This is a genomic window from Lysinibacillus sp. NPDC047702, assembly GCF_050272555.1.
GTDB lineage: Bacteria > Bacillota > Bacilli > Bacillales_A > Planococcaceae > Lysinibacillus.
Genome location: NZ_JBNNMG010000011.1, coordinates 1 through 57,671, shown reverse-complemented (window position 1 = coordinate 57,671; position 57,671 = coordinate 1). Strand labels below are relative to the sequence as shown.

General features: G+C 37.1%; 47 protein-coding genes and 1 riboswitch (1 of these 48 running past the window's edge). Of the genes, 17 read left to right on the top strand and 30 right to left on the bottom strand.

What is annotated here, in order from left to right; translation table 11 throughout:
- Nucleotides 1-1,420, top strand: partial view of an RNA polymerase recycling motor HelD gene (helD, locus tag ACQKIM_RS08280; RefSeq protein WP_427541803.1) — the 3' portion only. It extends 809 nt beyond the left edge of the window; 1,420 of the gene's 2,229 nt are visible here — the last part of the coding sequence; the start codon falls outside the window, past its left edge; its stop codon occupies nt 1,418-1,420.
- 292 nt (nt 1,421-1,712) lie between these two features.
- On the opposite strand, the gene ACQKIM_RS08275 is transcribed toward helD, so the two are convergent.
- The 4 genes from ACQKIM_RS08275 to ACQKIM_RS08260 all read right to left on the bottom strand — a co-directional run bounded on the left by ACQKIM_RS08275 (nt 1,713) and on the right by ACQKIM_RS08260 (nt 7,501).
- Nucleotides 1,713-2,579, bottom strand: a complete 867-nt coding sequence (locus ACQKIM_RS08275) for a GNAT family N-acetyltransferase (RefSeq protein WP_427541801.1) — start codon at nt 2,577-2,579, stop codon at nt 1,713-1,715.
- A 399-nt stretch (nt 2,580-2,978) separates the two neighbouring features.
- Nucleotides 2,979-4,811 carry an ABC transporter ATP-binding protein gene (locus tag ACQKIM_RS08270; protein ID WP_427541798.1) on the bottom strand — a complete coding sequence of 611 codons (1,833 nt, stop codon included), beginning with the start codon at nt 4,809-4,811 and terminating at the stop codon, nt 2,979-2,981.
- Nucleotides 4,811-6,532, bottom strand: coding sequence for an ABC transporter ATP-binding protein (locus tag ACQKIM_RS08265; RefSeq protein ID WP_427541795.1), 1,722 nt, complete (start codon nt 6,530-6,532; stop codon nt 4,811-4,813). The genes ACQKIM_RS08270 and ACQKIM_RS08265 overlap by 1 nt, the downstream gene beginning before the upstream one ends.
- 75 nt (nt 6,533-6,607) lie before the next feature.
- Nucleotides 6,608-7,501 carry a DMT family transporter gene (locus ACQKIM_RS08260; RefSeq protein WP_427541792.1) on the bottom strand — a complete coding sequence of 298 codons (894 nt, stop codon included), beginning with the start codon at nt 7,499-7,501 and terminating at the stop codon, nt 6,608-6,610.
- Between the two features lie 186 nt (nt 7,502-7,687).
- Between ACQKIM_RS08260 and ACQKIM_RS08255 the strand changes: the two genes are divergently transcribed.
- Nucleotides 7,688-9,709, top strand: coding sequence for an EAL domain-containing protein (locus ACQKIM_RS08255; RefSeq protein WP_427541790.1), 2,022 nt, complete (start codon nt 7,688-7,690; stop codon nt 9,707-9,709).
- Between the two features lie 58 nt (nt 9,710-9,767).
- Here the strand turns inward: ACQKIM_RS08255 and ACQKIM_RS08250 are convergent, their stop codons facing one another.
- Both ACQKIM_RS08250 and ACQKIM_RS08245 read right to left on the bottom strand, forming a co-directional pair.
- The gene (locus ACQKIM_RS08250; RefSeq protein WP_427541918.1) at nt 9,768-10,235 is read right to left on the bottom strand and encodes a threonine/serine exporter family protein; all 468 of its coding nucleotides are present in this window, start codon (nt 10,233-10,235) and stop codon (nt 9,768-9,770) included.
- A 20-nt stretch (nt 10,236-10,255) separates the two neighbouring features.
- Complete coding sequence (locus tag ACQKIM_RS08245) at nt 10,256-11,008, bottom strand: threonine/serine exporter family protein (RefSeq protein WP_427541787.1); 753 nt, start codon at nt 11,006-11,008, stop codon at nt 10,256-10,258.
- Between the two features lie 244 nt (nt 11,009-11,252).
- On the opposite strand from ACQKIM_RS08245, the gene ACQKIM_RS08240 reads away from it, so the two are divergent.
- On the top strand, nt 11,253-12,656 hold the full coding sequence (locus ACQKIM_RS08240) for a polysaccharide deacetylase family protein (protein WP_427541784.1): 1,404 nt from the start codon (nt 11,253-11,255) through the stop codon (nt 12,654-12,656).
- A 78-nt stretch (nt 12,657-12,734) separates the two neighbouring features.
- Here ACQKIM_RS08240 and ACQKIM_RS08235 read toward each other — a convergent pair whose 3' ends face one another.
- The 4 genes from ACQKIM_RS08235 to ACQKIM_RS08220 form a co-directional block, all read right to left on the bottom strand.
- Nucleotides 12,735-14,837, bottom strand: a complete 2,103-nt coding sequence (locus ACQKIM_RS08235; RefSeq protein ID WP_427541781.1) for a beta-propeller domain-containing protein — start codon at nt 14,835-14,837, stop codon at nt 12,735-12,737.
- Between the two features lie 131 nt (nt 14,838-14,968).
- On the bottom strand, nt 14,969-16,162 hold the full coding sequence (locus ACQKIM_RS08230) for an acyl-CoA dehydrogenase family protein (RefSeq protein WP_427541778.1): 1,194 nt from the start codon (nt 16,160-16,162) through the stop codon (nt 14,969-14,971).
- A 9-nt stretch (nt 16,163-16,171) separates the two neighbouring features.
- Nucleotides 16,172-17,344 carry a saccharopine dehydrogenase family protein gene (locus ACQKIM_RS08225; protein WP_427541775.1) on the bottom strand — a complete coding sequence of 391 codons (1,173 nt, stop codon included), beginning with the start codon at nt 17,342-17,344 and terminating at the stop codon, nt 16,172-16,174.
- Between the two features lie 26 nt (nt 17,345-17,370).
- Complete coding sequence (locus ACQKIM_RS08220) at nt 17,371-18,849, bottom strand: aldehyde dehydrogenase family protein (RefSeq protein WP_427541772.1); 1,479 nt, start codon at nt 18,847-18,849, stop codon at nt 17,371-17,373.
- Between the two features lie 436 nt (nt 18,850-19,285).
- Between ACQKIM_RS08220 and ACQKIM_RS08215 the strand changes: the two genes are divergently transcribed.
- Nucleotides 19,286-20,086 (top strand): TIGR00266 family protein, encoded by an 801-nt coding sequence (locus ACQKIM_RS08215; RefSeq protein WP_427541769.1) that lies wholly within the window; start codon nt 19,286-19,288, stop codon nt 20,084-20,086.
- Between the two features lie 76 nt (nt 20,087-20,162).
- Here the strand turns inward: ACQKIM_RS08215 and ACQKIM_RS08210 are convergent, their stop codons facing one another.
- The 4 genes from ACQKIM_RS08210 to ACQKIM_RS08195 form a co-directional block, all read right to left on the bottom strand.
- Nucleotides 20,163-21,125 carry a 2-hydroxyacid dehydrogenase gene (locus tag ACQKIM_RS08210; protein ID WP_427541766.1) on the bottom strand — a complete coding sequence of 321 codons (963 nt, stop codon included), beginning with the start codon at nt 21,123-21,125 and terminating at the stop codon, nt 20,163-20,165.
- Nucleotides 21,126-21,348: 223 nt separating this feature from the next.
- Nucleotides 21,349-22,641, bottom strand: a complete 1,293-nt coding sequence (locus ACQKIM_RS08205) for a protoglobin domain-containing protein (protein WP_427541763.1) — start codon at nt 22,639-22,641, stop codon at nt 21,349-21,351.
- A gap of 301 nt (nt 22,642-22,942) precedes the next feature.
- Nucleotides 22,943-23,776 (bottom strand): undecaprenyl-diphosphate phosphatase, encoded by an 834-nt coding sequence (locus tag ACQKIM_RS08200; protein WP_427541760.1) that lies wholly within the window; start codon nt 23,774-23,776, stop codon nt 22,943-22,945.
- A 95-nt stretch (nt 23,777-23,871) separates the two neighbouring features.
- Nucleotides 23,872-24,951, bottom strand: a complete 1,080-nt coding sequence (locus ACQKIM_RS08195; RefSeq protein ID WP_427541757.1) for a metallophosphoesterase — start codon at nt 24,949-24,951, stop codon at nt 23,872-23,874.
- Nucleotides 24,952-25,383: 432 nt separating this feature from the next.
- Between ACQKIM_RS08195 and ACQKIM_RS08190 the strand changes: the two genes are divergently transcribed.
- Nucleotides 25,384-26,532, top strand: a complete 1,149-nt coding sequence (locus ACQKIM_RS08190; RefSeq protein ID WP_427541754.1) for an acyl-CoA dehydrogenase family protein — start codon at nt 25,384-25,386, stop codon at nt 26,530-26,532.
- A 34-nt stretch (nt 26,533-26,566) separates the two neighbouring features.
- On the opposite strand, the gene ACQKIM_RS08185 is transcribed toward ACQKIM_RS08190, so the two are convergent.
- The 3 genes from ACQKIM_RS08185 to ACQKIM_RS08175 are packed head-to-tail and all read right to left on the bottom strand — an operon-like array spanning nt 26,567 to nt 29,600.
- A complete protein-coding gene (locus ACQKIM_RS08185) occupies nt 26,567-28,759 on the bottom strand; it encodes a histidine kinase dimerization/phospho-acceptor domain-containing protein (protein WP_427541751.1) in 2,193 nt (730 codons plus the stop codon).
- 15 nt (nt 28,760-28,774) lie between these two features.
- Nucleotides 28,775-28,930 carry a hypothetical protein gene (locus tag ACQKIM_RS08180; protein ID WP_427541748.1) on the bottom strand — a complete coding sequence of 52 codons (156 nt, stop codon included), beginning with the start codon at nt 28,928-28,930 and terminating at the stop codon, nt 28,775-28,777.
- A complete protein-coding gene (locus tag ACQKIM_RS08175; RefSeq protein WP_427541745.1) occupies nt 28,908-29,600 on the bottom strand; it encodes a response regulator transcription factor in 693 nt (230 codons plus the stop codon). The genes ACQKIM_RS08180 and ACQKIM_RS08175 overlap by 23 nt, the downstream gene beginning before the upstream one ends.
- 512 nt (nt 29,601-30,112) lie before the next feature.
- Between ACQKIM_RS08175 and ACQKIM_RS08170 the strand changes: the two genes are divergently transcribed.
- Complete coding sequence (locus tag ACQKIM_RS08170) at nt 30,113-30,343, top strand: DNA-binding protein (protein WP_427541742.1); 231 nt, start codon at nt 30,113-30,115, stop codon at nt 30,341-30,343.
- Nucleotides 30,344-30,672: 329 nt separating this feature from the next.
- Here ACQKIM_RS08170 and ACQKIM_RS08165 read toward each other — a convergent pair whose 3' ends face one another.
- From ACQKIM_RS08165 to ACQKIM_RS08155, 3 genes are all read right to left on the bottom strand, one after another.
- Nucleotides 30,673-31,659, bottom strand: a complete 987-nt coding sequence (locus ACQKIM_RS08165) for a homoserine dehydrogenase (protein WP_427541739.1) — start codon at nt 31,657-31,659, stop codon at nt 30,673-30,675.
- A gap of 534 nt (nt 31,660-32,193) precedes the next feature.
- The gene (locus tag ACQKIM_RS08160) at nt 32,194-32,580 is read right to left on the bottom strand and encodes a hypothetical protein (protein WP_427541736.1); all 387 of its coding nucleotides are present in this window, start codon (nt 32,578-32,580) and stop codon (nt 32,194-32,196) included.
- A gap of 381 nt (nt 32,581-32,961) precedes the next feature.
- Nucleotides 32,962-34,263 (bottom strand): O-acetylhomoserine aminocarboxypropyltransferase/cysteine synthase family protein, encoded by a 1,302-nt coding sequence (locus ACQKIM_RS08155; RefSeq protein ID WP_427541733.1) that lies wholly within the window; start codon nt 34,261-34,263, stop codon nt 32,962-32,964.
- A gap of 116 nt (nt 34,264-34,379) precedes the next feature.
- A riboswitch (SAM riboswitch) is annotated at nt 34,380-34,493 on the bottom strand.
- Between the two features lie 156 nt (nt 34,494-34,649).
- Between ACQKIM_RS08155 and ACQKIM_RS08150 the strand changes: the two genes are divergently transcribed.
- From ACQKIM_RS08150 to ACQKIM_RS08135, 4 genes are all read left to right on the top strand, one after another.
- Nucleotides 34,650-35,282: a glycerol-3-phosphate acyltransferase gene (locus ACQKIM_RS08150; protein ID WP_427541730.1), complete on the top strand. Its 633-nt coding sequence runs from the start codon at nt 34,650-34,652 to the stop codon at nt 35,280-35,282.
- A 196-nt stretch (nt 35,283-35,478) separates the two neighbouring features.
- The gene (locus ACQKIM_RS08145; protein WP_427541727.1) at nt 35,479-36,960 is read left to right on the top strand and encodes a DASS family sodium-coupled anion symporter; all 1,482 of its coding nucleotides are present in this window, start codon (nt 35,479-35,481) and stop codon (nt 36,958-36,960) included.
- Between the two features lie 492 nt (nt 36,961-37,452).
- The gene (gene chrR / locus ACQKIM_RS08140; protein ID WP_427541724.1) at nt 37,453-38,184 is read left to right on the top strand and encodes a class II chromate reductase ChrR; all 732 of its coding nucleotides are present in this window, start codon (nt 37,453-37,455) and stop codon (nt 38,182-38,184) included.
- 214 nt (nt 38,185-38,398) lie between these two features.
- A complete protein-coding gene (locus tag ACQKIM_RS08135) occupies nt 38,399-38,824 on the top strand; it encodes a hypothetical protein (RefSeq protein ID WP_427541722.1) in 426 nt (141 codons plus the stop codon).
- Nucleotides 38,825-38,879: 55 nt separating this feature from the next.
- On the opposite strand, the gene ACQKIM_RS08130 is transcribed toward ACQKIM_RS08135, so the two are convergent.
- On the bottom strand, nt 38,880-40,559 hold the full coding sequence (locus ACQKIM_RS08130; RefSeq protein ID WP_427541721.1) for a hypothetical protein: 1,680 nt from the start codon (nt 40,557-40,559) through the stop codon (nt 38,880-38,882).
- A gap of 176 nt (nt 40,560-40,735) precedes the next feature.
- On the opposite strand from ACQKIM_RS08130, the gene ACQKIM_RS08125 reads away from it, so the two are divergent.
- From ACQKIM_RS08125 to ACQKIM_RS08115, 3 genes are all read left to right on the top strand, one after another.
- Nucleotides 40,736-41,380 carry a lysoplasmalogenase gene (locus ACQKIM_RS08125; RefSeq protein WP_427541719.1) on the top strand — a complete coding sequence of 215 codons (645 nt, stop codon included), beginning with the start codon at nt 40,736-40,738 and terminating at the stop codon, nt 41,378-41,380.
- A 232-nt stretch (nt 41,381-41,612) separates the two neighbouring features.
- On the top strand, nt 41,613-42,842 hold the full coding sequence (gene pepT / locus ACQKIM_RS08120) for a peptidase T (RefSeq protein WP_427541717.1): 1,230 nt from the start codon (nt 41,613-41,615) through the stop codon (nt 42,840-42,842).
- A 303-nt stretch (nt 42,843-43,145) separates the two neighbouring features.
- Complete coding sequence (locus ACQKIM_RS08115; protein ID WP_427541715.1) at nt 43,146-44,123, top strand: DMT family transporter; 978 nt, start codon at nt 43,146-43,148, stop codon at nt 44,121-44,123.
- 186 nt (nt 44,124-44,309) lie between these two features.
- Here the strand turns inward: ACQKIM_RS08115 and ACQKIM_RS08110 are convergent, their stop codons facing one another.
- Entirely contained in the window at nt 44,310-45,623 is a 1,314-nt protein-coding gene (locus ACQKIM_RS08110; protein WP_427541713.1) for a hypothetical protein, read from the bottom strand.
- Nucleotides 45,624-46,317: 694 nt separating this feature from the next.
- On the opposite strand from ACQKIM_RS08110, the gene ACQKIM_RS08105 reads away from it, so the two are divergent.
- The gene (locus ACQKIM_RS08105; protein ID WP_427541711.1) at nt 46,318-47,028 is read left to right on the top strand and encodes a Fe-S oxidoreductase; all 711 of its coding nucleotides are present in this window, start codon (nt 46,318-46,320) and stop codon (nt 47,026-47,028) included.
- Nucleotides 47,029-47,089: 61 nt separating this feature from the next.
- Here ACQKIM_RS08105 and ACQKIM_RS08100 read toward each other — a convergent pair whose 3' ends face one another.
- Together ACQKIM_RS08100 and ACQKIM_RS08095 are read right to left on the bottom strand one after the other, a co-directional pair.
- Entirely contained in the window at nt 47,090-47,770 is a 681-nt protein-coding gene (locus ACQKIM_RS08100; RefSeq protein WP_427541709.1) for a GNAT family N-acetyltransferase, read from the bottom strand.
- Between the two features lie 11 nt (nt 47,771-47,781).
- On the bottom strand, nt 47,782-48,894 hold the full coding sequence (locus ACQKIM_RS08095) for a mandelate racemase/muconate lactonizing enzyme family protein (protein WP_427541704.1): 1,113 nt from the start codon (nt 48,892-48,894) through the stop codon (nt 47,782-47,784).
- Between the two features lie 80 nt (nt 48,895-48,974).
- Between ACQKIM_RS08095 and ACQKIM_RS08090 the strand changes: the two genes are divergently transcribed.
- Nucleotides 48,975-50,216, top strand: coding sequence for a hypothetical protein (locus ACQKIM_RS08090; RefSeq protein WP_427541702.1), 1,242 nt, complete (start codon nt 48,975-48,977; stop codon nt 50,214-50,216).
- 67 nt (nt 50,217-50,283) lie between these two features.
- Here the strand turns inward: ACQKIM_RS08090 and nhaC are convergent, their stop codons facing one another.
- The 6 genes from nhaC to ACQKIM_RS08060 all read right to left on the bottom strand — a co-directional run bounded on the left by nhaC (nt 50,284) and on the right by ACQKIM_RS08060 (nt 55,895).
- The gene (gene nhaC / locus ACQKIM_RS08085) at nt 50,284-51,729 is read right to left on the bottom strand and encodes a Na+/H+ antiporter NhaC (RefSeq protein ID WP_427541699.1); all 1,446 of its coding nucleotides are present in this window, start codon (nt 51,727-51,729) and stop codon (nt 50,284-50,286) included.
- Between the two features lie 275 nt (nt 51,730-52,004).
- Entirely contained in the window at nt 52,005-53,120 is a 1,116-nt protein-coding gene (locus ACQKIM_RS08080) for an amidohydrolase (protein ID WP_427541696.1), read from the bottom strand.
- Between the two features lie 183 nt (nt 53,121-53,303).
- A complete protein-coding gene (locus ACQKIM_RS08075; RefSeq protein WP_427541693.1) occupies nt 53,304-53,447 on the bottom strand; it encodes a hypothetical protein in 144 nt (47 codons plus the stop codon).
- 623 nt (nt 53,448-54,070) lie between these two features.
- The gene (locus tag ACQKIM_RS08070; RefSeq protein ID WP_427541690.1) at nt 54,071-54,289 is read right to left on the bottom strand and encodes a hypothetical protein; all 219 of its coding nucleotides are present in this window, start codon (nt 54,287-54,289) and stop codon (nt 54,071-54,073) included.
- Between the two features lie 196 nt (nt 54,290-54,485).
- Nucleotides 54,486-55,037 carry a superoxide dismutase family protein gene (locus ACQKIM_RS08065; RefSeq protein ID WP_427541687.1) on the bottom strand — a complete coding sequence of 184 codons (552 nt, stop codon included), beginning with the start codon at nt 55,035-55,037 and terminating at the stop codon, nt 54,486-54,488.
- Nucleotides 55,038-55,145: 108 nt separating this feature from the next.
- A complete protein-coding gene (locus ACQKIM_RS08060) occupies nt 55,146-55,895 on the bottom strand; it encodes a 3D domain-containing protein (protein WP_427541684.1) in 750 nt (249 codons plus the stop codon).
- A gap of 291 nt (nt 55,896-56,186) precedes the next feature.
- Here ACQKIM_RS08060 and ACQKIM_RS08055 point away from each other — a divergent pair, with 291 nt between their 5' ends.
- Entirely contained in the window at nt 56,187-56,375 is a 189-nt protein-coding gene (locus tag ACQKIM_RS08055) for a hypothetical protein (protein ID WP_427541681.1), read from the top strand.
- 52 nt (nt 56,376-56,427) lie between these two features.
- Entirely contained in the window at nt 56,428-57,558 is a 1,131-nt protein-coding gene (locus ACQKIM_RS08050; RefSeq protein WP_427541678.1) for a response regulator, read from the top strand.
- The last annotated feature ends 113 nt before the right edge of the window (nt 57,559-57,671 follow it).

Sequence of the window (57,671 nt, the reverse complement as noted above, 5' to 3'; positions counted from 1 at the left end):
AATTTGTCAAACAACCTTTTCAGATTATGTCCTTGCTGCCACTAAGCTTAAGCTTAAACTTCAAAATCCTAATGAGCAGTTAGAGACTCTTGTTGCAGGTGGATCACAGCAGTCCATTGCTTGGATATCTGAGATGAAGGGCTCACTTTATTATCGTGATGTTATAGAACGTTATATTCAAAAGCTTGAACAGGGAATCGCTGAACAATTTGAGGATGTTTACATTGAAAAATATTGTATTATGCGTGCATCTCATTTAAAAAAGCTGTTCTTATACGAATTATCTTATATGCCTATTGAAAAGCGGCTTGATCATATTAAAAAGATTTTAGCCAGCCATGTTCGCCAAAAGAAGCAAGCTGTATTAAATATGTTGCATAAGAAATATGATGAAGCACTTGGCAAAGCTTTAAATGGAATACGAGATGATGACAAACGTCGTCGTGTTGTTACAAAGTTTATTGATGAACGGGATGAACGAATACCCGCCATTGAAAAAGAGGCTAAATCCACAGCAGCTGTTTATATGCGGCGTTTCTCTAAACATAATATAAAAATACTCTATCGTACCCTACTTACAAAACCTGAGCTTTTAGCAGAGCTTGCACCAGAGTGGCATTACCTTGAACAACAGCAATTTATACAGGCTCACTTAAAGGAACAATGGGCTCTTGAGGACTTAGCCGCATTATACTATTTACAGGCTCGCTTAAAGGGTATTTCAGATGAATGGAAAATGCGGGTGGTTTTTATTGACGAAGTACAGGACTATAGTTTATTCCAGCTTGCTGCTTTAAAAGCTGGACTTGAGACAGATATGTTTACAATGGTAGGTGATTTAGCACAAGGCATTCATAGTTATCGTTCACTAACTGCATGGGAGCCTGTCCAACAGTTATTCCCCCGTGCAAGCTTTAGAACACTTCAAAAAAGTTATCGTACAACCATTGAAATCATGGAGGTCGCAAATAAGGTTTTAGCACAAATGGAAGAACAGCTACCATTAGTGGAGCCTGTAGTTCGTCATGGCAATGGACCAACCTTCATACAAGCAAATGCATTCGATGCCCTGAAAATTAAGTCGATTTTTGAATCCATACGCACGAAAGGACATCGATCCATTGCGTTAATTTGTAAAACGTCAACAGAGGCGCTCAAAATCCAGAAAGCTTTAACTGACCATAAAATTAATTCCCAACTGCTGACAGAAAATGATTCTATTGACCAAGAATTATTACTTGTAGTGCCAAGTCATTTAGCAAAGGGACTTGAATTTGATGCAGTCATCGTCACTGCCTTCGATACACCTTTCTATGATACAAAGCTTGACAGAAAACTACTGTATGTGGCACTTACAAGGGCAATGCATGAACTCTATTTAATCGGTTCATCAAAGGAGGCTTTTCTTTTAGAAAGCTAAAATTCCTATAAGTAATAAAAAGTCGCTATTTGGGCGACTTTTCTAATGCTCCTTTATTAATTCCGAGGTGGTAAACGGTAAAACTTCCCTCGAGATAAATACGCTTTAACAACCTTCCACCATGAGCTGGGTGCTTCCTTTGGAGGAGACTTCTTTTTAGGCAATGCTGGCATGCGCAAGAGTAACGACTCCTTTCATAGGGTTATTAATACTATATGAGGATAGTAGGTATTTATGATAAAAAAGCTTAATTAAAAAGGTAAGGAGTACTTTTTCCTCCTTACCTTTCTTTCTACTGCTTTACATAATAATCTATTTGTTGAGCCTTCATAAAGCCAGCCTTTTCATAAACAGAAAGGGCTTTTCCATTGTCAATTTCTACATCAAGCATCACAAATTTCGCTCCGATTTTACTTGCATAGTCCTTGGAAAAGGATAGCATAGCTGTACCAATGCCCTGCCCTTCACAATTTGGATGTACGGCTAATGCTGTGACCCATTGAATTTCATTTTCCTGAGCAGTTGTCACTGTTCCAACGACTTCACCGTCCTTACGGGCCAGCCATAGCTTTCTGCCATCCGTAGATGTATTAAAGGCTATTAGCTCTTCAGACTCCTCCGGTAAATCCCCAAACGCTTCACTATAAATGTCGATCAGCTCTGCCTGCTCACCTGCATATGGAGTAATTTCAACATCCTTGTTTAAATTTACTGATTCTGCTCTTGTTTCTAAAGTTGCCTCTGAAAAGCTATATGTAAAGCCTTTATTTTCAATAAACGTATGACCAAAGGGTGATCCATCTATTACTACAGCCAATTGCCCCTCTGCTCCACGCTCTTGAAGACCAGCCTGTAAAGCTTCCACTAAAGCGGTTCCGATTCCTTTTTGACGATAAGCAGGCGTTACTACTAGAGACCATTCATATGTATGAAGCCCCATTAAGTCTACAGCACTTGCTGCTCCTACTAACACATCCTTATCATCTTCATAAGCAAGTATCATAAAACCCTTTGTTTCAAAAGATCCCGCCATAGGAACTCCCATTGCAGTTTCATATACACGGTAATCATGTACGGTCGCTTCTTCACATAATAATGTTACTTCTTTTAATGTTTCCCCATCTAACGGAAAAGACACCGTCATTACTGAAATATTCATCGTTTACTCCGTTCTTAAATCAGACTATTGCCCTATTGTAGCAAGAAAGAAAATCAGCTTGCAACAAATTATAATAGTAACTTCTAATAATCAACTATTTTGTTTTTAATATAAGGAAAATAAATGGATTTATACAATCATTAATAACTTTAATAACTGAAAATTACTAGAATTTATAGATACATACTCATACTAAGCGCTCTCACTCAATATTTCAACCCTCCTTATAATTATACCATTTATACAAATAAATTACATTTTCAATATAAGGAAATAGTCTTTATTTCATTTAAATGTTTACCAATGATGCCTTATTTACGACTCTTCTTCCAGTTTTGCGTTCAACACTAAGAAAGGAGCGATCCCAAAGAGATCACTCCAATCCATGACTAAAATAGTTTATTCTTCAAGATGATATGAAGAAGATTGTAACATTTGCGCATAAATGCCACCAGATTCAATTAACTGTTGTTGAGGACCTGCTTCAACTAATTCACCCTTGTGCATAACGAGTACAATATCCGCATTGTGTACGGTATTTAAGCGATGAGCAATAACAAAGCTTGTACGCCCCTGCATTAATATGTCCAGCGCCTCTTGAATGGCAAGCTCAGTAACAGTATCAATACTGCTTGTAGCCTCATCAAGTAATAATATCCTAGGATTAGCAATTAATGCTCGAGCTATGGATAGCAGCTGCTTTTGCCCCTGTGAAATTTCTCGACCATCTGCCGCAAGAATAGTATCATAGCCATTTTTTAACTTTATGATAAAGTCGTGAGCATTTGAACGCTTAGCCGCTTCTACTATTTCTTCATCGCTCGCATCTAATCGGCCATAACGAATATTCTCTCGCACTGACGCTTCGAACAAAAACGGGTCCTGAAGCACAAAGGCCATTTGCGAACGTAATGCTTGTCGTTCTATTTGTTGAATGTTTACACCATCAAATAAAACCTCGCCCTTTGTTACCTCATAAAATCTTGCAATAAGCTGTAAGATAGTTGTCTTTCCTGCACCTGTTGCTCCTACAAGGGCTACTGTTTGACCTGGCTCTACTTGAAAACTAACATCCTTTAACGTATAAGCTTCTTCCTCCTGTTCATATTTAAAATAAACATGTTGGAAGCTCACCTGTCCTAATAATTTATGCTTTTGTGCTGAAGCTGTTTCCACTTCAGGCTGTTCATCCAGTAATGCAAATACCCTTTCAGCACCAGCAATTGCCGATAAAACTGTATTAAATTGATTGGCCAAATCATTTAGTGGACGAGTAAACTGGCGTGCATATTCGGTAAAAATAACTATGACCCCAATTGACACATGACCATAAAGAGCAAGCACGCCTCCAATCCCGGCTACAATTGTAAAGCTCATATTGTTTAAGAAGTTCATGACCTTTGGAATATAGCCTGAATATGTCTGTGCCCAAAAGCCTGTTGTTTTTAATCGCAAGCTTTTTTCACGAAACTCCTCCATCATTCTTTCCTCTTGTGAGAAGGCCTTCACAATTCGTTGACCTGAAATTGTCTCTTCAATCATACCGTTAAGCGCTCCAATAGCCACTTGCTGCTGTTTAAATAATGGAGCTGTTCTTCGAGTAACCCAGCGCATTGCCCAAAACATAATCGGTATAATGGTCATCGTTAATACCGTTAGTAAAGGGCTTAGGCTTAGCATGATAATTACAGTACCTGTAAGCGTTAAAACACTGGAAAACACCTGGATGAAGGAACTATTTAATGTTGAACTTACCGCTTCTATATCATTTGTCATCCGACTCATTAGCTCTCCATGCTGACGGCGGTCAAAAAATGAAATAGGCAGTCTTTGAAAATGTGCAAATACGCTTGTACGCAGTCTATAAATTGTTTGCTGAGCAATGCCTATCATCCAATAATTTTGTAAAAATAACGCCACTGCTAGTAGAGCATAAATGCCGATTAACAACATAATGCCCTTACTAAGACCTGCAAGCTCACCATGCATCACATACATATCTATCATTTTTCCGATTATATATGGTCCAAGAAGAGCTAAAATTGAACTCACCATGACAAGTAAAAGCACAATCATTAAGAGTACACGTTGTTCATCGACAATTTTCCATAATCTCAACAATGTACTTCGCCAATCTGTCGCACGAGGTCCTTTCTTTTTCTTAACAATCTGCTGTACATCATCTTTTGTCAAAATCGGCTCATAGCCAAAAGGTTTGTGGAAAAATGCCATTATTTCTCTACCTCCTGCTGGGAGACTGCGATTTTTTTATAGAGCTCAGAAGTCTGTAGTAGCTCTTTATGCGTGCCATATGCTACTACTTCCCCTGCATCGATTAGTAATATTCGATCTGCCCCTTTAGCTGTACGTATTTTCTGAGTTACAACGAGCATAGTTGCCGGTTCCTTGCTCAGCGCCTTCCATAATGCCTGTTCCGTTTTTACGTCAAGCGCACTTGTACTATCGTCCAGCATTAGTAGATGACCTTTTCGTAATAACGCTCTTGCAATAGATAGCCTTTGTTTTTGGCCGCCTGAAAGATTAACACCCTTCTGCCCAACTCTTGTCTCGTAACCCTGTGGGAAATCTTCTACAGAAGCATGAATTTGTGCTTGCATCGTTGCCTGTCGCACAGCATCCATTTCAGCATCAATGTCACCCCATTTAACATTGTCTGCAATGCTACCTGTAAATAATAAGGATTGCTGTGGGACATAACCAATAATCTCCCTAAGCTCTTGTAAGTCCCATTGCTGAATATCCTTGCCTTCTACTACTATTCGCCCCTCAGTGACATCATAAAAGCGTGGAATTAGCTGTAATAATGTTGATTTACCTGCACCTGTAGCACCCATTATGGCTAATTTTTCACCTGATTTAACACTAAAGCTTACATTCGCTAATACTGGAGAGTCTCCACCTGGATATGTAAAGCTAACGTTGTCAAAGATCAATTCGCCAAAATGTCTTCCGCTAGAGGCACTTTCCACAGATGATGAAAGCTCAGTCTCATTTTCAATAGATAGAACTTCTGCCATACGTTCTGCAGAGGCCTTGGCACGGGCATAAAAAATAATAATAAACGCAAACATTGAAAATGAGCCTGTCATACGCATTGCATAATTGACAATCGCCACAATATCGCCAAGCGGTGTTGTACCAGAAGCTATTTGCTTTGTCCCAAACCACAAAACGGCAAGTAAACTCATATTCATGATGAATAGTAGTACAGGCATAATATACTCCATAGTACGCAAAGCTTTGACTGTATCTAATTTTAAGCGTGAAGCTACCTCATCAAAACGAGAGGCTTCATAGGCACCACGTAAATAAGCCTTAACCAAACGGATAGCCTGTAAATTTTCCTGTAGTACACGATTTAAACGATCTATCCTCTTTTGAACGAGTCCAAAATAAGACACACCTTTTGTTACCATAAAAATAAGAAAAATAAAGATTACTGGTGCACCAATTACTAAAAATAATGCAAGCTTTGCATTGACAACAAAAGCCATTACAATACTACCAATAACAGCCAACGGTGCTCGAAGCATAATTCGCAGACTCATAAAAAGCACGGTTTGTACCTGTGTCACATCATTTGTCAGCCTCGTAATTAGTGAGGCAGTTGAAAACTTTTGATAAGTAGCTAATGTAAATGCTTGAATTTTTTCAAACATCGCATTTCGTAAATCATAAGAAAAGCTTTGTGCGGTATGTGATGAAAAATATGAATTAATGACACCAGCAAAAAAAGCTACAAATGAAAGAGCTAGTAATATAGCACCCCATTGTAAAATCATGCCCTGGTTTTGAGCTCGTACTCCATCATCTATGATTTTAGCCATTATAAGCGGCTGAACTAGCTCAACAAATAACTCCAGTAGCATTAAACATAACGCGATAAATGCTGTCCATTTATAAGGCTTTACATAGGAAAAAATTTCTTTCATATTCTTCCCCCTTGTTACTTATAGGAATTTTGCAAATTTTCAAAATAGTAATAAACACCTGGTTAGATAATACTTTTATGCTTTTTCTCCAGCTACTGAAAGCCATGTTACACAAACAAGCATAACAAACACACCAACTAATTGCCAAAAACCTAAATTTGTACCAAACACAATTACTGAAATTGCCATAGCTGTTAAAGGCTCGATACTAGATAGTACGCTAGTCTCAACTGCTGTAATATATCTCATACTGCTTAAAAACAGCACAAAAGCTACTGTTCCAAAGAATATGAGTGCCAGCATCAACCCTATTATCTTCAAATCTGTGAACACTATCCACAGATTTGACTGCCATACACGACCAATAATTCCCAATGTTCCCCCACCTATCAGCATCCCCCACCCGACAACGAGTAGAACATTCCACTCTTTCATTAGACGTGCTGGATACAATGTGTAGAAGGCAAACGTTAGACCAACAGCTACTCCCCATAACAAGGCTTTTTTACTAACTAACAAAGCGTCAAATGAAGCGTTCGTTAGTAGGAGGAACAGACCTATGAGTGTACCAATAATCCCTAACACTTGATATTTTGGAGGCCATTTCTTTAAACTAAGAGAGACATAAGCAACAACAAATATTGGTGCTAAAAACTGTAATAGGGTTGCTAATACCGCATTACTCGCATTAATTGCTGCCACAAAGGCAAACTGCACGCCCAACATTCCGGCTATACCGAATATAATGAGCTGTCTACTCCATAGTTTTTGTTGCCAAATCCCAAAAATATCCTTTCTTGTTAACAGTAAATATATAAGCAATAGTATACCTGCAACCGATAGTCGAATTGTTAACATAAAGGAGACTGTTAATGGTGTATGGCTAAGTAACCATTCCATTAAAGGCCCAGTTGCACCCCACAACATTGAGCCAGTTACGATAAATATTATTCCTTTTAATCGTTCCATACAATTCCTGCTTCCTATATACGTACTAAAAAATGTTATTTTTCTTCAAAACTTTTCTTGCATTTCACTAGAAAAGTCCTAATATTTTTCACCATCAAATATTTACAAATATATTCATAATGACTAATTCCCGATAATTAACTATAATATTAGTATATATAGATTACCCAAGGAGATCGAATAATCATGAGTCATATGCATAAATCATTTACGATTGATGAACATTATTTAAATTCACTTCCTTTTCCTGCAATTGTCATGAATCAAGATGGACAAGCTATTATTTTGGGAAAACCTGCTGAACAACTATTTGGTATTTTAGCAACAGATATTAAAGGAAATACTACTCCATTCATACATGAAAATCTACTGCGTCAGTTATCATTAGAGACGTTTCAGGCTATTCTACACAATGATGAAAGTACGTATATAGATCAAGTTCAAGTGGTCACATTTAGAAATGAAGAGATTACTGCAGCATTGCTGGCTAAACCATTTATAGAGCAAGGAGAGACGTATATTCTCCTGTTATTTATGCTGCCAGAATTAATGATTAATTCTGTCTCAAATAGCAGTACACTTATAAATTTAAAGCAAGGGTTAGACGTAGCATTTATGACCGTTACCCTTGATCATGATGGTTTTATTTTAGAATGTAATGCTGAATTTCTAAAGACAAGTCAGTGGACTCCAAAGCGCGTCATTGGCAAGACGTTTTGGCAGCTATTCCCTGACAATGAAGTAAGTGAAAAGATTACAAACACTATTTGGCGTAATTTAAACAATGGTCATACATGGCAAGGTGAGGTTGAAAAAGTTACAAAAACAGGCCAATCTTATTGGGTACTTCTAACAGCTATCCCGACCTTTAATCTTGAAACAAATGACCAACAATTTATTTTAATCGAGAAGGACATCACCAAATCAAAAACAATCCAGCATCAATTAGAAAAAATTGCTTATATAGATACTGAAACAGGTCTTATGAATGCACATCGACTTGAAAAAGTAATTTCTAATATGATTGAGGATGAGAGACACTTTTCTTTTGTCTATTTAAGTATTGATAAATTTTACACATTAAAAGAGCTACATGATCAGCAAATCGATCAAAGCCTTATTGTAGAATTTACAAACCGTATTAAAATGTATTTCCAAGATAGTACAATGGCACGCATTAATGAAAATGATTTTGTTGTCATCACACCTTTAAGTGAGTGGTTTATTCAAGGTTTCCTGTCCTATCTACAACAGCATCCAATTTATAGCAGCAATATCGCTGTACCAATTTCTATTAGTGGTGGTATTACACGATATCCAGAAGATCAGACAACATTTTCTCAACTAATGAAAGCATCTATCGCAACTATTTCTAATGTTCGTGAGGCAGGCGGCGATAAAATTGTCTCATTATCTAAAGCTACTCATAAGGCCTTGAATCGAAAAGCTTTAATTGAAAAACGCTTACTTCAGGCTCTAGATCAAAAGAATTTGAAAGTATTATATCAGCCCCAAATTGATGTTTATTCAGGAAAAATTACAGCTGTAGAGGCACTAGTCCGTTGGGAAGATGAGGTAATCGGCGTTGTAGCACCTGACGAACTTATTCCAATTGCAGAGGAGACTGGTCTCATTAACAATATTGGTTCCTTTATGCTGGAAAAGGCATGTGAACAGGCGTTAATTTGGAAAAAAGCCGGCTTAGATATGAAGGTATCTATAAACTCTTCTGTTCGCGAATTCCGTGATAAAAATATGGCAAAATCAATTCTTGAAAAGCTAGCTAAAACAGGTTGTCCTGCCAGCCTTATTCAAATTGAAATTACAGAAAAATTTGCACTAGAGGCAGAGGCTGCTACCTTCATCACTCAGCAAATGCGTAAGCTAGAAAACGAGGGAATTTCCTTTATTCTAGATGACTTCGGTACCGGGTATGGCTCATTCCGATACATGCAAATTTTACCGATAGATACATTGAAAATTGATAAAACATTTACAAGCTCCTTACTAAAATCTGAAAAGACCCAAAAGCTAATGCACGGCATGGTGCAGCTTGGAAAATCGATGGAACTTAAGGTTGTAGCAGAGGGTGTTGAAACAGCAGAGCAAGCAGACCTTTTAATTACTTATGGCTGTGACGCTATTCAAGGCTATTACATTAGTAAGCCTGCTACCCCAGAGGAAATAGAAGCATTGCTCGTAAAATAGAAAAAAACAAATGGAGGCTACGTTAGAGTAAATGATTCAAACGCAGCCTCCATTTATTTTATTTTTTATAGACTTTTTGCAATTTAGCTTTACTTGAACGTATTGACCGGAATATTAATTGCATAAATACCTCTGCAAATACAAGCCCCATTACGATAGCACCAGTAATTAAAAATGCTTTTAACCCATACTGCAAGCCTTGTAAGTAATCATCCTCTACAACGTTCCTCATAGCATTATACGCCATACCTCCTGGCACTAATGGAATGATTCCTCCTACTATAAAAATAATCATTGGCATTTTAAAGCGTCGCGCATATAAATGAGCAACTATCGCAATAACAAACGATCCAAAGAAAGAAGCATTGACCACATCCATTCCTTTTTCTGTTAAAAGATAATAGATGATCCAGCCAATTACTCCAACAAGGCCACAATGAAGCAGTGTTTTTCTAGGTACATTAAAAATAACAGCAATCCCAGCAGTGGCAAAGAAACTAACAATTAATTGAATGATAATATCCATCATATGTTATTGTGCGCCTCCTAAAATGCTAGGGTGACAGCAATTGCTGCACCAATGGCAAAGGCTGTTAAAAAGGCTTCTGCCCCCTTTGCCATCCCTGACATAAAGTGACCTGCCATTAAATCACGCACTGCATTTGTAATCAATATACCTGGTACAAGTGGCATGACAGAACTAATGATAATTTTATCAAGTTCTGCTCCATAACCGTACTTGACTGCAAAGAAGGCAACGAAGCCGATAACGAGCGATGCTGTAAATTCTGAGAAAAACTTTACTTTGGTTAAATTATTTATCATTATAAGCACTAGAAAGCCTAACCCTCCCGCTAAACAAGCTATCGGAAAATCAGCCCATCCTCCCTTAAACATAATAAGAAAACAACCACTTGCAAGAGCTGCTGCTATGACTTGTAAATAGGTTGGTAAAAAATAATTTGTTTTTTGTATCGACTTTAGCTCGTCATAAGCCTCTTCTAATGTTATCATGTGAGATGTGAGTCTCCGAGATACTGAATTTACCAAGGCTATTTTTTGTAAATCTGTAACCCTATTGGAAATTGATGTAATTCTCGTTGGCTGTGTCTTGCCTAACGAAAAAATGATTCCAGTTGGTGTGGCATAACATTGCGCAGCAAGCATATTTTGAGAATGTGCCATGCGTAGCATCGTATCCTCCACACGATATGTTTCTGCACCACTTTCAATCATAATACGCCCTGCAAGCAATAAGCAGTCAATCGTAAATTCATTATCCGCTTCATGTAAAACCATTACAGCTATCTGCCTCCTTCAAAAGGTTCCTTGCCAATAGTATCGAACTGCCCAAAAAAACTCAACTGAAATTTTTAATACTATACTTTGGCTGTAATATGCTGACTAATGCAAATTGATTTTATATGAAAATTAATTTTCCTTAAAATGATAACAAAACTTCGTAGATTCGTATAACTTTTTCAATGGCTGACACGTCTGATTGTATAGAAAAGTAATTAAGGAAAGGAGCGTATCCATAAAAATGCCGGAACGCAGAAGAAGACGCGGCCCGATGATTGATTTCCTATTAATCGGCCTCATTATTACATTAACAACTATTATTTTAGTCATTATCCTATCAAAGGATGACTTTAAGTTTCAAAAAATTAGTGCCTCAAAAGAGACAGAATCAGTACCTAGTAATTTATCCACAGAAAGCTCTGCGTTTCCAGGTATTCGTATTGTAACAGACGTTTCTAATGATAAACAAACACCTTTTGCTATTCATTATCCACAGACAGACAATAAAGCATTTAATGAAGCCGTTTTACAGTACATATCGGATTCAAAAGAAACCTATCTGTCATCAATGAAAAAAATTAAAAACAAAGAGGCTATGGGCGAGCTTAATATTAGTTTAGAAACATTCCCATATCGTGAGCATTATTATTCCTTTGTACTGACGAAAATGCTGTACTTAGGCGGGGCAAATCATGAGGTTTCAACTAAGACATTCTTCATCAATAATGAAACTGGCGAACAAATCACCATTAAAACATTACTGCAAGGCGATGAAAACAACTTATCAACATTGGCTACTCAAGTACGTAAAGATTTACAGCAAAATCTTCAGTTAAAAGACGATCTCTTTACTGATGAGCTAGAAAAGGCAACAGAACCTAAATGGTCTAACTTCAATCGCTTCTCCATTGTAGATGATTCGTTACAATTCTATTTCGATGAGTATGAGATTGCTAGTGGAGCGGCAGGTGCACCAATAGTGAAGCTTCCTCTTTCGCTGATTAATCCGTTGTTAGCCTCTGATTTTCAAATTGCTATGGAGACTATAAAGCCTACGAAACCACCTACTACAGGTGATTCCACTACGAAACGTATCGCCTTAACTTTTGATGATGGCCCACATCCAAAAGTAACTGAACAAATATTAGATACTCTTGATAAATACCATGCAAAAGCTACCTTCTTTATGCTCGGTGGGCGTGTACAGTATTATCCTGATATTGCTAAGGATGTTCTTGCTCGAGGTCATGAAATAGGTAACCATACATGGAACCATCCTGTATTAACAAAGCTTTCACAAGAGCAGGTACTAAAGCAATACACATCAACTTCTGCAGAGCTAGAGAAAGCAATTAATCATGATGCCACTGTATTTAGACCTCCATATGGGGCAACAAACGATGCTATTAATGGGCAAATACCAATTCCAGTCGTACTATGGACGATCGATACATTAGACTGGAAGCATCGCAATGCACAGCAGCTATTACCATATGTGAAAAATAATTTACACAATAACGCTATCGTTTTAATGCATGATATTCATCAATCAACTGCCGATGGGCTGGATGCGGTACTCGCCTATCTACAGGGGCAGGGCTATGAATTTGTAACAGTCTCGGAGATTCTTCCGTATCGTCAATAATTATTCTTTCAAGCACTGCCTATATCCAACAAAAGCAAAAGTCCAATAAACTAGAATTTAGTTTATTGGACTTCTTTTTTATTTTATTATTAGCTTATCTAATGGTTGGAAGTCTTTTAATTGATAGCTCTTCACCTCATTGCGAGCGACTGTATAGAGGGCATCATCTATATATACGACACGCTGTACAAGCTGATCCCAATTCTCATATGGCTCACCAGTACTTTCTTCAATGATACTACCTTTTAGCACGATTCCTTTATCTGCTGTTATTTCATAAATTTGAGCTCCCTGACCTTTGTAAACAATTTCATCGCCCTTCCCTGCCTCATAAAGGACAACTGGGAAGCCAAAATAATTGTATTCCTTATTTCGGAATAGAGCCCTTGGATTGTATTGAATATCCGAATAAGAACCTTTACCACCGATTTTTACAGATGATTGTTCTTTTGGATTTTTGAAATCTGAAACATCAAACAACGACATTTTCATATTAGTTGTCACTGTAAAATTGCTTTTTGAAAATGCGTTATAGCGTTGCTCTGTATCATAGCCAATTCCGATTAAATGTGTTTCATCTAATGGATGCAAGTAATTACTAAATCCTGGTATTTTCAATTCCCCTAGGACAGTTGGCTTTTTAGGATCAGCTACATCAATCACAAATAACGGATCCACTTGCTTAAATGTCACCACATACGCTTTTTCACCCATGAAGCGTGCTGAATATACTTTTTCTCCTGGTGCTAAGTCTTTAACTGCGCCCAGCTCTTTTAAATTTTTATCTAAAATAAAGAGATGATTACGTGAAATATTTTTTTCATCCCACGTATTTCCTTCAGTTGTTACAATACGGAAATTCCCCTTGTACTCATCCATTGAATATTGATTTAACACAGTTCCTTTTACTTCTGTATTGCCTACAAAATTCATCGTGGTGCCATCAACATTCCATTTAAAGACCTGTGTATTTGTTGCTCTTGGCATCCAAATCATCATATCCATAATGCGGTTTTCAGCAGGAACGACTGGACTACCGTCATAGACCGGTGTTGTAAGATAAAGTGCATCCTCAGACATATACAGTCCGCTGCTACCGCCCAAATAACCTTTTGTATTGGCAGTTGCCTTTGCACCATTTTTTAAATTTAGAGCTGTTATTAAGCTATATGTTCCATCCATGGTATTTGGTAAAATAGATATTTTCTCAAGAGGCAGGCTTTGGTATTCTTTCGTATCTCCACTATCATAAGTCTTTGGCTTTAAATCTATTGCTTTGTTATCTCGAAGCGCCCAGTAATTCGGAAACATGTTACCAATTAAATATAATGTGTCATTGGTAATACGAATATCCTGTAAATACCCCTCTTGCCCTACCTCACGTATAAATTTTGGGCTCTTAGGGTTCGAAATATCATACAAAGTAGCTGTTGACATGCTCGTGCCTGCTTTTTCTAAATATTTATCCCCAATTGCTATTAACAAATGATCATATAATGCAAGCTTTGAAATATATTTAGAATCCTCTATTTTAAGAGTCGTCGCTAATGCTAAATTTTTCGGATTTGTTGCATCTACCACTGTAATACTATGTTCTTGTACAGAATAAATAAAGCCATCCTTTACAACGACTAAATCGCCTTCTTCAACTCCCTCTACTTGATTGTTTGTCATAGAGGAATTACTGCTTACACTTGGGCTATCTGCCTTACTTTCCATTTCTCTACTTGAATCATATTTCACTTCCTTATTTGGGTTAGCTAAAAGAGTGTCAAAGTATTGCTGTAGCTCTTTCTCTGATTTTACTGCTTCTAGCTTTTCAATAATGGTAAATGAAATTACTTGTGAGGCAGCTTTTGGTCCACCAAGTACAAATGCTTCCTTCTGTACATGTAATTTATAACTACCAGGTGTTAAATCACTAACAATTAATGTCTTTTTATCTTCTCCTAGTGTGATAGTTGCTTCAACTTTTTGATCCTTGCTATTTGTAACATAAACAGTTTCTTTTGTTATCTTGCTTTCCTTTAAAGCTTTAGTAAAAGTTGCTTGCCAGCTTTTAGTGGCCATACTAACACTTGCTGCTTTTGCCTCTACAGTTGGAGTCATTGTCAGCATAATGATCCCTGGTAAAATGGCGAGTACGGCGATAACCATAATTGCTATCCACTTATTTTTCATCTTTTTTCCTCTCTTTCATATACTTGTTTATCAATTAGACTGCTGAAGAGTTGGAAAGTTACATTTTTCAGAAATTTTTTGCATAGTAATTTTTCTACATAAGAAAAACGAGAGGATGATTCTCCTCTCGTTTATTCATCAAAAGGCCACTTTGGTAGCATTTTGCCTAATGGTTTATCCTGACGTTTCCCTAGCACATAATCAGCCTGCATAATAGTATGAATTTCACGTGTGCCTTCATAAATAACAGGCGCTTTGGAGTTACGCAAATAACGTGCAACTGGATATTCATCTGAATAACCATAGGCACCATGAATTTGCACTGCGTCATCTGCTGCTTTGTTAGCAAAATCACAGGCCTGCCATTTTGCAAGAGACGTCTCTCTCGTATTTCGAACACCTTTGTTTTTTAGTTCACCAACACGATAGACAAGTAGACGACTCATTTGATAGCCTGCCTCCATTTTGGCAATCATTTGCCCTACTAGCTGATGTTCACCAATAGGCTTGCCAAATGTTTCACGTTCATGGCAATATTTCACACTTGCCTCAAGGCATACTTGAATGAGTCCCACAGCGCCAGCAGCTACCGTGAAACGACCATTATCAAGAGCAGACATGGCAATTTTAAAGCCCTCGCCCTCTTCTCCTAGTCGATTCTCTACTGGTACACGTAAATCTTCAAAAAAGAGCTCACCAGTATTACCAGCACGAATACCATATTTCCCCTTAATAGCCTTTGAGGTAAAGCCGGCCATTGATCGCTCTATAATAAATGCACTAATACCGTGATGTTTCTTCGATTTATCTGTATAGGCAAAAACAATAAAATGATCAGCTATATCACATAAGGAAATCCAAGTTTTTTGCCCATTTATAACATAAAAATCCCCATCACGTACAGCAGTAGTAGACATTGCCGCTACATCTGAACCAGCTCCTGGCTCTGTTAGACCAAATGCACCAATTCGAACACCCTTTGCCTGTGGAACAAGATATTGTTGCTTCTGCTCCTCTGTTCCCCATTGCATTAGGGTCATACTATTCAAGCCTGTATGAACTGAAACCGCTGTTCGAAATGCCGTATCTCCTCGCTCTAGTTCCTCACAAACAATAGCAAGCGAATTATAATCCATACCGCTACCACCGTATTTTTCAGGAACACAAACGCCCATTAAGCCAAGCTCAGCAAGTCTTGACCAAATCTTTGCATCAAAGCCTCCTGTTGCATCCCACTTTGCAATATTGGGCATGATTTCATCGTCTACAAATTGCCGAACTGTTTTTCGTAGCAGCTCCTGCTCAGTGCTAAAGTCGAAATTCATGGTTGACACCTACCATTTCACAATCATTGCAGATTTATGAGAAGTCTCTTTTATGACAACGCCGCGTTTTGCCATCTCTTCCATATACGTATCTCCTGGAACAATTGATTCAGGCGCAAATACACCACGCTCTGTAATCGTCCCTTCACCAATCATTTGCGCAACAACAGAAATCGTATTAGCTGTTGCTCGAGCCATGGCTGTTTCATTTATTGTCATATCTTTTCTAACGACCATTTCGTACTCGTACGTTACTTGTTGCTGCGCCTTTTCTCCAGCAACAATGACACGCAGCAGTACAGCATCTGGTTTTGTTCCAAGTTCAAGCTTCTTTTTAAGTGCCTCACGCACAACTGCTCGAACTGGCACTTCTTGATTTTCGACTTCAACCTTATTCGTTGAATCGAGGAATCCTAAATCAGCTAACAGCTTAAATTTCTCTGCATGCCCCTTATAGCGAATTGTTTTGTACTCTAATGTTCGAACATTAGGAAATGTCTTATACAGAGTAGAAATACCACCTGATGTATAAAATGCCTCTAGCACACCAAAATCGTCAAAATAAATAGGCTCGACACCTGATAGAGATGGAACTTCCTCAAGCTTTCCTTTTTGAATCGCTTTTGAAGGCTCTGTATAATGATCAAAAACCCCATCTAAAGAAAATACTCGTGTGTAATGAAGAGGTGGCTTTGGCTCTGTTGGAATTCCTCCCACAAATAGCTTAATAGATTCGACTTCATCTAATTTTGATGCACCATAGCCTGTTAAAATATTGACCATACCTGGAGCAACACCCAAATCAGGAATAATTGTTACACCTTTAGCTTTTGCTTCTTCATGAAGATCTAGAATTTTCTCTGTTACCCCACCGATATGACCACCTAAATCCACGGAATGTACTCCAGCTTCAATTGCTGCTCTTGCTACACGTTCATTAAAGGAATAGAATAGAGCATTTACGACCACATCACCTTTAGATATGACGTTCATTAAAGATTCATCGTGCTCTGCATGAAGCTCCACTACCTCAACCTTATCTGTGTTTAACGTGTTCACAAATTCCTGTGCCACCCTTACATCTATGTCCCCTAAGATTACACGTTCTACTTTATTATTTTTAATTAAATCACGAGCTACCTCTTTTCCCATTAAACCTGCACCTAATACAACAACCTTCATCAAGAACATCCCCTTTCGTTGATCTGTTACTCTGTATCGATTTGTGCTCTTTGTAATTTACCGCTATAGTCTACATAAATACTTTTCCATTCCGTATAAACATCTAAGGCAGCTACACCTGAATCACGGTGACCATTCCCCGTCCCTTTCGTGCCACCAAATGGTAAATGGATTTCTGCCCCAGTTGTGCCTGCATTCACATAAACAATCCCTGTGTCTAAATCTCGCTGTGCGCGGAAAATTGTATTCACATTCTGTGAGAAAATTGAGCTGGATAAGCCAAATTTTACGCCATTGTTTACTTCGATCGCTTCCTCTATACTTGCTACTTCGATTATTGAAACGACAGGTCCAAAGATTTCCTCCTGTGCAATAATCATGTCTGGCTTAACATTAGTAAACAGTGTCGGCTCATAATAAAATCCTTTATCATAGGGTGTTTCGTTTAATATTCTGCCACCTGCTAACAATGTCGCCCCTTCTTGTTTACCAATTTGGACATAGTGATTGATTTTTTCTAATGATGCTTTATTAATTACTGGCCCTATTTTTACGTGTCCATCTAGGCCGTTCCCAATTGTTAATTTTTGCATTTCATCCAATAGACGTTTTTCTAGTTCTTCTCTTACATCTTTATGCACAATCACTCGACTACATGCCGTACACCTTTGACCAGCTGTGCCAAATGCACTCCATAAAATTCCTTCCGTAGCGAGCTGTAAATCAGCATCATCCATAACAATTACTGCATTTTTGCCACCCATCTCTAGTGAAATCTTTTTCAGGTGTTTTCCACCAAGCTCTGCTACTTTACTTCCTGTAGTTGTTGAGCCGGTAAATGAGATAACCTTAACATTTGGGTGCTCAATTAATGCTGTTCCTACTGTTGGGCCACTACCAAATACAATATTTGCCACTCCATTTGGCAGGCCTATTTCTTCAAAAATTTTGCCCATTTCATAGGCCATCATTGGTGTCTCATTAGAGGGCTTCCAAATAAATGTGTTTCCGGCAACAATAGCAGGGAATGATTTCCATGTTGCGATCGCTACTGGGAAATTCCAAGGTGTAATTAAGCCGACAACCCCTATAGGTGCCCGGACACTCATTGCAAATTTATTAGCAAGTTCAGACGGGGTTGTTTCCCCAAACAATCTCCGCCCCTCACCAGCCATATAATAGGCCATGTCTATCCCTTCCTGTACCTCACCTCTAGCCTCTTCAATAACCTTTCCCATCTCTTTTGTTAAAACGGTCGCCAAATATTCCTTTTTCTCTTTCATTTTTTGACCGATGGCATATAAATAATCAGCACGTTTAGGCGCGGGTACTAATGCCCAGCTTTTTTGTGCTTGCTTAGCAGCCGCTACCGCTTCATTTACCTCACTTACTGTGGAACGCGGAATTGTTGCTAGTTGCTCTCCGTTCGCAGGGTTCGTCACTGCCATACTTTGTAAATGGGAATGTGTTACCCATTCACCACCGATAAAGTTTTTGATTTCCAATACTCACACCCCCTGAAGTAATCTAGATGCCTCGGCTACGTTGCTAATTGTTACATCGCATGCAGGTATTATCTATCATTCTATTTAATCAATATTAAATATGTCAAAATTCCGAATTTTCACCAAACATTTCACCTGCAGAGCAAAGCTTTACGTTAGCAACATCGGTGACAACCGCCAGAGGCTTTATTTTCTATTAGCTGACTTCCGTAGAAAAGACCTTAAAGCATTTCCCACAGATGGTGCCTTTTGTGATTATTAACGATCATTAAGGCGATTGACTAAACGAAAATAAATAATACACATTCTAGTTTTTTATATTCGACATTTTCTATGTTATTCCCTTTTTTTCTAAAATAATTAATTATGCAATGAAACTAATGTCACTTATAATCGTATACAGTAACAACAAAATTACTTTTGGAGGAATCCCATTATGAATAATCATGAAATTGACTACAAAATTTTTGGAGACGATATGCAATATGTACAAGTTGAGCTTGATCCTCAAGAAACAGTAGTAGCTGAAGCAGGAGCCTTAATGATGATGGATGATAGAATCCATATGGAAACAATCTTCGGTGATGGCTCAAAAGGTAGCCAAAATAGCGGTATTATGGGGAAACTGCTTGGTGCAGGAAAACGACTTATTACTGGTGAAAGCTTATTTATGACAACATTTACGAATGCTGGTTCAGGGAAGCGCCATGTTTATTTTGCTTCTCCATATCCAGGAAAAATCATTCCAATGGATTTAAGTCAATTAAACGGGAAAATTATTTGTCAAAAGGATGCATTTTTAGCTGCTGCCAAAGGCGTTTCAGTTGGTGTTGAATTCCAGAAAAAAATTGGCGTAGGGTTCTTTGGTGGTGAAGGCTTTATTATGCAAAAACTCGAAGGTGATGGTATGGCCTTCGTACATGCAGGTGGAGCTATTCACGAAAAAACTTTACAGCCTGGCGAAGTATTACGCGTAGATACGGGATGTTTGGTTGCTATGACATCTGATGTAGACTACAATATCGAAATGGTTGGCGGCGTAAAAACGGCATTGTTTGGTGGCGAAGGTATCTTCTTTGCTACTTTAAAGGGTCCTGGTAAAGTATGGATTCAATCATTACCATTTAGCCGTTTAGCAAGCCGCGTCTTCGCAGCAGCGCCAATTTCTCAAGGCGGTGGCGGTCAATCTAAAGGTGAGGGCGGTATTGGCGGTTTATTTGATTTATTTAATAGGTAATGCCTATTTTCTACCAAAAGGAACACATCTAACTACGATGTGCTCCTTTTTTATTTTGCTTTTACAAGATGTGTCATTAATCGATCCTATTCGAAACAGCCTTTCCTTGTCCATATGCAGTAAGTGCTTTCACGTTCAGCATGAACATAGCCGTTCTCGTCTCAAGCGATGCACTGCCGATATGTGGAAGTGCCACAACATTTGGCAGCGTCAATAATGGATGATCCAATGAAATAGGCTCATGCTCAAAAACATCTAACCCTGCAGCCCATAGCTTACCTTTTTTCAATGTATGATAGAGTGCATCTTCATCAATAATGCCACCGCGTGATGCATTGATTAACACTGCGTCATCCTTCATTAAGGCAAGCTCCTCTGCTCCGATAAGACCCACAGTATCACTATTATATGGCGTCATAATAACAACAAAATCCGATTGCTTTAAAAGCTCCTCTAGTGAGGCATACTTAAATCCGTACATTTCCTCTGCCTCATGCCGACGTCTTCGATTATTATATAAAATCTTCATATCAAAGCCTTTTGCACGTCTTGCTACAACCTGCCCAATACGCCCCATTCCAATAATTCCAATAGTAGCTCCAGACACGTCTTTTCCTACTAATTGCATTGGATACCAGCTTTTCCATTTACCCTCACGTAAATATCGTTCGCTTTCTGGAATTCTCCTTGCAGTTGCAAGCAATAAGCCGAATACTAAATCTGCAGTGGTATTTGTTAAGACTCCAGGCGTATTTGTTGCCATTATGCCTCTTTTGCGTAAAGCTTTAACATCAATATTATTAAAGCCGACAGCTAAATTTGTCACTAATTTAAGATTGGGTGCGTGCGATAACAGCTCTTCATCCACTTGATCTGTAATAGTTACCCAAAGTACCTCGCAATCGGTAACAGCTGACAACAATTTATCCCGTGGTATAACCTCCTCTTCCTCCTCCCATTGCTCGATTTCATAGTACTCTTGCAATAGCTCCACTATATGCGTAGGGAACTTACGTGTAATAAATAATTTCTTTTTCATACTCCGAACACCCCTCTTTTTATTTCCCCAATTCGCCTATAGCGTAACACTTCGTACAAGCATTTTCTAGGGCATTCTTATCTTCGCTAATTTGCTCTTGCCTTCTTTCTTTCTGACAATAATTATGTTCATCTGTCTATAAATGGTTCTATCCTTCTAAAAAGCAGTTTTATCGAGTTACAATAAAAAACTATGCAAAACTTTATGCATAGTTTTAACATATTTAAAAATCTCTAATTGTTGTATCTAATCGATTAGCTACTTTTTCCAACTCCTTTGAAGATTCACCAATCGTTTCGATAATAGCAGCTAATTCGATTATTTGCTGTCCAACATTTTGGAAATTAGTGATAGAGCCCTCTACTGAGCCAGATATAGCATCAAATGCTTTTAAAGATTCTGCATTTTGTTTCATACTATTATTCACTAGCTCTTGAATCTCTTGTATTGCATGGACAACCTGATTTGTTATCTCATTAGACATTTTTATTAGATCAGCAATTTGCTCCACTGAATGTTTGGTTTGATCTGCAAGCTTCCGAACCTCATTTGCTACTACAGCAAAACCTTTCCCATGCTCACCAGCACGCGCAGCCTCAATCGCTGAATTCAATGCAAGTAAATTTGTTTGACCAGAAATACTTTTAACTATTTCAACAACATCATTAATTTTAGAGGAAGATTTATCTAATTCCCCTACCATTCCTGCCATATCAACCGTCTTATGATGTATTTTTCCAGTTTGCTCATTCATCAATATTATTTTGGAATAACCTTCATTGGATACTTTTTGCATTATTTTTGCTTCATTAATACTGTCATTCAAATATTCATTAACTTCCTTGGCACTAAAAATAAGCTCCGTAACAGTCTCATTCGTACTATGGGATTGAGTCTCTAATCGTGTTGATATCCCACCAATAATATCCTTAACATGTGTACGCACACTATTTCGGTGCTCTTCCATTAATGTATTCGCATAATTATCGTATTCCTCTAAAACAATCTGCTGCTCTAAATTACAAATTTTACTGATGGCTTCACAAAACTTTTCTTCATCGTCCTTTGATAACTGAAGCTGATAAACTATTTTTCTTAATGATTTTTCAAGATTTTGAAAGGCAGCTAAGTACCATTTAGGATATAGATTAATCTTCACATGCATTTTTGCAACTCGTCTTCTCTTCTCCACAAAGGCCTCATCTATACGTCCTTCAAACATTTCTATAATATGATGGCGTAATGTTTGGCGTAAACGCTCGCTGGAGCTATGCTTTTGAATTACCTCAAGTAAGGATGGCACACCTTCTACCGCTTGATAGAATGCCGCCACTACCTCTACGACATTGCGTTCGATATAAGGCTTTAAACTCCTTATCAACCGTAAATCCTGTCTAGTCAGATTTATAAGATTTATTTGTAACAGACGTTCCTGATCTTGAATAATAACCCCTATATTTGATTCATCACAAATTTCAATTGTATTTTTCTTAGGCCTATTTCCAATTCGAAACATTCTCTCCACCTCATGCATATGTTCTTGGCCATACTATATCTATCCTACTAACTATTATCCAAAAGTAACAAGTATCCAGATTGCATCTGCATCTATTATAAGGTCTAATCCATAAAAGTTACAATATATAGGTAAATTCCGTCTGTTTTCGAGTTATTTTCCCATCAATTTTTAGAATATTAAGGTCTTTTTTACTGTCTATAAGTCATTTTTTTTGGTTTTACCCTATATTTTGTAGGTTTGAACGGTTAAATCGACAAAAAAGCCACTCGTCTTTTTAAAAGAAGAGTGACTATCTAAATTACATAAAAATAACAATAGCTAATACGGCTGCTAATACTAAACGGTAAATAGCAAATGGCATTAATTTCACTTTAGAAATGAGCGCTAAAAAGAATTTAATTGAAAGTAATGCAAAGACAAATGAACTAATAAAGCCTACTACATAGAAGCCCAAATAATCCATGGACAACGTATCCCAGTTTTTCAATACAGAGACTAGACTAGCTCCTGCCATAATTGGCACTGCCATAATAAAAGTAAAATCTGCTGCTACACGGTGGCTCATACCAAATAGTACACCACCAGAAATCGTTGCACCAGAACGGGAGAACCCTGGCCACAGTGATAAACATTGTACTAAGCCTACTTTAAATGCTAAACCGTAAGAGATTTTATCTAGTGAATCCACTTTTGGTCTTTTTGGAGCAAGCTTATCTGCTGCAATCATTAAAAGAGCACCAGCCACTAATGCATAAATAACATGTTCTACTTTAAATAAATGGTCATCAATAAAATCTTTAAAGGCAAAACCTAACACAACTGCTGGTAACATCCCTACAATTACATGCAATAAGTTGAAGTGACCTTTCACAGATGTTGATTGCCCATCAATTTTATAAAGTCCAACTAGGTTTAGCATTCGTTTCCACATTACTACAACGACAGCTAATATTGAACCTAATTGTACAACTATTTTAAACGTATTGGCGGGATACATCCCTAAAAATTCCTCAGTTTTTAACCACATATCGTCTACAATAATCATATGACCTGTCGACGAAACTGGCGCAAACTCTGTCATACCCTCTACAAAACCTAAAATAAGTGCCTTTAATAACTCTATGATTTCCACGTTGTCACCTTACCTTTTTTTGAATATTACTGATTATCTATGGTTAGAGGAAGATCTATGATTATCAACTTACCTCAAATAGCTATTACTATAGGTTATTGAAAACGTATATCCACTACCCATAGTTCTGAACGGCTACCTATTCTCATCGGAGGACCCCAAAAGCCAAAACCTGATGAAACAAGTGTATGCATTTGCTCCTTCATCTTATAACCGTAATCGAGCTCAAATACACGAGATGTTATATACTGATTAGGCCAAAGCTGTCCTTTATGTGTATGTCCTGACATATGAAAATCTACACCTAAATATGCAGGTGTTTTTAAATCATTTGGCGTATGATTCATAACAAACCATGGCAGATCATCTGTTAATTTCAAAGCATCAAGTTGCTTTCTTTCCTTGTTAGTAAGATCCTCTTGACCAGTTAATATTAACGTATTATCAATCCGAATAGTTTCATCTCGTAAAATTTTCACATGGGCTTTCTCCATCTCTTCAACAAACTCAGGAATTTTCTTACCGTAATATTCGTGATTACCCAGTACACCATACACGCCATATGTAGTAGTTAGCTGCTTCATCACATCTGCCATTCCCTCATCTACAAACCATTTAGGATCATCATCCACAATATCTCCAGCTAAAAAAACAATATCTGGCTTTGCCTCATTAGCTAATGTAACAAAGCTCTCTAAATGTCTTTTATGTGAAAGAATACCTAAATGAAAATCCGATGCCATAACAACTCTCAAAGTTTCTAACTCACTAGTTTTTTTATCCACCGTGAACTCTAAATGACGAACTACAGGAGAATACGCTAAATAGGAACCAACAATGGCTAATACAAACAACATAGCAATTGCTATACTACCAATTATTTGCACATCTTTAAAGGGGCTTAACCAAATTACTACATGTGCTGTTAAACAAATCAATAATCCGTATTCAAAAACAAACATCCAATAATTCCCTAATACTGAGAATATTTTTAAAGATTCATGCAGTCTTCCGATAACAATGCTAAATGCAGCAACAAACAGAACTAACCAATAGAGTATAGGATAACGAAACCATCCCAGTGAAACAAGCCACTGCCTTAATCCCCACCCTATGTAAAATGTTAATGCGCTATAAATACTTAATAGAAGAATTCCACCGATTACTTTTGGCATATTCTAGTCCTCTACTTTCATTTATTCTTAATTGATTATAGCATTATCTTTATCATTCATATTTTAATAAGTACTTGGAATCAATTACGCCCCAGCGTAATTGCATTACGTTCGGATTTTTTCGAGTTCACTCGAAAAACCCCTCTTCAAAATCCGTGACATCCGCCGGGGCTTTTGATTCAGCAGGGGTTTGTACACCCGCTGAATCAAGATAAACTACTAAAGGGTCCTATTGCCAATTAAATTGTACCCTGCCTCTTTCTATTTTTTCTCACGATTAACATGACATTTCCCTTGGATTAGTGACATTTTCGTCATCTTTCATGAATCACTCAAAATAATATAGCACTTTTATTTTCACAATTTTTCCAGTATTATAACAACAAGGAAAGTAAATTTACGCATTTACTAGCTAAAAGGGGTGTTATTCAAATGACAAGGTATAAATTTGAATCAGCAGAGCATGAGTTATTCCGTAAAACTATACGTAAGTTTTTAGCAGAGGAAGCCGAGCCACACTATGCACAATGGGAAAAGGATCACCTCATACCACTCAACTTTTGGCATAAGTTCGGAGAAATGGGCTATCTATGTCCACAGGTAGAAGAGCAATTTGGCGGTCTTGGATTAGATTTTAGCTTTGGTGTCATCATTCAAGAGGAGTTGGAAAGAATAGGCTCCAGTCTTATTGGCATTGGCCTGCACAATGATATTGTCGTGCCATATATCGAAGCATATGGCACACAAGAGCAAAAAGCACGTTGGTTACCTAAATGTGTTACAGGCGACTATATTACTGCCATTGCAATGACAGAACCAGGTGCTGGGTCTGACCTGGCAAATATTCAAACTACAGCTATTCGTGACGGTGATCATTATGTCGTTAATGGACAAAAAACGTTTATCACAAATGGCATTCATACAAACTTAGCAGTTGTTGCGGTGAAGACAAATCCTCAGGCTGAAAAAAAACATCACGGCATAAGCCTTCTAGTCATCGAGGATGGCACAGCAGGTTTCATAAAAGGGCGTAAACTTGATAAGGTCGGGATGCACGCACAGGATACAGCTGAGCTATATTTCGAGGACTGTCGAGTTCCTGTAGAAAACCTTCTTGGTGAAGAAGGAAAAGGCTTTATCTATATGATGGAAAAGCTACAACAGGAACGTTTAGCAGTTGCTATTGCTGCACAGACAGCTGCTGAAGATATGTTAGCTTTGACAATTGATTATGTAAAATCAAGAGAAGCATTCGGAAAATCTATTGCTAATTTTCAAAATACTCAATTTAAGATAGCTGAAATGGCCACAAAAATTGAGCTTGGTAAATCCTTTTTAGAATCCTTAATTGAAGAGCATATTGCAGGACATGATGTTGTCACAAAAGTATCCATGGCTAAATATTGGATTACGGAAAATGCACGTGAGCTTGCTATTCAATGCATGCAATTGCACGGAGGCTACGGTTATATGGAAGAATATAAAATTGCTCGAAGATACCGAGATATTCCTGTTATGTCCATCTATGCGGGAACCAATGAAGTCATGAAAGTAATTATAGCTAAAAACTTAGGCTTATAATAAAACAGCGGCAAACTGCTTGCCGCTGTTTTTACTATACTGCTGGAATCCGAACGATGACCTTAAATAAATCCCCATCCACATCTATACTCATTCGAGCACCATGGAGATCTACAATGGATTGAGCGATTGCTAAGCCCAGTCCTGAGCCCTCTGTATGTCGAGAAGCATCTGCTCGTTTAAAGCGTTCAAATAATTCCTCAGCATCCTCACTAATTTCATATTTAGCTACATTTTTCACCGTAAATTCAGCATCACCATCTGCTGTACGTTTCAATGTTACATAAACCCGTGTACCTTCTAATGCATATTTCAATACATTGACAATTAAATTATCGACTAGCCTCCACCATTTTTGCCCATCGACATAAGCATATATTGGTTCATTAGGTTTGGTCATTCTTAAATCTAAATGAGCCTGTACTAAATCCTCCTCATGTTCCCCTACTGCCTGCTGTATTAACTGCGTTAAATCAACTCTACTTCGATGAAGCTCAATATTGCCACTTGCCATTTTCGAAACCTCAAAAAGATCCTCAATCAGCACTTTCAACCGCTCTGATTTCTTATCTAATATATGAATATATTGTTTACGCTCTTCCTCTGTAATGTCAGGATTTTTTAGTAAATCAGTATAGGTAATTATGGATGTCAGCGGTGTACGTAAATCATGACTAACATTCGTAATAAGCTCTGTTTTTAAACGCTCGCTTTTTGCCTGCTCATGCATAGATGTACGAACACCTTCTCTTAAATGATTAAGATTTTCAGCATGGTCCTTAAGCGGCGATTTGCCTATTACCTTAACATCCCGATTTAAGCGTCCCTCCGCCATATCCTTTGTATCCTTCATAATACGGTTTAAATAGCCCATTCTAGATAGAAAGACAATAACGGATGGAAAACCTATAATTGCACAAATACCCAAAACTAGTACAGGGAATCCTCCGCCTCGTAACATGGAAGCTACAAGGCTACCACCTCCGAAAAAGGCTGCACCAATCATGACAAAAGAATGCAGTGCAATGGATCGATTGATAAATAAATCAGTCATCGAATCCCCTAATGCCCATAAATAGCTGGACTTTAAATTTTCCTCTAGTTTCTTAGCTGTATTCACTCGATCATATAACCATATAAGCTGAACATAGAACAAAATACCAACAATAAATAGTGCCCCTACTTTAAATATAAAACTTAGTACATAGCTTACATAATTATTTTGATAGTAGTATTCGATGGATTCAAAGGCAATTTGTGAAGCCGCCCAATATATACAACCAGATATAAACAATACTATTAGCTGAAAATCAATTTTCATCTTAGCAAGGGCTTCTTTTTCCTTGATACCCTGAACTACCAGCAGTACTTCTTTGCGCCCTCTCCATGCAAGAACAGCCGCTACAATACCTGTTATCCAAATAAAGAAGAAAATATATTGATTGCGTGTAAACTGCTCATAGCCGTCCATAATACTTGCTAATTGAGCCGATTTTTTAGAAATCGTAATAATACCCGTGTAGTCAGCAGTTTCTCTTAGAATCTCTGTTTCAACATTGGTATCCGTTCGATAAAAAATATGACTTAAATTATCACTAATGTTCCAAGTAGTTAATGGATGCTGCGACGTATACCTTATTTTATAGGCACTACTTTCAGAAACATCACCTGAACGATATATTTTACCTGTCTCTGTGTTCGTTAATTCATAGGACCAATAATTATAGTTTTTCGCAAAACTTTTTGCTTCATCTTTTGCTGCCTTTATATATTGATCAACAACTTCTTCTTTTTGAGCAAGGATTTTTTTCCGGACATGCTCATCATCCTCAAAATTAGCTGTAATATCTTTTATCTTTTCATCTCGTTCTTTTTCAAGCTTTGTTTTTAAATCTGTTGCATTCACATTAGCAGCTTCCTGAATGCGATCTTCATATTGAAGCTTTATGCTATCAATCTGTTCTCCCAAAGATCCAAAATAATTACGGTGATCTTCAATTTCATTTTGATTAACCTCTATTTTACTTTTTAAATCCTCAGCAGTTGGTAAATTTAATACTAATGGCCCTAACTGTGATTGAAAATTATCAATTTCATGCTGAAAATTTTCAGATTGAAAATAAGATTTTCCAATATACTGATACCCTACCTTAGTGAAAGTAAATATACCGAAAATAGCCCAAATTAAACACAAAAGTGCAAGAAGGGATTTCCATTTTTTCACCATGCTGAACACTCCTCTCTAAAAAATTCTTTCAAGTAATTGTAGTACCTCAGAAGAGCGAGCATTTACCATTTGATAGGCGTAGATACCGAAATAAATTAACCCAATAACTCCTGCTACGAAACCAATTATTGTTATATATTGTTCAATTTTATTTTTCCATTTTATAGCCAACGCCCCATACCACCTTTAGATAGCGTGGATTTTTCGGATCTGCTTCAATTTTTTCACGTATTTTTCGAATATGAACAGCCACAATATTCTCAGCATTATAGGCTTCTTCATTCCAAACACGCTCATAAATTTCCCGAATTGAAAACACACGCCCTGCATTTTTCATTAATAACTCCGTAATTTTGTATTCAATTGGTGTTAATCGAACTGGTTCACCTTCTAGAACTACTTCCTTAGCATCTTCATCTAATAACAGTCCATCAATTTCTATTTTTGTTGCACCTTCATTGTACGTCCCAAGCTGTACATAACGACGAAGCTGTGATTTTACACGTGCCAGCAACTCTAATGGATGAAAAGGCTTTGTTACATAATCATCTGCACCTACAGATAATCCATGAATTTTGTCGCCATCCTCTGCCTTAGCACTAAGCATAATAATTGGAATATTGCGCTCCTCCCTAATTTTAAACGTCGCAGTTATACCATCCATATTGGGCATCATAATATCTAAAATAATTAAATGTACTTCATTGTTTTTTAGTTTTTCAAGTGCTTCTAAACCGTCAGCAGCTTTTATCACATTATAGCCTTCATTTTTTAAATAGATTTCAATACCATCACGAATATCTTGATCATCATCTGTTACAAGAACTGTTAGTTTCGTCATGATATACACCTCGCTCTCAATTAATAGTGTACCGTTTAAATCTTAAAAACCACTTATTATAAAAATGAAGAATTTCTTAAGCTTTTAATTAATAATCCTCCACCACATGCAGAACGAATCGTACCTTTGATACCAATAATATAGCAGCTAGAAGGACGAAAAATGAAAATATCATATACTGGCTCCTTCCTCATCGAAAACGTCATCATCTTTAATAATACATATTTATCCAAAATCAAACAATTATCATTTTTAAATTACCACTGTAATGATCTGTTAAACATTATGCTTTCCTAAGAAAAGGACGTTATAATAAAAGCGATCAATTATACGCATCAGCATAATTGCGTGTGGATTTTTTCGAGCTCGCTCGAAAAGCTCCTCTTAAAAATTCGTGATATCCACCAAGGACTTTGGGCCAACGTGATGTTGGTCACTCAGTCGTGTGTTGCTGCCGCTGCGCTTTCGCACAGTAAAAGATTTGCTGAATCAAGATAAAAGGAGCGAAACCTATGTATAAAACAGTTGAGGAAACAGCGATAGATCTTAGTATGTCTGAGGACCAAATACTACGGTTAGTCTACGAGGGACGTATTCGTTCTGTATATGATGGAGACCAAATCTTAATTAATAGCGGACAGTTTAATACTTACTTTGATCAGTTAGAGCGCATTAAAGAAGAAATAGAAATTTGGCGTAATACTCCAATACCTGAGGATATCGATGTGAAGGACGAGGATTAACAAATTAATGTAGATCGTTCAACAAAAAACGCAAAGTTATCAAGTAGCAATCCTTGTAACTTTGCGTTTTACTATATCAATTATGCCTCGGCATAATTGCGTCTGGAACCGTCTTTGTGCTTAGGCCTGCATGAAGCAGGTCAGTTAGCCGTTATCGCATGGATGCGATGATTTTAGGCTAACATCCTTTATTAACTCCTTTTCGATTCCGTGACATCCGCCGGAGGCTTTAACTTCTTTCAGCGGGTATTTGGACACCCGCTGAAAAGTAGCTAAAATTCGCATTCATCTCACCATCTATACAGGTGGGAGATTTTTGATGAAAGAAGTTAAATACTCACAACAAACCCAGCACGTTTACCAATAATTTCAGCGTAATCCTCAACCATAACACTAGCTGTAGGATACATGCCTGCACCAGGTCCTACAAGCGTCAAAGTGCCGATATAGTTCGTGTCTAAGGCAACAGCATTATTGACATCATCGACTGGATACAGCGGGTGTTCTGCGTCTACTAATAAAGGTTCTACTTTGGCTATAATCTTACCATCTGCTAGTCTTTCTACCTCTGCAACATGACGATAGCGCAGACCCTTTGCAGTTGCTTCCTTTACCTGTTCAGCTGAAATGCAGTCAATGCCAATCACTTCTACTTCTGCCCAATTCGGCTGCTCACCGAATGCCAATGCACTTAACACCATTAATTTCTTAAAGGAATCTTGACCTGAAATATCATTATATGGGTCTGCCTCTGCGTACCCTAAATTTTGCGCTTCTTTTAGCGCCGTCTCAAACGACCATCCTTCTGCACGCATTTTCGTTAATATATAGTTACATGTCCCATTTAGGATGCCTTGAATACGACTTACATCATTAACAAGTAAAATATTTTTCATTGTTTTAATGACAGGTACTCCGCCCGCAGTTGTTGCCTCATAACCTACAAAAACACCATTCACTTTCGCAAGATCTTGTAACTCTAAGCCTCTCTTAGCGAACATTACCTTATTTGCAGTGATGACATGACATTTATGTTCAACTGCACGCTTTAAATACGTAAAAGCTGGCTCCTCATTCACGATTGCCTCAAAAACAACCTGCATGCCTGGTTCCGCTAATACATCATCCATACTAGTTGTCATCAAATGTGCTGTGCCTGGTACACGTTCACGACTAGCATCTGTCACTAAGATTTTTGCTACTTCTAACTCAATGCCTAATTTATTTTTAAGCTCTTCTCGCTTTTCGTTTAATATATGGTAAATCCCCTGACCTACCGTCCCAAATCCTAAGATCGCTGCCTTTATAGTTGCCATTCCTGTTATTCCCTCCAACTTACATTCCGCAGTTTCATTATATTTAAGCATTAGCTTCATCCGTACTAATTTTGAATTGTGCACACACCTGTGAAGTAACTTTGATAAATATTATTTTTTGGTATTTCACTCTCATCTAGAATAAATTTGTCTCGTATAGATTGACCAAACAAATTCAAATAATTCAAAATTTAACTTAAAGAAAATTGTAACGCAAATACATACATTGCACAAGAAGAATCTTTCTAGGACGGACATTTGTTTTCCCTAGACGTGCAAAAGAAATCGGTTTCATTCCCTTTATTATACGTTTTTTAAGATGTTCTATAATCTATGAACAAATATTGACGATTATTTTATAAAAAGGATTGTCTTTCTTCTATTATATATGTATGTTACAACATCTATAGAAATTGTTCTTTTGATAGATAGTCATAAAATTATTTACAACAATAGCTTACTCCCTATTTCTGTTTAATTAAAAAGCTCATTCCCTGTAGCAGCAGAGAATGAGCTCAAATATATGAGGGAGAATTAACTAGCCTTTATTAACAACTGATAACGAGATTGTGTAATAGCTTGCTGAACAAGCCCTATTTCATCTTGTGTAAAATTCGGTATAGCATACGTACGTTCAACTAGTTGAAATGTGCCGTATTTTAAATAAAACTCTGTCGCAGGTAGAGGAATATGACTCGTTCCATATTCTTCGTATGCCTCAAAAACTTCTTTTACTGTATAGCCTTCCTCTTTTGCATAAACGTTTTCCTCAAAAGCAGAATGTCCAAAAGTTTGTTGCCATTTACTTTCAACTGATGCCAGTATGTTTTGAATGGACATGTTGTTCACAAACACATGACCTTCATTTAGTTCGTAAATAAGATAAGATGCAATGTTTTGTGCACTATAAACATTTCCCATTTAAAACACTCCTTTATCATCAGTTTTTTAGTGAGAGTAGCTGCTGGCTTGGCAGCTACTCATATATATTTCAAAAGTGGGGGAGCACTTATGAAAACGAATGGAATCATAGTATCCTTTGGGCACCGAATCATTCAAAAAATCGATGCTGTAAATTGGTTCTAGGTTGGTAGCCTTTCGAACGTTTAACTTATTTCCTAGTATACAACATGGTTTTAACTAAGTCAATAATACTTATAAAATTACTAGGTATTATTTATAAAAAATTTCAGATAACTTATCGAATGAGATAAGTGCTTGATGTAGCAACGTTTTACGCATTACCAAATGAGGCTTATCGAATGAGAAAATACGTAAACGCCACAACATTAGCCAATGTTTTTATGCTTCAATCTTTTGTTGTGAAGCTGTTACTTGCTCAATAGCTTGTTCTAAATCTGCAATAATATCCTCTACTGCCTCTAAACCGATTGATAAGCGAATGAGCGACTCGGTTACACCAGTTTGTATTAGCTCTTCAGCTGATAATTGCTGATGTGTAGTAGAAGCTGGATGAATTATTAATGATTTAGCATCCCCTACATTGGCTACGTGGGAGAATAATTTCACACTATCGATTAATTTACGCCCTGCTTCACGTCCACCTTTAATGCCAAAAGTAAGCACAGAACCGAAGCCATTTCTTAAATATTTTTTAGCTAAATCATGTGTAGGGAAATCTTCTAAGCCGTTATAATTTACATATTCCACAGATGGGTGGTTTCGTAAATATTCGGCTACTGCTAAAGCATTTTCATTATGTTTAGGGATACGCAAATGAAGCGTTTCTAAACCTTGTAATAAATTAAATGCCGCATCAGCACTTAATGTTGGCCCAAAGTCACGTAGTAATTGTACACGCAGCTTTGTAGCAAATGCAGCTGCTGCTGTGTCTATACCATATCGGATGCCATGATAGGAAGCATCTGGCTCAGTAAATCCTGGGAAACGACCACGAGTCCAATCAAATTTCCCTGCATCAACTACAACGCCACCTAAAGTTGTTCCATGTCCACCAATCCATTTTGTTGCGGAGTGAACAACAATATCGGCACCAAAATCAATTGGTGTAGAGCCATATGGTGAAGCAAACGTACTATCGATAATTAATGGTAAGCTGTTTTCATGTGCAATATTAGCCACCGCCTCAATATCTAGTACTTTTAAGCTTGGGTTACCATAAATTTCAGCGAATACTGCTTTTGTTTTATCAGTGATTGCTGCCTTGAAGTTTTCAGGATTTGTTTCATCTACAAAAATCGTTTTAATACCATAGTTTGGTAGTGTGTTAGCAAATAAATTATAAGTACCACCGTATAAAGAGCTAGCTGCAACAATTTCATCCCCTGCACCTGCAAGATTTAAAATTGAAAATGCTATCGCAGCTGCACCAGATGATAGTGCTACTGCTGCTGTACCGCCTTCTAATAAAGCGACGCGTTTTTCAAAAACATCTACAGTTGGGTTCGTAATACGTGTGTAAATATTGCCAGCTTCCTCTAGGGCAAAAAGACGTTGCGCATGAGCAGTGTCTTTAAAAACGAAAGCCGTAGAGCGATATACGGGTACGGTGCGAGATCCTGTTACCGGGTCAGGCTCTTGGCCCCCATGTAACAGCAATGTTTCTGGTTTAAAATTTGTCATTGTATACCTCCAAGTGGTTATTTTTTTACGATGGTACCGGAGATGAGGAGGATTTTTCAGTAGAAAACAAAAACCCCCTTCAGCTAAGAAGAGGGTTGCAGTTGCAAGTTTTCCTCCCCTTATCTGCCAGATCCAAGTAAGAATCTGTAGGAATTAGCACCTTAGCAAGTTCATTTCTTGCTGGTTGCCGGGCATCATAGGGCCTATCCCTCCGCCGCTCTTGATAAGAGTATTGCGATTCAATTTCCATCGTTGTTACACAGTATAATCATAGACTTTTTTTCTGTCAACACTAAAATTTTATTTTTTCCGAAACTTCAGTCTGCTTCTTTACGTAATATGAACGCATACACTATTTTAATATTTATTTAGAAAGGAGGATTTTCATGATAACAACCATCATTCTATTTATTGTTGTTGGTTATTTCATCGGCTGTCTTCATGGCTCTAAAGTGGCACAGTTTTTATCCGGTGTAGATTTAAAAAAGACTGGTCATGGGAATGCAGGTGCATCCAATGCAACCCTTTCCCTAGGATGGAAATACGGGGTATTAGTAGCACTTATCGATATTGGTAAAGGTGTGTTAGCGATTATTGGCGCACATATCTATCTAGCAGATGCAACACATTACACAGAGGTGCAAGTTTGGCTCTTCACCTATCTCATAGCAGCAGGTGTCATTCTGGGTCATAATTTCCCATTCCATATGGGCTTTAATGGCGGTAAAGGTACAGCTTCCATAATAGGAATATTGCTTGCTGTTGATTGGAAAATTGGTTTATTTGCACTTATTCTATTTGTCATTTTATCTTTTGCGACAAACTATTTAATCGTTGGTGTTTTAGAGTTCTATCTTGTTTTTTGTACAGCAACTTATTTATGGATTCCGGGAATAGGTCCAACGATTATAGCTTTGCTACTTTTTGGCATAGCTATCATATTGCATATCGAAAATATTAAACGATTAGTCAAAGGAACAGAGCCTAAGGTAACTTCGGCTTTTAAGAAAAAGAAATAATATTTTTTTGGATGTTTTTGTCTTTTCTATGACCATATATTTTCTCTTTATCTACTATTAATGCTGTAAAAAGGGAGTATTTCACTTACTTATTTTTTCTCCAATAAATAGATAAATTATTTTCTTAATAAAACATTTTACTGACCGATGTTATAGACAATAATCGTCATGTTTATCGTAGAAAGGATGAAAAAATATGTCTACTCTTCAACAAGCAGCCGCAAAACGTAATTTAAAGCCACTTTGGATTGGTTTAGCCTTTGCTTCATTAATCATCATTATTTTTTTACCTAATAACGGCGATTTACCTGTTGCGGGTCAACGGGCTTTAGCCATCTTAGCTTTCTCAGTCATTCTTTGGGTAACAGAAGCAGTTTCATATCCTGTCAGCTCTGCCATGATAATCGCACTGGTAACCGTTTTACTAGGACTGGCTCCTTCAATAGACGATCCAACAGCAGAATTAGGAACTGCAGGTGCCCTAAAATTAGCTTTAAGTGGATTTAGTAATTCTGCAGTAGCCCTAGTAGCTGCAGCTCTATTTTTAGCAGCAGCGATGCAAATTACCAACTTACATAAACGACTCGCCCTATGGATACTTTCACTTGTAGGGACTAAAACAAAAGCAATCGTTTTTGGTGCCATTTTAGTATCTATAGCACTCGCATTTTTTGTTCCTTCTGCTACAGCTCGTGCTGGCGCAGTAGTCCCAATACTACTTGGAATGGTCGCTGCATTTGGTTTGCCTCGTGATAGCCGACTCGCTGCCTTACTTGTCATCACCTCAGTACAGGCCGTCTCCATTTGGAATATTGGAATTAAGACAGCAGCCGCTCAAAATATGGTCGCTTTAAATTTTATTCAAGAACAATTTAATGTGGATATTTCTTGGGGTGCTTGGTTACTCTACGCTGCACCCTTCTCGATTATCATGTCTATAGCTTTATTTTTCATTATGATTTCTCTGATTAAGCCTGAGACTAGCAACATAGAGGGCGGAAAAGAGGTAATCAAAAAGCAGCTTGCAGAACTAGGTCCATTAAAAGCTCCTGAAGTCCGTTTAATCATCACGTCAATGGTTTTACTATTTTTCTGGGCAACTGAGGGTAAACTGCACCCATTCGACACAACAACAGTCACAATTATTGCTATCGCTATTCTATTAATGCCCAAAATCGGTGTTTATACGTGGAAGGAAGTTGAGCCTCATATTCCTTGGGGAACAATTATCGTCTTTGCGGTTGGTATAATGCTTGGTACAATTTTATTGAATACGAAAGGTGCATCATGGTTATCTGACAAAGTATTTGGATCACTCGGTCTAGATACTATGCCGATTCTAGCAACAATCGCATTGGTTACACTATTTAATATTCTAATTCACTTAGGCTTTGCCAGTGCGACAAGCTTAGCATCTGCGCTTGTACCTGTGTTTATCGTTTTGGCCTCCACATTAACGGCTAATGTTGACCAGGTCGGTTTCGTCATTGTGCAGCAATTTGTGATTAGCTTTGGCTTCCTGTTACCAATAAGCGCACCCCAAAATATGCTTGCTTATGGTACAGGAGCTTTTACAACAAAGGATTTCTTGAAATCTGGTATACCATTGACCATTATTGGTTTCATCCTAGTGCTTCTGTTCTCCGCGACCTACTGGAAATGGATTGGATTATTGTAAATAAAGTCATTAAATACTTTAATGGGAACCTGAGCAAATCTCCAGGTGATCTGATAAGTTCTACAGATAACCCGAGCAGTTCTACGGGTGACCCGAGCTATTCTCTTGGCAACCCGAGCAGTTCTTTTGGATACTATTATTAACACAAAAGCCTTGCAGGACCAATTAACTGTCCTACAAGGCTTTTGTTATCTTTCTATTATTTTGATAATGCAGCGTCCCTCATAGTACCACTTTTCTATATTTTTGTTCAATCAGATTACTTGGTTAGATATTCCATCTCTATATCACGAATATTAGGAAAAACCTTATCATCCACAATTTTATACTACTTAGAATATTCAATATATATTTAAGTAAATATTTTATTTTTCGAGAAATTTTATACATTTCCAAATTATCCGGAAATAGTTTAAACGTCAGATACATTCGATTTTGAAGAAAAAGCGTGATATGCTCTTGGTATATAAAAGGGAAAAAGGAGAATATTAAATGGTTAAAGATTTATTACGCAACCACTCTTCGGTTCGTATTTATGATGGTAATCCAATTTCAAAGGAAATCATCGAGGAGCTAATTGCTACTGCGCAAATGGCTGCTACCTCTCATTTTGTACAAGCTTATAGCGTTATTTGGGTTACAGATGAGGAGAAAAAGGAACAACTAGGCTTGCTCTCTGGTAACCCTCGTCAATTCGAAACTTCTGGCGCTGCATTTGTCTTTTGTGTAGATTTTAAACGTTTACAAATGGCTGGTAGACTAGAAGGTGTGGAAATTGTAGCAGATACAGCCGAAAACGTGCTTGTTGGGGTTGCGGATGTATCATTATTTGCTCAAAACTTTGTCATTGCTGCAGAGTCAATGGGATACGGTATTTGCTATATTGGCGGTGTTCGTAATAAACCTGCGGAAATTAGCGAATTATTGAATTTACCTGATCATGTTTTCCCACTCTTCGGCTTAACGATTGGGGTTCCTGCTCGCCGCAATGAAGTAAAACCTCGATTACCCGTTGCTGCAATCCTACATGAAAATGAATACAATGCACAACAGTACGAGAAGCTTTTACCAAATTATAACGAAACAATGGAAGCCTATTATAATAGTCGTTCTTCCAATAGAAAAATTGATAACTGGACAAAGCAAATGGCTGATTTTTTAATGGAACAACGACGTCCGCATATTAATGAATTCTTAGCTAAAAAAGGTTTCAATTGGAAATAGAATTCAATTTAGATTTTATTGGTGGGGTTACTATCGTATGATATTAACTCCACTTTTTTATATGTAAAATAGTTCATCGTGTTGCAATTAGTATATTCGTCTCTATTGTTATGTTAAATTAAGGTACAAATTAAACGAAAAGACTCTTTCCTTTTCCAACAATTCCATTCATATTAATAGATGATGACTTTATGTGGAAAGGAGTTTTGTTCAAATGTCCCATGTCAATAAACATCTTGCTCGTACTTTAGAACAACAGCATAAGCGAAGTGTTAGAGGTTTATTTTTAAAAATTCAAGAGTTAAACAATAAATGTACGTTATTAAGAAAGAGGCTGGAACCTCATATAGATATGACCGTTTATGAGCATGCTATTGATTATGTAAATGATTTCGTTTCCCATACAACTATCCTCAATTTAAAATTTATTACCAATACACAAAATTTAGAAGTAGTAGTATTACATACACTTTTACTGTCATATATATTAGAAAATGAAGAACCACATTCTTTTGACTATGAACAGAAGCAGCTTCATGAGTATATTCAGGAAACTTTCTCCTTAAATGAGCATGCAAAAACACTTTTTATAAATCATCAAGAAAAGATGCTTCACTATATTCAATCTCAGCCAACATAAAAAGACGATCTGTGCAGCACATTTGCAACTAGATCGTCTTTTTCGGGTATATTTTCTATTGTAGACCTTTAATTATGAGTGTTCGTACTGGCAGGAATTGCTCACCTGTATCGCCATAAGTAAGAACAACTTCATCACCTTCTTGTAAATAAATTGAAAGTGGTTCCGTGTCTGCACTCACTAAGTAATTTTCCCCATTACTTAATAAAAACGATACAACAGTAAAGTCACCTAGACGTTCTTTATACACGCGTAGTACTTTCCCACTAGCATTTTTCTCAGTTGCACTTGAACTACCATCAACCGTATTTCCTCCACGGCTCAGGGCTGTTTTATATAGTTTTAGTGCCTCTTTAGGTGTCGTTGCAAAAACTGAAATTTCAGGATTTGCTGCTGAAACAATGAAATAGTTTTGTAAAAAACCATTTGAATCAAGCACCGCAGTTAACCAGCTAGCTTCTCCGTAAAAATTGTATAATACAGGCATTTCACCAGACCATTTTTTCTCAATAAATTTCTTTTCAATAATTTGCAAATTCCCTTGTGAATCCATATAAGAAGAATCCAAATTTCCAGTATAATATGTCGCTTGACCTGTTCGTGCATTTGTTAAAGAATAGCCGAGCATCGAATCGACACCCTCTTTAGGACTCGTAAAGTCTGTGAAATAATACATATCGCCTTTTTCATCAAAAATTGGGCTAACATTTGATTCTGTTCCCTCATCTGAAGGAAGTTTTACATCCTTTTTACCAAATTTGCTATTCCAAAATCCATGAACATAATTACCAAAGTAGCTGTTTTGTAAGCTCACAGTCTCGGGTGATACCGCTCCATCAATAAATTCTGGAACATCCTCCAACTTCACAACTTCGGATTTACCTGTTAACGCATCCACCAATACAATCCCTTTTACATCAAAGCCATTACGTGCTGAAACAAATTCACCATAAGAGCGAATATAATACGGCTTACCATCATCATCTACTTCAAGTTGTACATCTCCATAGAAAATAAGGAACGGATGCTGTAAGCGAATATGACGCTCTAAATTTGAATTTAAGTAAGCTGAAGGCACATACTTCATTGCTTGCTCCACAAATTTTGGATTATCTGCTGAATCTGTCGCACTCATTATAAAATAACCTGGTGTAGAGCCACCGTTCATCCATTTAAAAAAGCCTGAAAATTCAACGGGTGCAATATACACATACTCACCATTTACTTTTTGAATTTGTAATCGCCCTAATTCATAATAGCTCGTATTTGGTACTTGACCAAATGCTTTCTTCATCTTATTACGTGCAAATTTAGGAGGTACACTAGCTGGTGTTTGTGTTTCATCAAACGGCTTTATCTCTACCTCTTCCTTCATCTCTGCTGATGTAAATTTGTTGTTAGCATTCCATAAAGGAGCTGATAATACATATATGGCAACCCCTAAACTTACTAAAAATAATAAACCTTTTATTTTTCTTTCATTTCCACTTGCAAGGAACGCCCCACCTAATGTTAATAGAATAATAGCTGGCCAAAATGCAAGCCAGTTTACATCCATTTTTGTGACATATACTGTGATGCCAGTAGCTAGAAATCCTAGTACAAAGACACCTATAAAAAAGTATCCAATTACCTTTTTAGATTTTCCATCTTCTCGCTTCTTCGTTATAAGCGGTGTTAATAATATACTCGCAATTAGTGCAATGACTGCTGAAGCTATTAATAGCTTGGTCATTTTGTTCACCCTTTCTTAGCTAACTGTCTACTTATTTACGGCTGCATTCGTAAAAAGTTTCATACATTGCTTGATGACCATTCCTTCCTGATTAATGATTTTTATCAAAAAAGAGGACTTCATAAAGGAAATTTTAACATAGATAAAGAATTTCAAATGAAAAGGAGATGAAATATTTGTTTAAAAAAATTTTAATTCTTGTTATCGCTATGTTTGGTTTTTATTATATTTTCTTCTATTCCCATATAGAAGAAAGTCTAAAGCTCATCTTTAAAATTATCCCTATGCTATTAATCATTATTTTAGCTGCTTCTCAAAAAAGCTTTAAGAAGTACCAGCTGCTGATTGTTGTTGGTCTTGTTTTTTGTATGGTGGGTGATTATACATTACAGTGGTTTCTCATTGGATTAACAAGTTTCTTAATCGGTCATATTTTTTATATCTTTGCCTTTTCGTCTACTAATGAACGACAGGTACCATCATGGGCAAAAATAATTTTACTTGTTTATGGGGCAAGTATGGCTGTGTGGATTGCTGGAACGGTGCTTTCTTCGGGAGATGTTGTCCTAGGTATTGCAGTCATCGCGTATATATCCATTATCTTATCGATGGGTTGGACTGCGATTCGAACAGGTTCCACCTTTGCGATAATTGGGGCGCTACTATTTATCGCATCGGATTCCTATTTAGCCATTAATAAATTTGTAATGCCCCTATCCTTCTCACATGAGGTTATTATGCTGACCTATTACAGTGCTCAATTACTTATAGCTTTAAGCATCCTTCAATATTCCGAAATCCGAAGTAAAGTGTTACAATAATATCTAGCTGAGGCTTTGGATCAACTTGATGTTGGTCACTCAGTCGCGTGTTGTTGTTATTGTTGCTGTCGCTTCGCTTTCGCACAGATAAAACCGTGTTGCTGTCGCTTCGCTTTCACACAGATAGATTGCCACAGGACGTGGCATTCTTAGACTGAGTTCCTCTATTTCAGCTGGTGTTTGGACACCTGCTGAAAGAAGTTAAACATACACATTAGGAGGCCATACTTTTATGAAAGAACAAGTAATCGAGCGATTAATTCGTTATGCAAAAATTGATACACAATCTGACTTTACAAGCGAAACAACTCCTTCTACACAAAAGCAATTTGATTTATTGCATGTTCTAAAAGATGAACTAGCTGCAATAGGTTTAACGGATATTACATTAGATGAAAATGGTTATTTATTTGCAACACTAGAGGCAAATACAGACAAAGAAGTACCTACTATCGGCTTTTTAGCACATGTTGATACAGCTACTGATTATACGGGTACAAATGTCAATCCACAGCGCATTGATAATTATGATGGCGGAAATATTCAGCTAAATGAAAATTTAGTGATGTCACCAACGGATTTTCCGGAGCTTAAAAATTATATAGGGCAAACGTTAATCACAACAAATGGTACTACATTATTAGGAGCAGACGATAAAGCTGGTATTGCAGAAATTATAACAGCTATGGAATACCTTAAAAACAATCCTTCTATTAAACATGGTAAATTACGTATAGCGTTTACGCCTGATGAAGAAATTGGACGTGGTCCTCATAAATTTGATGTAACTGCTTTTGGAGCCGACTATGCTTATACGTTGGATGGCGGACCACTTGGCGAGCTACAATATGAAAGCTTTAATGCTGCTGGTGTAAAGATTGTGACAAAGGGCACAAGTGTACACCCTGGTTCTGCAAAAAACAAAATGGTGAATGCCATCACAATGGCTATCGCCTTCCAAAATGAAATGCCTGCTGATGCAGTACCAGAAAAAACGGATGGCTATGAGGGCTTTATTCACTTAATGGGCTTTAAGGGAGCTATCGAGCATACAGAGCTTTCGTATATTGTACGTGACCACGATCGTCAAAAGTTTGAGGAGAAGAAGCAACTTATGCTTGACGCAGCAGCCAAAATTAAAGCTCAATTTGGTGAGGATGCATTAAACATAACTATTGAAGATCAATACTATAATATGGGTGAAAAAATTGAACCTGTAAAAGAAATTGTTGACATTGCCCGTGCAGCAATGGAAAAATTAGATATTACACCGATTACATTACCGATTCGTGGCGGTACGGATGGCTCACAGCTGTCTTATATGGGCTTACCAACACCAAATATTTTTGCGGGTGGCGAAAATATGCACGGTAAATATGAATATGTATCTGCTGAAACAATGGAAAAGGCGACACAGGTTATTATTGAGATTGTTCAGCTATTTGAACAGCAAGGAAAATAAGTTATAATTTTAATTACGAAGAAGGGCTTGCTCCTTTCTTCGTAATTTTTTCAGTATCAATTTCGCCTTGGCGTAATTGCGTCCGGATTTTGAATTGTGCCCGCACAATTCATTCCTTTGAAAATCCGTGACATCCGCCGGAGACTCTATCTTCGACATCCACTGAAAAAGAACCAAAACCTCATTCATCTCACCACTTGGAGAGATGGGAGTCTTCTGCTGTACGAAGATAAATAACTGAATTTTCGAATTACATATTAACATTTCACTTACGAATTATTAACTCAAATGGAGGTGACTTCTATGAAAGAAATTGCATTAGGTATTTTGGCTTCCCTATTTTTTGCTGTTACATTTATCTTAAATCATGCGATGGAGATGCAAGGTGGTAGCTGGTTATGGAGCGCATCTCTTCGTTATTTCTTCATGCTTCCATTTTTACTCATAATTGTCTTCTATAGAAAGGGCTTTTCTCAACTCTCTGGCGAAATGAAAGCTCAGCCTATCTCATGGCTTCTATGGAGCTTTGTTGGGTTCGTATTATTTTATGCACCTCTAACATTTGCAGCCGCCTTTGGTCCAGGCTGGCTCGTTTCAGGAACATGGCAGTTTACAATCGTTGCTGGTGTATTACTAGCCCCCCTATTTGTTTCGATTGTAGCAGGAAAAACAGTGCGTCAAAAAATACCACTTATTTCATTACTAATTTCATGTGTTATTTTAGCTGGTATATTGCTTATTCAAGTACCACAGGCACAATCTGTTCCAATGAAAAGCTTAATGCTTGGCATCCTGCCTGTTGTAGTTGCATCGTTTGCCTACCCTCTTGGTAATCGTAAAATGATGGAAATATGTGGAGGGCGTATTGATACATTTCAGCGAGTTCTCGGTATGACCATTGCTTCTATGCCAGCATGGATTATTATGGCCATCTATGCCCTAGCAACAGTTGGGCTACCTTCAATAAATCAAATGCTCCAATCTTTGCTTGTTGGTATCAGCTCAGGCGTTATTGCCACAATCTTATTTTTCATTGCGACCGACCGAGTGCGAGACCATCAAGGTAAACTTGCAGCAGTTGAAGCAACACAATCGACTGAAATTCTTTTTGTTATTATTGGTGAAGTATTATTACTCGGCATCGCCTTCCCGGATCCAATTGCCTTAGCAGGTCTAGGCGTTATTATAGTAGGTATGCTCTTACACAGCTACTACACGATGATACTAGGAAAAAAAGGTGCTGTTCAACAATCTACCTCTCATAACAGCTCAACTCTTTAATATATCTTTCTGGATTTTCAACCATAGCTTTCATTAGTTTTATCAATAATCTATCAGACCGCTCCGATAATTTGGTTTTCTCTGTTGAAGGCAATTAAAGACCTAAAATCAAACAGGTGAGGAAAAAATTTTTTCCCCACCTGTTTTCCTATTACTAAGATTTTCACCCTTTAAGTAAAGGAATTGCTATTCATAGGACCTTAGTTCGCTGCTATATCCATTAATATAACCATAGCCTGGTGCAAAAAGTTCTCTATAGGATGTTTCCACAACATTGTTAAACGTGCCTGTTGAGTTTGTGAATGTGTAATGAATGGCACGAACAAATCCTTCATTTATCATTCCGTTCTCTATTCTAGTCACTTTTGAACCTTCTGTAACTGGCTTATCAAAAATATATTTGATACCATCCTTTTCATAATTAAAGGATTGTTCTGTTTCAAGATAGTCAATGAATCGATTGTCTCTCTGCTCTTCAAAACGATTATTAGCTGTTTTCTTATATACACCATTCGTATAAACTAATTGTTGAAGCGTATCATTTGGCAAGAAAGATGTAGTAATAATCGGTGCTTCGTTTGGTTTTATGGTAGCTAGGACTTTTTTTGGTACATAATACGTTTCCCCGTCTATCTCAATCCAAGCTGTCATATTTTTTTCAGTCAATAACGTTACTTCATCAAAGCGCTTTAGCTCTTTTGACTTTTTACCTTCACCAATAACACCATATCGAATATAGCGTTTCTCTTGACTTTGCACAGGTTGGAGTAATTTTACAGGAATATAAGTAGAAATAAAGTCTTCTCCCCATGTTCCTAGTACTTGCACTCTTAGATATCCATTTATTTCAAGTCCTAACGATTGAAAAACAGTCCCTTTTGAATATTTCCCTCCTGAACTTCCTCCAGCCAATGGACCTCTTAGATGTTGTGCATCAGCTGTTAGCTTATAGAGTCTTTCATCTCTTTTTATTGTTTCGGCAATGCGAATATCTGTGGCATCAATATAGCTCTTTTCAATATTTCCATCAGTTCGCAAATAAACATAGTGTAAATTTTCATTAATAGAAACATTATAATTAGGACCTCTATATTCAGATCCATCGAAGTAATGTTTTCCATAGGTATAGTCAATATCTTGATGATTGATGTTGATATAGCCAGGATTATCATAAAGAGAAGCGCGTATGTTCAGAGGTACTTTCTTAAAAACAACTAAATCCGTTGCTTGAACACGGTAACCCGAGCTCATCCAATAAAATGTTTTATTGTCATACTTTTCGATATCATACACTCGGAAATAGTTGTTGCGCTTGACTGTCATCGAGCTATATGTACCATTTGTATTTTTCTTATATACTTTTACATCTTTGGTAAAGGTCATTTTTCCCGTTTGCCCCTTCACAACTTGCGCCCCGTCCCATTGTACTTCCGCTTTAGATGATGATGGGTTAGTTAAAAAGGCTAACACGATGAGCAAAGTGATAATATATTTCTTCATTTATTTTCCTCCGCTTATTTCTAATTAAAGTTCTATTTTTTATTTTACCATACCAAGCCAGCTACTAATTAACTAATTCCTTATCTAATGACAATCAAAAAAAGAGCAACTTATCCATATTGGCATAAGTTGCTCTGAGATTTTACGTTCCCAAAAAATGAGGGGGGTTTTAGGAGCGTTATCATGAACTAGCAAACTTCTGGAGAAAAGTAGCTAAAGTTCATCCTCTCTACACTGTATTGTAAAGGAGGAATAATCTTTATACGATAATGATAATCATTATCAATTAAAATGTCAACAGTAATCTGAAAATTAATTATTAAATTTTTTACAATGCCTTCTTCAACGAGCGGCGATATTGCCATTGCTTTAATTGAAAATGCACAAAGCATCCTACACAGCTATTGAAGAAGTTATGGCTACCATACCTGTAAACACATAGCCTAGTACCTGCCACTTTAACTGAAAAACAATTAATCCAGCTGATCCCCGTTAGTCATGTAAGAATGACACTCAAAAGAATCGTCCATTGGTTGAGTCGAACTAGCTGTCAAGAAATTACTTGTAGCTGTGACATAAAAACCTACTTTTCAGATATATTTAATGCATTTTACTATATTGCTTTCCATTTGTGAAGCAAAATTGATTAATTTATAATTGAAATAGCAGACGATTGAAAGAAAAGGTGATGACAATGCCAGCATTAACGATGGATCAAGTTCGACAATTAAATTCCTACAGCATTTATACGACAGAGCCGAAACGAACATTATTTACATTAGCCGATATACATAAGGACTTTTACCATCCTGATTTTTTAAATCTGATGATGGGTATTACGGACGCAGCAACAGAAGCAGCAGCCATCTCCCATTTCGGACGACGCTATGGAATGTTTTTTGCCATGCAGTTATACATGCTTGCTGCATATGACGAGGTATGGGATGGAAAACCAATTGAGCTTCGTTTTGATGCCGCAAAAGAATTTAACAGCTTTACAGTTGCAATGTTTGTCAACCCAAATGATTGGCGTTACGTGGATGAGGCTGAGCGTCAATCAGTTATCGAGAAGATCTTATACGATGGGCATGTTATTGTGCAACAGCTTCGAAAAGTGACATCCGTTTCGCCTTTGACAATTTGGGAAAATTTCTTTGGCTATCTCCTTTGGCACTATCATATGTTGTTATCGAACCCTGGCTTAGCAGACCAAGCGATGGATGATATTGAAATATTAGAAGATCCTAAAACTTGGGCTCGTTTCTCAAACAAGTCATGGTGGGCACAGTATACAGGCGGTCAAAGTCCGTCAAATTTAGTAAATGTCCCTGTCCGAAAATCATGTTGTTTTTCCAAGGATATTCCTGGTTTAATGGCCTGTGGCTTTTGTCCATTGAAAAAATAACAAACCTTTGCAAAAAAGCCCTGCTCTTCGCAATCTGTGAAGAACAGGGCTTATATTTTATTTACTTTTCATAAACAACAAACCAATCATTTTGATTCTCATATATAGAAGTACCTATATAACCTTGTTTTAAAAGTTGTTGCTGACTAACCGTATCATCCATGGATATTATTTTCTTTTCTTTAAAAATTGGTAGCTCCTGTCGTAAATCTTTAAAGAAGATATAGCGTAACTTATCTACGTACTTAATCTTTAATCCTTTCACTACTAAACCTTGAGCGAATTTGTCCTTTAAGCTAGGAATATTATAAGGCTTTACGGTAGAGCAAACATAATCATATTTCGCTAAATCGATTTGACTCATCACAATATTAGCTAATGTTTTTTGTAAGCCATAACCACGATATTTAGGAGAAACATTCGAAATTTCTTGATATAAAACACGTTTGAATGCATCCTCCGCAATTCCACAATCATAGCCAAGATGTTCATTATCTACAGGAGGGTTTAAGAGCGCACGGAAGGCTATAAGCTCCTGCCCAACATAAGCACCTATCATCATGCCATTGCCTTCTAAAATATATTCAAATTCTTCAGTAGTAAGCGGCTGTAAAATACTTTGATCAGCCAACGATTCATAAACCTCAACTTGTAAATTCTCAATTTCTTGTAAATGCTGAAGAGTTAATGTTGTTACATAAAACGGTGTTTCTCCAAGCATTCCTTCATAGATGTTTTCCATACTGTGCCTCCTTAGGCTGTTACAACCGTTGAGAATTTACATAATTCTTTAAGAATCTTCTCATCTACATCTATACCTAAACCTGATTTTTCATTTAAACAGATGAACGGGACATCATAATGTAGGTTGCCTACATCCTTGGAGAATTTTAATGGACCTGTTAATTCTACACTTGTCATAATTTTTTTAGAAAATGCCACATGGAAGCCTGCTGCTGAGCCAACAGATGATTCTACCATTGAACCAATCTGGCACTCGATACCTGCCATTTCAGCCATCACCGCTAGCTTCATAGCAGGATAAATGCCGCCACATTTCATTAATTTGATATTTACTTTATCTGCTGCACGCTTTGCAATAATTTCACGCATCTCACGTACACCACGAAGTCCTTCATCAATCATTAGTGTAACATCGGTTTTTGACTTAATTTCCACCATTCCGTCAATATCTTCACTGTCTACTGGCTGCTCTAACCAATCAATATTTAAGTCTTTCATTGCACGTAAACCTTGTAATGTAGTGGATGCATTCCCCCAGCCTTGGTTTACATCTACTCGAATGGCAATGTCCTCTCCTACTCGTTCGCGCACCGCTTTAATTCGAGCAACATCACGTACAACCTCTGTGCCTACCTTCATTTTAAATGAACGATAGCCCATTTCTACTCGATTTGCAGCCTCATCTGCCATTGCTTCTGGTGTTCCTATGCTTAACACATGTGTGATTGGGAATTTCTCATGATAACGTCCACCTAACAGCTGATACACTGGAACCTGTAGTACTTTCCCAGCAATATCGAAGCAGGCAATATCAATTGCAGCTTTTGCGGCTGGTACATCCTTCACAATTTTATTCATTTTATCGTGAATTTTTTCAAACTCCATTGGATTCACTCCAATGATTGCAGGTACTAGCTGATTTTTTAAAACAGCATATGTGCTTTCCCATGTCTCCCCTGTTACATGCTCATCTGGCACAGCTTCACCATAGCCTATAATACCAGTATCTGTGGTAACCTTTAAAATAATAGAAGGCATTGAATCATATGTAGCATAACTAATAATAAATGGTTCAATTAATGGTAAATGAATTGCAAAAATTTCTACTTGTTGGATTTTCATTTTTATCAATCTCCTGTATAATTTTGTTGTCGCTAATACGTCGTTAATTATTGAAAAAATATAGAAAAGGAATGGTGCCCATGTCTACTAAAATAGCAGTTATTTGCTCTAAAGCATTTATGAAACGTATTATTAGTATTGCACAGAACATAGAGAATATTCAATTAGAATTTTATCCTTACAGTCATCCTGAAGAGGCACCTATTTTATTAAAGCAAATTAGACCATGTGATGCGCTATTGCTTAGCGGAACATTACCTTATTTACATGCCCGATCTTCTTTATCTGAAATACCCATCCCATGGAATTATATAAAACAAGACGAAACAGCTATCTCCACAACATTGCTCTCCGTAATGGCCAACCATGCAATATCTTTAAGTAGAATTTCTATCGATGTGATGAATCCTGCTTTTGTGGCAAATGTTCTAAATGAAATTGAGTATTCTGGTCCAAAGCCTTATATTCGGCAGATCGCTATTACGAGACCTACTCAAGCAATACTACAGCATCATATAGCGCTGTGGAATACACAGAGCATTGATTTTGTCATTACAAGTATTCATAGTGTTTTTGATGAATTACAAGAACTTCAAATACCTGCTATGCGTATGATAGATGCAACAAATTCGATTGTTCAATACTTAGAAGAAACAAAATCTCAATCACTTTTAACTAAATCAGAATCTGTGAAAGCTGTTGTAGGTCTATTAGAAATTCCGGAAAACAATTCATTAGACACCTACATTTTAACGAAGATTACCGCAGCTACACATTCAACCTATAAGCAAATTACTACAAATTCTTTTGAACTTTATACTACAGCAGGATATTTGCAAAATACCCTTTCAAAAGAAAATTTGCAAAGTTTAATGCAACAAATTGAAATACCCTTTAAGCTTGCTTTTGGCTTTGGTCACTCCATTCTTGAGGCGAGCCAAAATGCAAAAAACGCATTAACTTTTGCAAAACCCTATGAAATATATATACTTGATGAACATAAAAATTTACTAGGTCCATTTCCAAAATCGGAAGTAAAACTAGCTTTAAAAACAGATGATCCTTACGTTTTACAAATGGCAAAGCTAACAAGCCTAAGCCCTTTAAATATTTCTAAAATCATCAACTTTAGTCGAGAGCGACAATCAGCTCAATTTACTGCTCACATTCTTTCACAATACCTTCAGGTTACAAGACGTACAACAGAGCGTATTATTAAAAAATTAGTAGACAATGGCTATGCTAAAGTCGTAGGTGAAGAAATGACCCATCAGCAAGGTCGTCCACGCACAATCTATGAATTGAACTTTGCTATTTATTAAAAAATTCTCGCAGATACTTTTGGCATCTGCGAGACTACGGTTAGCTAGTAGATGGGATAATTTAGATTTAGTCCACTACCGCCATATTCGCATCGTTTATTTCTTGCTCTTTTTTACGCTTCTCTGCCTCTGCAATTTCTTCAGGAGTTAGTTTTACAATCGCAAACCCGATATAAGCATAGATAATCGAAATAATAGGTACAGTGAAGTTAAGAATCGCATATGGTGCATATTCCATAGCACTTACACCTAATGTTGCTAAGATAAACACCCCGCAAGTATTCCAAGGGAAAAATACAGACGTTAATGTTCCCCCATCCTCTAACGCACGAGATAAGTTTTTAGAGTGTAATCCTCGTTTTTGATAAACACCTGCAAACATACGTGACGGTACTACAATCGAAATATATTGCTCAGAACATGTTGCATTTGTCGTTACACAAGCTGCTATCGTTGAAGCAACTAGACTACCTGTAGATTTAGCAAATTTCACAATAACGTTCATAAGCGCCTTTAACATACCTGAATATTCTAGAATACCACCAAATGTCATCGCTACAATGGTCATTGAAACCGTATTCATCATTGAATCTAGTCCACCACGGTTAAATAGCTCGTCCACCATGTGATTACCTGTAGAGATTTCAAATCCAGCCTGTAATGCTTGAACAGCACTTGCAGCTGAACCGCCCTGTACAAAAATTTGTAGTAAGAAACCTGATACGATCCCAATAATTAAAGCTGGAATTGCTGGCACCTTTTTCGCAACTAATACAATAACACCTACTGGTACAAGTAATAGCAAAGGAGAAATAACAAAGCTTTCCTCCATTACTTTTAAAGTTGTTAAAATTTCTTCTGACTTCATAGAGACATCTGCAAATTTTCTTCCCATAATTCCAAAGGCAACAAGTGCAATGACAAGAGCCGGAATTGTTGTGTAAAGCATGTGCTTAATATGATCAAAAAGATCAGTTCCAGTTAAACCTGCAGCAAGATTGGTCGTATCTGATAAAGGCGACATTTTATCACCAAAATAGGAACCTGAAATAACTGCCCCAGCAATCATTGCCGCCGGAATCCCCATACTTAGACCAATCCCCATCCCAGCAACACCTATTGTTGCCATTGTAGACCATGAGCTACCAATCGCCAATGAAACGATTGAACATAACAGCATAATTGTTACTAAGAACCATGCCGGAGAAATTAATTTTAAGCCGTAAAAGATCATTGTTGCTACGACACCGCCGCCGATCCATGCACCGATTGTCAAACCTACTAAAATAATAATGACAATTGCTGGTAAAGCTAGACGTATACCTTTATACATCATTTCCTCAATTTCCATCCACTTAAATCCATGTAATTTGGCAACAATCGCTGCTACAGTTGTGCCAACAAGAAGAGGTACGTGAGGACTTTGCTCTAAAACAACTACTGTAATAAGCATCGTAATAATCATAATTGCAAAAGTTAAAAGTGCCCAAAGAGCATTAATTTCTTTTTTCATGGTCCCATCCCCTTTTTTTGCACCCATTTCCATCTCCGATATTTTAAGGCGCAAATAATTTTTTACGTTTTTTAGCTTAATATTCAAAAAATTAAAAGTCAACGCAAAAAATTTATGCCTCTCAAGCAAATCTCACTATTTTAGCGTAATAAAACGCTTTCAAGTAGCTATTAAAAACAACACAAACTCTATATATATCCATGCATTTTGTAAAATACTGATACAAAAAAGCTATATTAAAAGAAAATATAATCTTTTAATATAGCTTTATTTTTTTATTCGAAATCTGCCTTCTTTTCTAATACACATGCAAGTACTTTTGCAGCGTCGACCAATGCACTACGATCAAATGTCATCTTAGGGTGATGTAATCCTGGTGCCAAATTAGCTCCAATACCAATCATCGCCGCTTTTAATTCTGGTTTTTTCACAGTATAAAAATGGAAATCATCGCTGCCTGGTGTAGTGATTTCATCCGCTAAGTGCTCCTCACCTAATGTTTCAATGATTGCCTCTTTCGCCATTCTTGCTGCGATTGGTGAAACTTCAGCACCTGGAGTATAATCAATCCACTTCCAGTCCATACCTATATCAAATTGCTGCTGTATAGATTTTAAACCAGACTCAATACGACTTCGAAGCAATTCAAGCTGTTCATTATGCTGTGCGCGAATATCCATTGAAAAGCTAGCGTTACCCGGAATAATATTTGTACTACCGCCATCTGCAATAATTTTTGTTAGCTTCGCAGAATGTGGTTCAAACGGTGATAGATGAATACTGTTCAGCATTTGTTGAACAGCCATAATTACATCAATGGCATTTTTCCCCTGATGTGGTCTGGCACCATGTGCATCGATACCTTGAATTGTTCCCTCTAAAAAATAAGCAGCCCCATGATGGATAGCTGGTGAAACCTTCCCAAGTGGTAATTCTTCAATCGGTCTTAAATGTACACCAAATAAATGCGATACCCCTTCAACTGCTCCTCGATCAAAGGCTGCGCAGGCTCCATTCCCTAGTTCTTCAGCAGGTTGGAAAATAAAACGAACACGATGTTGCAATGGCAGATCTTTAAGTAGTAGTAATGCACCAAGAACCATTGTCATATTCGCATCATGGCCACACGAGTGATTCGCCTGCCACTTCCCATCTACTTCTTGCCATAAGGCATCGATATCTGCTCTAACAGCAACAATCTCATCCCCTGTCCCAATTTCAGCAATTAATCCAGGCACATCGCCTAATAAGCGATACGACACATTCAATTCGTCTAGTATGGACGCAATTTTTTTAGTTGTCTCATATTCCTTCCAGCTTACCTCAGGATATTTATGAAAATGATCAAACCATTGATATATTGATTCTTCTAATGTTACTGCAGCTGACATCATTACACCTCATACTCATTTTTGTTTCTCATTATACATGAAATAATTTCAGAAAAGTACATATGTAATTAGACCCATATTCAAATGCTTTATACTAAAATTCATATAAATAACAAATTAATACAAAAATAAAGGACTGTGCTGAAAGTTTTGTTCTCTTTCACACAGTCCATCAAATAAATATTATAAACTTGTAAAAAAACCTTGTGGGTATTCATCATAATGAATGATTATAGTCTGCTCCTCATTTTTTTCTTCTTCCATCGCGAATTCAGGCTCTTGATCCATTAAATACGTTTCAAACTTTGAATTTAACAGCTTTTTCATTTTACCACTCCTATTTAATAGAATTTTCTGATAATAGAATTATACATTGCCTTTTTATAAAAAAGCAACAAATAATGCTACATATGCATAATAAATATAAAACCAATCACTTTATTAGATGAATAATATTGAATGTGGCAGAAATTACATCTTTCATTTTACTTAATTACCATAATTCGGATTTAAATAATAAAAATATATTAACAGACCTATTCTTGACTTCCACTTTATCACTATAAAAAAACTGTATCTAAAGTAATTGCTTTTAGATACAGTCATAGTGTTGAAAAATTAAATAGTCAAGGGACTTTTTGTAAATATTTAGTTAAAATGAAGGTGATTTCCGTTCCAGGCTACTCGCTTTCCAGTGGGCGAGCGACGAGCCGCTTCCTGCGCTGACGCTCCGTGCAGGGTCTCGTCTGTCTCGCTATCCCACGGGAGTCGAGTAGCCTTGCACTCCAATCAACAATAGTGTAGAATTTTAAATATTTTCTTCCCTCAAAAGTCAAGTAAAAGTATGTTACTCACCATCATTAAATGGATATAATGGCACAATTCTATAGTTGTTGCCCTACATTTTATGTATAGAATCATTTTGTTGCTTTACATAAAGCCACTTATTGCTACCGCTCTGCTTTCGCATTGAAAAATGTTATCAAAGCTCCATTTTTGCACAATATAATGATGGCTAAGACTTCAAATTTATCACTATATATTTGTGTGAATTGCCAGAAGAAAATACGATGAGCAAAGGTTGATTGGAGTGTAGACTGAGTGACTCCTCGGGGATTCAGCGTCACAGATGAGACCCTGGAGCGAGCTACGCGAGTGAAGCGGCTCATCGGACGCCCCCAGGAAGCTTTGCTCTGTGCGAAAGCGAAGCGACAGCAACAAAGCACTCAGTCGGAACGGAGATCAACCCCTCGTTTTGAAAAAGGGCTATACTTTTTAATTTGTCACCTTGATTTCATTGACATAATAGTATTTCAACAACATGACTGTACCTAAAGTAATTGCCTTTAGATACAGTACGCACTATTATTGAATGACTCCACAAGCAATTCTTGCACCAGAATTACCAGAAGGATCTGTTTTATAATCGTCTTCGGATTCATGAATAACTAAGGCTGTACCTTCCCCAGTTAATAAAGAATTAGCTGCATTTTTATCTAGTGTTAGGCCTTCAGCTAAAAAATTCAAATCCACACTACCATCCTCGCCTACTTCTAAATTCGGAAGATCTCCTAAATGATAGCCTTTTGGATTAAGCTTCCCGTGCTCTTTAGACGTTGGATTAAAATGCGGTCCAGCAGATTCAAAGGTTGGCGGTTCGCATTTCCCTACTGCATGTATATGAATGCCATGCGTTCCTGGTGGCAATCCAGATAACGCCAGCGTCATCATAACCCCATTATCCTCTTCCTGAAAATACGCATTTCCATAGCTTTCATTATTTTTACCGATTACCTTTGCGGTTGCTGTCAGCGGGGATTTGGCATTAACAGCTACTTTTTCTTCTTTCTTTTCAAAAAAACCACAACCACCGACAAACACCAATAGAGACATAAATACTAAGCTTATTTTTTTCATAATAAATACCTCCTCTATTTCTGATGGTTCCCAACATTCCCCACACTTATGCGATTTCCTCAAAAAAAATAAAAGAGACATCTTCAATGAGATATCCCTTTTCTGAAATCAATTTAAAACCTTCACAGTAACCTGCTTGACGCCCCATTTACGGGCTTGTCCCTCTGAAGGAATAAAAACATCAATTTTATTTCCTTTAATGGCACCGCCAGTATCCGCCGCTATCGCCTCTCCATAACCTTCAACCCATACCTTGGTGCCTAGAGGAATGACCCGTGGATCTACAGCAATTACCTTCAAACTTGGATTAGATCGAATATCTGTACCATTCGCAGTAATGCCTGAACAGCCTTCACAATATGCAGTATAAGCTGTTGCACGCATCGTTAATGTTTTTCCTGTCCCATTCGTCGCAACACTTACTTGTTTCGTAGTTGATGCTGGCTTTTTCACTTTATTAACAGCTGTTTTTGGCTTTGCTGCTGACGCCTTAATAGCTAACAGCTCCCCTGCAAAAATTAAATCAGATGTTAGGTTATTCCATTCCTTTAATTCAGCAACCGATACATTATTTGTGAATGCAATATTAAATAAAGTATCACCTTTTTCAATAAGATGTTGATCCTTAGGCTTCTCATCACCCTTAACTAGGCTTAATGTTTGCTCTGGATATAGCCAAGATGACTCTATATCACTTATTTGCTGTAAATCTCCTATAGATAAATTAAAAACTTGTGAGATTCCCCAAAGTGTATTGCCAATTTGAACCCTGTCTATTTTCTCAGCAGAGGAAGAACTTGCAAACACACCCAGGCCAAAGGTCAACGCTACAGCTAAAGCTAATGCTTGTTTTTTCATATTTCATATTACCTCCGTATTTTATTTTTTTGCTATCTGGCGCAAGTACGCTAGAGATAGGCTCTTCTATGCAATCGATGCTAGAGAATGCATTTAATAAACTCAGGACAATGGACCTGATATTACAAATTATTACTATAAAAACAGAAAAATATACAATATCGATCATATGTTTAGCAAATAACACAATTTTATGGAATAAAAACTAAACCAAACGTTAATGATTCACATCTTTTCAATGTTGGAAAAACAATATTTTCATCCGATAATAAAGGAAAGGAGGAATGTAGGATGGAGACTTATTCAATATTGGCTTTTAATGAGCTGGAGCAGCAAAAAGTTAGACAACCACATGCAATGCTAGACGCACTCCATTTAAATATGACCTTGTTAATCATTGTCGAATTGATTGCCAATATGTCTCAACAACTTGTTAACAATCGAGTGGACAAAGGAACCGTGATTGAAATTTCATATTAACCTACCCTCATCTTCAATTTAGGTTAAAAACATTTGAAAGTTGGTGCCCTTTTTGATTCGAGTAATAGTAATGGACGATGAGCCATTAGCTCTTATAAACATGGAGAAAAAATTAGAGGAGTTTGATTCAATAGAGGTTATTAAAACTTTTACAACTGTAAAAGAATTGATGGCAGAAGGACCAAACCTTTCTTTTCAAGTAGCATTTTTAGATATTGAAATGCCTGGCATGAACGGCTTAGAGGTTGCACAGCTTTTACAGGAATGGAACCCAAATGTCTATATCGTTTTCGTCACAGCATATCGTGATTATGCAATTCAAGCATTTGAAATTCACTCCCTTGACTATTTATTAAAGCCTATTTCAAAAGCTCGCCTAGAGACAACTATTAATAGAATCCAAGCACTCTTCCACCTAGAAAAAAAACCTCTTCCAGTATTAGATCAACAAAAATCTTTATTGACTATTCAATGTTTTGGAGGTTTCGTTGTCTCATATGATGAAAAAACCGTACTATGGAGAACGGTAAAAACAAAAGAATTATTTGCCTTTCTTTTTTCTAATCTTAATAGTCTCATTCCCCGTGATACTATTATTGATGCTTTATGGACTGAAACAGACTATAAGAAGGCAAGGGTGCAATTGCATACAACAGTTTCATATCTACGTACAACACTTTCTACAATAGGCTATGTAGATGTAATTCAGTATGCAAACGGCTGTTATATTTTACAGCTTGAAGATTTCCAATGCGATGCTTATGACTTAGAGCAGATTTTAAACGAGAAAATGGAGAGTGGAAAGCTCAATGTTGAGAAGGCTGAGGTACTTGTACAAAAGTATCAAGGGGAATACATGACTACACTAGACTATCCGTGGATTATTAGTAAATCCAATTTTATGAATAACCAGTTTACGCTTTTGCTGCATGATCTAGTAGCACATTATACAGCCATAAATGATGTAAAAAAACGAGAGCATGTCTTACTCTTAGCGTTAGAGCATAATCCATATTCTGATAAAACTATCCAACAACTAATGCAACACTATATCGATATTGATAATCGGGCAAGTGCTGTAAAGACCTACAATAAATTTAGACATACCTTATTGGCTGATCTTGAGATTTTACCAAATCAAGAAACAATGGAGCTTTTTAATGCCCTATCACAGGAATTATAATAACTATTATTTATACAAAAGAGGCTGGGACATAACTAGCTTCAATTCGTGAGAAATCCGACTTTGAATGAATTCAAAGTCGGATTTCTCTATCTTTTATGTTTTTCCAGATA

Excerpts from the sequence above, each read along its gene's own strand:
- ACQKIM_RS08275 (WP_427541801.1), bottom strand. The coding sequence starts at position 2,579 with ATGAATATTTCAGTAATGACGGTGTCTTTTCCGTTAGATGGGGAAACA.
- ACQKIM_RS08270 (WP_427541798.1), bottom strand. The coding sequence starts at position 4,811 with ATGGCATTTTTCCACAAACCTTTTGGCTATGAGCCGATTTTGACAAAA.
- ACQKIM_RS08265 (WP_427541795.1), bottom strand. The coding sequence starts at position 6,532 with ATGAAAGAAATTTTTTCCTATGTAAAGCCTTATAAATGGACAGCATTT.
- ACQKIM_RS08260 (WP_427541792.1), bottom strand. The coding sequence starts at position 7,501 with ATGGAACGATTAAAAGGAATAATATTTATCGTAACTGGCTCAATGTTG.
- ACQKIM_RS08255 (WP_427541790.1), top strand. The coding sequence starts at position 7,688 with ATGAGTCATATGCATAAATCATTTACGATTGATGAACATTATTTAAAT.
- ACQKIM_RS08250 (WP_427541918.1), bottom strand. The coding sequence starts at position 10,235 with ATGGATATTATCATTCAATTAATTGTTAGTTTCTTTGCCACTGCTGGG.
- ACQKIM_RS08245 (WP_427541787.1), bottom strand. The coding sequence starts at position 11,008 with ATGGTTTTACATGAAGCGGATAATGAATTTACGATTGACTGCTTATTG.
- ACQKIM_RS08240 (WP_427541784.1), top strand. The coding sequence starts at position 11,253 with ATGCCGGAACGCAGAAGAAGACGCGGCCCGATGATTGATTTCCTATTA.
- ACQKIM_RS08235 (WP_427541781.1), bottom strand. The coding sequence starts at position 14,837 with ATGAAAAATAAGTGGATAGCAATTATGGTTATCGCCGTACTCGCCATT.
- ACQKIM_RS08230 (WP_427541778.1), bottom strand. The coding sequence starts at position 16,162 with ATGAATTTCGACTTTAGCACTGAGCAGGAGCTGCTACGAAAAACAGTT.
- ACQKIM_RS08225 (WP_427541775.1), bottom strand. The coding sequence starts at position 17,344 with ATGAAGGTTGTTGTATTAGGTGCAGGTTTAATGGGAAAAGAGGTAGCT.
- ACQKIM_RS08215 (WP_427541769.1), top strand. The coding sequence starts at position 19,286 with ATGAATAATCATGAAATTGACTACAAAATTTTTGGAGACGATATGCAA.
- ACQKIM_RS08210 (WP_427541766.1), bottom strand. The coding sequence starts at position 21,125 with ATGAAAAAGAAATTATTTATTACACGTAAGTTCCCTACGCATATAGTG.
- ACQKIM_RS08205 (WP_427541763.1), bottom strand. The coding sequence starts at position 22,641 with ATGTTTCGAATTGGAAATAGGCCTAAGAAAAATACAATTGAAATTTGT.
- ACQKIM_RS08195 (WP_427541757.1), bottom strand. The coding sequence starts at position 24,951 with ATGCCAAAAGTAATCGGTGGAATTCTTCTATTAAGTATTTATAGCGCA.
- ACQKIM_RS08190 (WP_427541754.1), top strand. The coding sequence starts at position 25,384 with ATGACAAGGTATAAATTTGAATCAGCAGAGCATGAGTTATTCCGTAAA.
- ACQKIM_RS08185 (WP_427541751.1), bottom strand. The coding sequence starts at position 28,759 with ATGGTGAAAAAATGGAAATCCCTTCTTGCACTTTTGTGTTTAATTTGG.
- ACQKIM_RS08175 (WP_427541745.1), bottom strand. The coding sequence starts at position 29,600 with ATGACGAAACTAACAGTTCTTGTAACAGATGATGATCAAGATATTCGT.
- ACQKIM_RS08170 (WP_427541742.1), top strand. The coding sequence starts at position 30,113 with ATGTATAAAACAGTTGAGGAAACAGCGATAGATCTTAGTATGTCTGAG.
- ACQKIM_RS08165 (WP_427541739.1), bottom strand. The coding sequence starts at position 31,659 with ATGGCAACTATAAAGGCAGCGATCTTAGGATTTGGGACGGTAGGTCAG.
- ACQKIM_RS08160 (WP_427541736.1), bottom strand. The coding sequence starts at position 32,580 with ATGGGAAATGTTTATAGTGCACAAAACATTGCATCTTATCTTATTTAC.
- ACQKIM_RS08155 (WP_427541733.1), bottom strand. The coding sequence starts at position 34,263 with ATGACAAATTTTAAACCAGAAACATTGCTGTTACATGGGGGCCAAGAG.
- ACQKIM_RS08150 (WP_427541730.1), top strand. The coding sequence starts at position 34,650 with ATGATAACAACCATCATTCTATTTATTGTTGTTGGTTATTTCATCGGC.
- ACQKIM_RS08145 (WP_427541727.1), top strand. The coding sequence starts at position 35,479 with ATGTCTACTCTTCAACAAGCAGCCGCAAAACGTAATTTAAAGCCACTT.
- chrR (WP_427541724.1), top strand. The coding sequence starts at position 37,453 with ATGGTTAAAGATTTATTACGCAACCACTCTTCGGTTCGTATTTATGAT.
- ACQKIM_RS08135 (WP_427541722.1), top strand. The coding sequence starts at position 38,399 with ATGTCCCATGTCAATAAACATCTTGCTCGTACTTTAGAACAACAGCAT.
- ACQKIM_RS08130 (WP_427541721.1), bottom strand. The coding sequence starts at position 40,559 with ATGACCAAGCTATTAATAGCTTCAGCAGTCATTGCACTAATTGCGAGT.
- pepT (WP_427541717.1), top strand. The coding sequence starts at position 41,613 with ATGAAAGAACAAGTAATCGAGCGATTAATTCGTTATGCAAAAATTGAT.
- ACQKIM_RS08115 (WP_427541715.1), top strand. The coding sequence starts at position 43,146 with ATGAAAGAAATTGCATTAGGTATTTTGGCTTCCCTATTTTTTGCTGTT.
- ACQKIM_RS08110 (WP_427541713.1), bottom strand. The coding sequence starts at position 45,623 with ATGAAGAAATATATTATCACTTTGCTCATCGTGTTAGCCTTTTTAACT.
- ACQKIM_RS08105 (WP_427541711.1), top strand. The coding sequence starts at position 46,318 with ATGCCAGCATTAACGATGGATCAAGTTCGACAATTAAATTCCTACAGC.
- ACQKIM_RS08100 (WP_427541709.1), bottom strand. The coding sequence starts at position 47,770 with ATGGAAAACATCTATGAAGGAATGCTTGGAGAAACACCGTTTTATGTA.
- ACQKIM_RS08095 (WP_427541704.1), bottom strand. The coding sequence starts at position 48,894 with ATGAAAATCCAACAAGTAGAAATTTTTGCAATTCATTTACCATTAATT.
- ACQKIM_RS08090 (WP_427541702.1), top strand. The coding sequence starts at position 48,975 with ATGTCTACTAAAATAGCAGTTATTTGCTCTAAAGCATTTATGAAACGT.
- nhaC (WP_427541699.1), bottom strand. The coding sequence starts at position 51,729 with ATGAAAAAAGAAATTAATGCTCTTTGGGCACTTTTAACTTTTGCAATT.
- ACQKIM_RS08080 (WP_427541696.1), bottom strand. The coding sequence starts at position 53,120 with ATGTCAGCTGCAGTAACATTAGAAGAATCAATATATCAATGGTTTGAT.
- ACQKIM_RS08075 (WP_427541693.1), bottom strand. The coding sequence starts at position 53,447 with ATGAAAAAGCTGTTAAATTCAAAGTTTGAAACGTATTTAATGGATCAA.
- ACQKIM_RS08070 (WP_427541690.1), bottom strand. The coding sequence starts at position 54,289 with ATGAGCCGCTTCACTCGCGTAGCTCGCTCCAGGGTCTCATCTGTGACG.
- ACQKIM_RS08065 (WP_427541687.1), bottom strand. The coding sequence starts at position 55,037 with ATGAAAAAAATAAGCTTAGTATTTATGTCTCTATTGGTGTTTGTCGGT.
- ACQKIM_RS08060 (WP_427541684.1), bottom strand. The coding sequence starts at position 55,895 with ATGAAAAAACAAGCATTAGCTTTAGCTGTAGCGTTGACCTTTGGCCTG.
- ACQKIM_RS08055 (WP_427541681.1), top strand. The coding sequence starts at position 56,187 with ATGGAGACTTATTCAATATTGGCTTTTAATGAGCTGGAGCAGCAAAAA.